We start from the raw sequence: 53,936 nt of genomic DNA, 5'->3' as shown, positions 1-53,936 counted from the left end.
TCTTGCGCGCAGTCGACGCAGAAAGTGCATTCGAAGGAGCAGATGCGCGCGTCCAGCGACTCGGGTGGCAGGTCGCGGTCGCAGCATTCGCAGCCGGGGCGCAGTTGCAGCATGGTGGTTCTCCTTGGCGCGAGGGGGTGAGTGATTCAGGCGAAGCGTTCGGCGTAGTCCTGGGGGCTCACCGACAGGTGTTTGTGGAAGGTGCGGCGCAGGTTCTCCGGATGGCGGAAGCCGGTCAGCCGCGCCACGGTGCTGATCGAGGCGCCGGCGTCCTGCAGCAGCAGACGCGCCGATTCCAGGCGCAGCTGTTCAACGTAGCGACCGGGACCCATGCCCAGCTCCTGGACGAACAGCCGCGACAGGCTGCGCGCGGAGAGATGGGCCTGCTGCGCCAAAGCCTCCAGCGACAGGTCGGCGGCCAGGTTCTGCGCCATCCATTCCAGTAGGCCGAGCAGGCGCGGCGTGCGGCTGGCGTCCGGGGCGAGCAGGGCGCTGAACTGCGCCTGGCCGCCGGGGCGGCGCAGGAACATCACCAGGCGCCGGGCCACGGCCAGGGCCAGCGGGCGGCCCAGGTCGGCCTCGACCAGCGCCAGGGCCAGGTCGATGCCGGCGGTGACCCCGGCCGAGGTGAAGACATGGGCATCGCCGTCGCGGCCGGTCGGGTCGTAGGTATGCAGGCGATCGCCGTCCACCTCGATGCGCTCGTGGCAGCGCAGGGCCGCCACATCGGCCCAGTGCGTGGTGGCGCGGCGCCCGTCGAGCAGGCCGGCGGCGGCCAGGATCAGCGCGCCGGAGCACACCGAGCCGAGGCGGCGGATCTGCGGCTCGGCGCCGCGCAGCCAGGCCAGCAGCGCCTGATTGGCGCATTGCGCGGTCTCACCCAGGCCACCGGGGATCAGCAGGGTGTCCAGCCCGGCCGGATCGCAGTCGCGCCAGGCCTGGTCGGCGACCAGGCGGAAGCCGGCGGAGGTGGCCAACGCACCGGGTTCATCGGCCAGCACCAGCAGTCGATACGCCTCGGCCTGGCCCTGACGGCGCAGCTCGACGTTGGCCGAGGCGAATACCTGCAGCGGGCCGGTGACGTCGAGGCTCATCACATCGGGGTAGATCAGGCTGGCGATGGTGCGCATGGGGTTTCTCCAGAAGCTTGTGGCGAGTCTGCGCCCGCCCGGTTCTGGCAACAAGGACAATCACCCCACAGATATGGCCAGTCGCTCAGTTGGTCTGCGACAGGCGCTCGAGAAAGCGCAGCAGCAGGCTCTCTTCCTCGCGCAGGCCCTGGCGTGGCTTAGCGGCGCGCAGTGCAGCCAGGCTGCCGTCGAGGAAGGCGTCGATCACCGCCGGATGGATGTAGCACTTGCGGCAGATGGCCGGGGTGTTGCCGAGCAGGCGTGAGACCTGGCGGGTGACCTCCACCACCTGGCTTCTGGCTTCGCTGTCGCTGCTCGGGCGCAGTTCGCGCAGGCGTTGCAGGGCCAGGGCGCTGCCGGCCCAGGTGCGGTAGTCCTTGGCGGTGAAATCGCTGCCGGCGTGGCTCTGCAGGTACTGGTTGACGTCCGCCGAGCTGACCCCACGGCGCTCGCCGGCCTCGTCCAGGTACTGGAATAGCTGCTGGCCAGGCAGCTCCATGCAGCGCCGTACCGCCCGGGCCAGGCGCGGGTGGGTGAGGCTGACGCGGTGCTCGACACCGCTCTTGCCGCGGAAGTGGAAGCGGATGGCGGCGCCGGCCACCTCGACATGGCGGTTGCGCAGGGTGGTGAGGCCGAAGGACTTGTTGTCCCGCGCGTACTGCGGATTGCCGACGCGGATCAGAGTCGAGTCGAGCAGGGCGACCACCGTGGCCATCACCTTGTCGCGGCCCAGATCGCGCAGGGCCAGATGCTCCTCCACCTGACGGCGCAGGCCGGGCAGGGCGCGGCCGAAGTCGAGCAGGCGCTCGTACTTGTTGCAATCGCGCACCTCGCGCCAGCGCGGGTGGTAGCGGTACTGCTTGCGCCCGCGGGCGTCGCGGCCGACCGCCTGCAGATGGCCGCGCGGATCGGGGCAGATCCACACGTCGGTGTAGGCCGGCGGAATCGCCAGGGCGTTGATGCGCTTGATCTCGTCGGCGTCGCGAATGCGCTCGCCGTCCACGTCGAAATAGGCGAAGTGGCCGCGCAGCTTGCGGCGGCTGATGCCGGCCTGGCGGTCATCGACATACACCAGGTCCGGCGGCAGCACGGGGCACAGCGCGGTGCCGGTGTCTTCCCGCTCGTCGGCCGGCTGTGGGCAGGTGCCACTGGCCAGCGGCGGCGCCTGTTCGCTCATCGCTCGCGCTTCCAGTCCAGAGCCTGGTTCCACAGCTCGCCGCCGCAGCGGGCGCAGGTGGCGTCATGTTTGGCCTGTAGCGGCTGCGGATTGCCACAGCGGTTGCAGGCATACAGCCCGTCGGCGGGGATGTGCTGGTAGGTCGGATTGAGCTCTTCCGGCAGCACCGACAGGCCGCTGTGGGTCTCCTCGGCGGGGAAGCAGTACAGGCTGAGATCGCCATCGACCTCGAGGATGCCCAGGCGCACCTGGCCCAGGTGCTGTACGCCGGCGCGGCGCAGCTCCATGTGGAATTCGTCGCTGGAGATGTTCTGCGCCTCCAGGGCGCCGAGCTCGTACAGGCCGTCGCGAATGATCACCACCGGCTTGCCCTCGACCCAGTTGCCGAAGCGCGGGCTGTGCTTCATCAGGCGGGTGGTCAGGCTGTAGAGCACCAGCAGGGTGATGAACACCATGGCGACCGGCAGCAGCGGTACGTCGTGGTAGAACGACATGTCGCCGGCGGCCGAGCCGAGGGTGAGGATCACCACCAGCTCGAACAGCGACAGCTGGCGCACGCCGCGCCGCCCGGAGACCTTGAGGAAGATGAACACGGCCGCGTAGGCCAGGCAGGCGCGCAGCGCTACCTCGCCAAGGAAGGCCACGGGAAAATCATCGAGCAGCATGCGCTGCCAGTCGAAAGCTTCCATGCGCACCTCCTCAACCGATCTGCGGATTGCTCCAGGGCATGGACCAGGGCGCCAGCTCGTAGCCATCCTTGCTCAGCTCCAGGCGCGCCAGCTCGACCAGGCCGGCCAGGCGCGCCGGGTCGCCATACTGCGAGCGCGCCACATGCGCCTGGGACAGCAGCTCGACGTCGCTATCATCGAATACGCGGAAGGAGAAGCTGGCGTCTTCGCTGTCCGCCCGGGTTTCGCAGGCATGCGGCAGGAAGGCTTGTTCGACGATGTGCAGTGCCTCTTCGAGGCTCAGGGCGGTGCTCATGCGGCGCCTCCGTCTGTGGCTGTTAGTGAGTAGACGGGGCGGCAGCCGTTAGGTTCGTACAGAAAAGCGAAGCCCCCTGGGCCGGATGGCGCAGGGGGCTTCTGTTGGCGGCAGGCCGGGGGAGCGGAGAGTTACTCGGGCATGCTCCAGGGATCGAGCGAATAGCCCTGACGGCTGATCTGCTCGCGGGACTGGGCCAGGGCGTCGGCCAGCTGCGCCGGGTCGGCATAGGTGCGGCTGTCCAGCTGGGCCTGGCTCAGGCGGCGGTTGGTGCGGTCGATCACCGCCAGGGTGATCACGCCGGTACCGTCCTGCGGTTGCCAGGCGACACACTGGAACGGCTGGAAGGCGCGGCCGGCGATCAGAAGAGCTTCGTTGACGCGGAGCGAGGTGTTCATGGGTCTGTTCTCCAAGGATGCCCAATGTGCGATCTGGCCAGCGAAAGCACGTATTGCCGCGGCCTGTGAACTGTTGATGGCGAAACCTGACCTTGGAGTCACATGCTGTCGTAAAAACATAGAAATATGTCGCATGTCGGCGTTTTTAGGGGCTTTGCGCCCTGTGGCGAGCTTTGCGACGGCGCCGCTGCGCTGGTTATCCTAGGTTGTAGCCCCACCTCACAAGGAGTGACACCATGCTCTACAGCCTTATGTCGCTGATCATCTTCGCCCTGGATATCTGGGCGATCATCAATGTGGTGAGGAGCCAGGCCGATACCCTGAAGAAGGTGCTCTGGGTGGCCCTGATCGCGTTGCTGCCGGTAGTCGGCCTGATCATCTGGGCGTTGCTGGGTCCGCGCGGCAACATGAAGTTCTAGTCACACATCCTGTTGCCTCGCCCGGCTGGAGCCGCCGGGCGTATCTCCTTACAATGCGCGCCTTCTTCATGGGCGGGCCTGGTCCGTCCGAATCCACCAGCGACGACGGGGGTCACCCATGAGCGATTACCAAGAAACTCTCTACGACGGCTATGGCCAGCGCTTTCGCATGGACAGGCTGCTGCACGAGGTGCGCACCGAGCACCAGCATCTGGTGATCTTCGAGAACGCCCGCATGGGCCGGGTGATGGCGCTGGACGGGGTGATCCAGACCACCGAGGCCGACGAGTTCATCTACCACGAGATGCTCACCCATGTGCCGATCCTGGCCCACGGCAACGCCAAGCGCGTGCTGATCATCGGCGGCGGCGACGGTGGCATGCTGCGCGAGGTGCGCAAGCACCGCGGCGTGGAGAGCATCACCATGGTCGAGATCGACGGCACCGTGGTCGATATGTGCAAGGAGTTCCTGCCCAACCACAGTTGCGGCGCCTATGACGACCCACGGCTGAACCTGGTGATCGACGACGGCATGAACTTCGTGGCGACCACCACCGAGAAGTTCGATGTGATCATCTCCGACTCCACCGACCCGATCGGTCCGGGCGAGGTGCTGTTCTCCGAGAACTTCTACCAGGCCTGCCGCCGTTGCCTGAACGACGGCGGCATCCTGGTCACCCAGAACGGCACGCCGTTCATGCAGCTAGACGGCGTGCAGAACACCGCCGCACGCATGGACGGCCTGTTCGCCGACTGGCACTTCTACATGGCCGCCGTGCCGACCTATATCGGCGGCAGCATGACCTTTGCCTGGGGGGCTACCTCCGCGGACTACCGCAAGCTACCGCTGGACACCCTGCGTCAGCGCTTCGCCGGCAGCGGCATCGTCACCCGCTACTACAACCCGGAGATCCACCTGGGCGCCTTCGCCCTGCCGCAGTACGTGCTGCAGGCGGTGAACAAACCGAGCAACGACTGATGTGATGGGTGGATGAACAAGCCGGCGAATGCCGGCTTTTTCGTTTCTGTTGGGCTGAGAAGGTGCTAACGGCTCAGATAGCGCTGGCGCAGCTCTGCTTCGCGTTGCTGGCGCTGCTCGCCGATGGCCTGCCAGAGCCGCTCGGCGCGCTCGGGGTGGGCGGCGTAGAACTGATGCGAAAGCGGCAGGTACCAGTGGGCCTGCACCAGGGGCGTGGGCAGTTGTACCAGTTGCCCCTGCAGGCCCTCACGCTTGATCAGGGCCAGGCCCAGCTCGGTCTCCAGCACATAGCCGTCCAGGCGTCCCGCCGCCACCAGCCTGAGCGCGGTGGCTGGCGTCAGCGATTCATTGGCCAGCACTCCCAGGCTCTGCAGGTACTGGCTGACCGCGTAGCCCAGCGGTGCGCCGACGCCATGGGTGATGCCCTGAAAACGCTGGCCGTCCCACTGCAGCGCGCTGTCGGGCCGTACGATGATCCGGTAATCGGCCGGCCACAGGCTGCGGCTGGGGTCGACGGGAGTCTGGCTATCGACGGAGCGTCCCGGAAAGCGTCCCCAGGCATCGCGATCGGCCCACCACACGGCGACGAACACGCCGTCGCTGGCGCCCTGGCGCACCTCATGCACGCAACGCTTCCAGGGCTGGCGATGCAACACCAGCTGCAGCTGCGCAGTGCGCGCCGCCTGCTCGATCAGCTCCATCACCAGGCCGGGATGCTCTGCCGCCAACCCGGGAGGGGCGCTGGTATAGGGCGACAGGTCCTGACTCTCGTAACACAGTCTGAGCTGCGGCCAGTCCTCGGCGTGCACCGCAGATACCAGCAGGCCACTGAGCAATGGCAGAACCCATAGGCGCCGACCAGGCATGGTTCGACCCTCTTTCCCCGATGCGCTAAGCATGGTCGGCAGTGCAGGCGCCGTCCAGAAGCGCAAAAGCCGGCAGATGCCGGCTTTCTTCACGCGGTCGTTGCCGTGCCATGGACCGGCCGGCAGCGAGGTGGCGATAGCACCCTTTACATGGTGATCAGGCCTTTCAGCAGCGCCCGGTGGAAGCGCTCCGGCGCCTCGACCTGCGGCGAATGGCCCAGTTCGGGGAACTCTACCAGCGTGCCATTCGGTAATGCGGCGGCGGCCTTGCGGCCCAGCTGCGGATAGTTGCCCAGGCGCTCGGCGAGTTCCTTGGGCGCGCGATTGGCGCCGGGCGCGGTGCGGTCCTTGCCACCGATCAGCAGCAGGGTCGGCGCCTGGATACGGCCGAACTCGTGGATCACCGGCTGGCTGAACAGCATCTCTGCGGTTTGCGCCTGGTTCCAGGCGACGATCTCGCGGCCCTTGCCGTGGTACAGGCCGACCTGCATGTCCACCCAGCGGTCGTATTCCGGCTGCCACTGGCCGTTGTAGTAGAAGCGCAGCTGGTAGTTCTTGATGCTCTCGAAGCTGGCCTTCAGCTCGCCCTGGTTGAGCTGGTCAATGCTGGCGTAGGGCACGCCCTCGGCCTGCCAATCCTCCAGGCCGATGGGGTTGACCAGTACCAGCTGCTCTACCGTCTGTGGGTGATTGATGGTGAAGCGGGCGGCGAGCATGCCGCCCATTGAGTGGCCGATCAGCGTGACCTTGGCTACGCCGAGCTGGTCCAGCAGGGCCTGGGTATTCAGCGCCAGCTGGTTGAAGCTGAACTGGTAGCCACGCGGTTTGCTGGAGGCGCAGAAGCCGACCTGGTCCGGCGCGATCACCCGGTAGCCCTTGTCGCTCAGGGTCTTGATGGTCGGCTCCCAGGTGGCGCCGCAGAAGTTCTTGCCGTGCAGCAGCACCGCGGTATGGCCGTTGGCCTGGCCCGTGGCGGCGACATCCATGTAGGCCATGGACAGGCTCTGGCCCTGGGACTGGAAGTTGAAGCGCTGCTGCGGATAGGGATAGTCGAAGCCTTCCAGCTGTTCGCCGTAGCTCGGCGTGGCGGCATGGAGGGCGGTGCTGCTGGCCAGCAGGGCGGCGCACAGCAGGGTGGAATTTATCCTGGGCATGGGAAGAGTCCTGGCGATGGAAACCGCGGCATTTTTAGGACAGTACCGCGCCGTCGAGAAAGCCTCGCACTGTGCCCGGATGTTTCCGCACGGTCCCGATCTAGAGCACCGCAGGCGCTTATCTGGCGCAGCGCGGTGCGGCGGGCGTGAGCCGTATGGCCAGATGGCCGAGGTAGAAGAAGGTCTCGTAGGCCAGCGATTCGGCCTTGGTATTCCAGCTGCGATAGCGGCTGGTGGGCGTGGGTGCGGCGTAGGCGGTGATGCCGATGTCGCGTGCCAGCGTCATCGCCCGCTTCATGTGCAGGGGATCGCTGACGATCAGCGCGTTGCCGAGCCCGTGCTGTTTCATCAGCGCGCAGGCCTGGGCCAGGTTTTCGGCGGTGACGGTGGAAACCGCCTCGGTCAGCATGCGCCGGGCCGGAACCCCGGCGGCGAGGGCGTACTGGTGGGCGACCGCGGATTCGGCGTGCGCATCCGCCATGCCGATGCCGCCGGTGAGGATCAGGTAGTTCGCCGCCTGCTGCTGGATCAGGTGGATGCCGTGCTTGATCCGCTCCTCGAACACCGGCGATGGCCGGTTCTGCCACACGGCGGCACCCAGCACGATCACCGCATCGACCCTGGCGGGCGCCGGCTCGCCAGCGTAGCGGGCGATCTGCAGCGCGGCCGCGGCGATTGCGCCGATCAGCAGCGCCAGCAGGGTCAGGCTCAGCCGGCTGGAGGTACGCCGCAGGCTCAGCGCTGTTCCACCCGCTGATGCAGCTGCTGCGACAGCTGTTCCAGATGCTCGCCCAGGCTGACCAGCGACTCCTGGGCGCTGAGCAGTTCGGCGCTGGCGGCGCGCTGGCGCTGGCTGGCCTCGCGTTGCGCTGCGCTGTGGTCGCGCACCCGGATCAACTGCTGATGGGCCTGATCCAGCGCCTGGCTGTGTTCGAGGATGGCGCCGGAGAGGTTGGCGGTGAGGCTGGCGTTCTCGGCCAGGGCCTCGCCCACGTCACTGACCTGCCCGGCACCGGTGTTGACGATCTGTTCGGACTGGCCGAGCACGCTCTGCACCGTGTCGGCGGTCTGGTTGCTGCGCTGGGACAGCGAGCGCACCTCGTCGGCTACCACCGCGAAGCCGCGCCCGTGCTGGCCGGCACGGGCCGCCTCGATGGCGGCGTTGAGCGCCAACAGATTGGTCTGCTGGGCGATGGCGCTGATCATCTGCATGGATTCGGCGATGCGCTGGTTGCTCGCCTGGATCGCCTGCATGCTGTCCTGGGCCTGTTGCATGCGGGTGGCGCAGGCGGTGACCTGGCCGCTGCTGTGCTGGGTGTCCTGGCTCAGCTGCTGCATGTGCGCGGTGCTCTGGGCCAGGCTGGCGAGCACCTCATGCACGGCCAGGTCGAGCTGGTGCATGGCGTCCGCCTGCTGCTGCACATCGCCATCGATGCTCTGGCAGCGCTGGCGCATGTTGTCGAGGGTGCGGTAGAGCTGCTGCGACAGCTGGCGCAGGTCGCTGGCGCTGTGGCGCACCTCGTCGAGCAGGCTGGCCAGTTGCTGGCTGCCGGCGGTGGCGGCCTTGCCAACCCGCTCGGCCTCCTGCAGATGCTGCTGGGCGCCGTCCAGCGCCTGCTGGCGCACCCGCGCGCTGTACCACTGGGCCAGCCACATGGTGATCACCGGCAGCAGGAAGCCCGAATATTCGTTGACCATGGCGTCGCGCGCGCTTAGCTCGAACTGCGGCAGGGCTGCGCCGGAGCGGTCCAGACGGATCAGCCAGAACACGAAGACCAGCTGCAGCAGGCCCCAGAACGCCGCGCTGCGCCCGCCCAGCAGCAGGTAGGCGAAGCCGATCACCACCAGCGGCCAGAAGATGTGCGCGGAGTGCAGGCCGCCGAGTTGGTAGATGAGGATCATCGCGTAGCTGCTGATCAGCGCCATGGCGAAATTGGCCACCGCGCGGGCCGGCAGCCAGGCCTGGCGCAGCATCAGCAGGGCCAGCGGCATGCCGATGATCAGCAGCAGCGAGCCCTGCACCAGGGCGTCGTTGCCCAGGCGAGCCCACTTGATGCCGCTGTACAGACCGATGGTGAGGCCGCACAGGCTGAAGAAGGCGAGCATCCGGCTCAGCAGTTGGTCGCTGGGGGCCAGCTCTGTCTGCGGCATGAGGGTGGTTAATAGCCCTTGTTGCATGGGAGGCTCCGTTCTTGTTCGTTGTAGCCGCACATATCGGCGATATGGCGCTTCGGCTTTAGCCGGTGAGAGTCGAATGATGGCACTTGGCCGTGTTCGGCAGATTACTCAGCCAAAAGGATGACGTCGCACATTTGACGACAAAGCGCTTGATACGGCCGTTTCGTCGTCCAGAAAGGCGAGAAAGTCGCCTTATTCCGACCAGACGGCGTATTCGTTGCCGCTGGGATCGGCGAAGTGGAAGCGGCGGCCACCGGGGAAGGCGAACACCGGCTTGAGGATGCGCCCGCCTGCCGCCTCTACCGCATTCTGCGTGGCGTTGAGGTCGGCGCTATACAGCACGAGCAGTGGGCAGCCGCGGTCGCTGGCGAAATCCAGCGCCGCGCGGAAGAAGCCGCCATCGATACCGGCGCCGACGAAGCAGCTGTAGTCCGGGCCGTAGTCGACGAAGTTCCAGCCGAACACCTGGGTGAAGAAGACCTTGCTCGCCTCGGGTTCGCGGCAGGGGATTTCAAGATAGTTGATGGAGTGGTGCTGGTGCATGGCTTATTCCTCGCAGTCTTGCAGTTCGGCCCGGCCTCGGTCCTGGACGGCGTCCAGGCGAGCGAGATCGGATACGTCCATGGCGCGGGCATCGACCTTGTATTGGGAGACCAGGATGCGCGCGGTGCCGGCGATCACGCATTTGCCGCCTGGCAGCTGTGCCGGAACGCCGAGCTGGGCGAAGGCCTGTGCCTGGTTGGCGAAGTAGAACCAGGGCAGGCGGGCGTCGTCCTGGTCGCGGGGAATGGCGGCTGCGCTCGGGCCCTGGGGAAAGAAGCACAGCTGCGAGTTGATTTCGTCGTGGGGGCGGTAGCTGTATTCGCCGCGCAGGGCGAGCTGGCCGCGATAGAAGCGCTGCTCGCCGTCACGGTGATCCAGCTGCAGGCCGTTGGCATGGACTAGGGCGGGTAGCAGGACGGCGAGGATGAAGAGGGTGCGCATGCAAATCGTCCTGATCGAGGGCGCTGGCGCGCCGAGTCCACTGGTGCGGCAGAACCTAGCAGGCATCGCCGCGGATGTCTGCCACCCCGATGGATTTCAGGACCCCGCGCGGGTCAGGGGAGGTCTTCCTCCGGCGCCTCCTGCCAGCTGCCGTCCGGGTCGAAGCGGGCCATGGCCAGCGCCTGCTTGTCACCCTCGGGGCCGAGGTCCTTCTCGAATACTTCGCCCTCGTGGCTGATCATGAAGCTCATCACCCCGCTGTTGCCGTAATCGGCGGGCCAGGCGATCAGGGCGAAGCCGCGGCTCATGTTGTTGCCGAGCCGGTAGTTGTAGGCGCCGCCGGGTGCCGAAGGGCCCTGGGCTTCGAGGATGCGGTAGCGGTAGCCGTGCCAGTCGCCGTCCGGCAGCTCGTCGCCGAACAGCGGCCCCAGCGGGCTTTCTTCCACGCCCGGCTGGTCGGGCCAGTACAGGCCGTCATGCTTGCCGTCGCTGCTGACGAACTGCCGGGCGTATTCCAGTACGCCATCGCCGTCGCGGTCCACCTCGGCGTAGTCCATCTGCGCATCGTGGTAGGCGCGCACCGCCTGCAGGGTGGCCAGCTCGTTGCGGCCGATGCGGCGCAGGCGGATGGTCTCGCCGCCGGCCCGGGTGTCGAAGAACCAGCCGTCCTTGCCGCGCACCAGTGGCAGCGGCAGTTCCCAGGCGCTGTTGCCGACCACCAGGCGCGAGCGGTTGCGGGCCTCCGGGCGGATCTCGTGTTTTTCCCGGTACAGGGCGAGGAAGGCGTCGACGTCCTCGCGCTCGACACCCTCGCGCGGGATGTAGCTGCGCCAGTCGTTGCCGAGCAGCGCCGCCAGGCGCGTGGCGTCGGCCTGCTGGGTACCGAGGGCGGCGACGAAGGCGGCGGCGGCTTCCTCGGGGCTGGGGAAGGCTTGCTGGGCGTGCAGTCCCTGCACGGGCAGGGCCAGCAGGGTGAGCAGGGTGAGACGCTGGATCGCGTGCATGGCGGGTCTCCTTATCAGCGCCGTCTGGCGCCGCCGCGGGACGAGGACATGGCGGGGCGGCTCACCGCCCGCCCGCTGGCGCGCGACGCCTGCGGACGGCTGGCGGCGGCGCGGCTGGCCTGGCCACGCTGCTGATAGGCGCGTTCCCGGTCGGGCGTGCGGGCGCCGGCAAAGGCGTTGTCGCGGGCGCCGCGCGAGGTGGCGTGCTGTTGGCGGGCCTGCTGGCGGCTCTGCGCCGTGCCGCGCTGACCGGACTGGGCGCGCTGGCGCATCTGATCGGAGTTGCGCATGTCGCGATTGGCGGTCTGCGCCCGTTCGCGGGCCTGGCGGTTGCTGGTGGCCGGGCTGTCGAAGCCGCGCTGCTCCAGGCTCTGCCGCGCCCGTTCGCGGTCGGTGGCGCGCGCCGTGTCGCGGCCGCGCAGCTCCTGGCGTTGCTCGCCGTTGGCCAGGCGCTGGCCGTATTGCTCGCGGCTGGCGCGGTCGCGGTAGGGCACGCCGTCGCGGTTCACCGCGTTGTGCTTCCAGGTCTTGTCGCCGGTGTTGATCTGGCGATTGCTGTTGATGTTGTTGTAGCGGTCCACGTCGATGTCGATGTCGCCACCGCCCCAATTGCAGTCGCCCCACAGCGAGTCGATGATCGCCACGCCCGCGGCGAAGCCGATGCCGGCCACCACCGCGGAGCCGAAGTAGTAGCCCGGTGGCGGCGGGTAGTAGGCCGGCGGGTAGGCCGGGTAGGGCCAGGTGCCATAGACCACGCTGGGGTTGTAGCTGGGCACGTAGACCACCTGCGGATCGGCCGACTCGATGATGATGGTCTGCTGGCTGCTGCCGCCGGTGCTGGTCGCCTGTGCCGGAGCTGCGGCCGGCTGTTCGCTGACCTTCTGCTGCTCGTTGGACTCCAGGTTGCCGGCCTCCTTGGCCTGGCGGCGTAGGCGTTGCACCGAGTCCATCACCTTGTCGGGGCTGGCGAGGAAGGCATCGCCAACCTTCTGTACCCAGGCGGGGTCCTGGCCCAGGGTGATCAGCACGGCGGGGAAGGCCACCAGCGATTGCACGCTGGGGTCCCAGGGCTGGTCGGACACCTGGCGCACGGCATCGTCGCCGCTGGCGTCCGGATGCTCCGTCGACCAGGTCACCGCGTCGGCCACATCGCCGGGGTAGGTGGCGGCCATCAGCACCTGGGCCAGCAGGGCGTCGGGGTACAGGGCCAGCGGGGCGAGCATCTGGTCGAGCTCTTGGTTGCTGAAGACCTGCTCGGTTGTTGTCGCCTCGGCCGCCTGCGCTGGAGGCGTATCGAGACCGATGCAGACCGCCAGCCCCAGGAGGAGTGACAGCAGAGGAAAGGGTGAAGAAATACGCATGGCGCTTCTCCTTGCGCGGAAGAGCGGACGTGGGCGATTGCCGCGCTTCGCCAAGCATAGGTCAGCTTCGCGGCTCTGCCGTTCCGCTCGGCGGGCGCGTTAGGCGCGATGGAATCTGCCAGGCAGGCGACGGTCTACTGCCGCCTCGACGGAATTTTCACCTGTCGGGGCGGACAATTTTCGCCCTCATCAAGACCGGACTCCATTCGTCATGCCTTCAGTGGACGCCCCCCGTTCCCCTGCGCCATCCCTTGCGCCGCTGCCGCCCAGTGTGGCCAGCCACCTGTTCTTCACCCTTGCCAGCGCCCTGGTGCTGATGCTGCTGTATTCGTCGCTGCGCCTGGCGCTGCTGCATCACAACAGCGAGCTGATCGCCGATGTCAGCCGCGGCGATCTGTTCGAGGCCTTCTTCAACGGCCTGCGTTTCGACCTGCGGGTGGTGGTGTACGCCGTGGCGCCGCTGCTGCTGGCGCTGCTCAGCCCGCGCGCCATGGCGGCACGCAATGCCCAGGTGGTGTGGCTGACACTGGTCGCCAGCCTGACCCTGCTGCTCGGCGTGGTGGAAATGGACTTCTACCGCGAGTTCCACCAGCGCCTGAACAGCCTGGTGTTCCAGTACCTGGAGGAGGACCTGGCCACCGTGTCGAGCATGCTCTGGCACGGCTTCCCGGTGGGCCGCTACCTGCTGGCCTGGGCCCTGGCGACGCTGGCGCTGGGCATGCTGTTCCACTGGCTGGACGGCGCTACCCGGCCGCGGCGCGCCAAGCCGGCGCTGGCCTGGTACTGGCGCCTCGGCGTGTTCTTCCTGTGCCTGCTGCTGGCGGTGATCTGCGCCCGCGGCACGCTCAAGCAGGGGCCGCCGCTGCGCTGGGGCGATGCCTTCACCACCGACTCGATGTTCGCCAACCACCTGGGCCTGAACGGTGTGCTGACCCTGGTCGACGCCGCCGAGAACAGCTTCTCCAGCCACCGCGACAACGCCTGGAAGGCCAGCATGCCCGATGCCGAGGCGCTCGCCGTGGTGCGCCAGATGCTGCTCGGCGAGCAGGACGTGCTGGTGGATGAGGGCAGCGCCGCGATCCGCCGCGACTCCAAGCCGCTGGCCGAGGGCACGCTGCCGATCAGGCATGTGGTGGTGATCCTGATGGAGAGCTTCGCCGGCCGCTGGGTCGGCGCCCTGGGCAGCGATGCCGGCATCACCCCGAACTTCGACCGGCTGAGCCAGGAGGGGCTGCTGTTCACCCGCTTCTTCGCCAATGGCACCCATACCCACCAGGGCATGTTCGCCACCATGGCCTGCTTCCCCAACCTGCCGAGCTTCGAGTACCTGATGCGCACGCCGGAAGGCAGCCACCAGTTCTCCGGTCTGCCGCAGCAGCTGGGCGCGCGCGGCTACGATGACCTGTACGTGTACAACGGCAACTTCCAGTGGGACAACCAGTACGGCTTCTTCAGCAACCAGGGCATGCGCAACTTCATCGGCCGCGAGGACTTCGTCGATCCGGTGTTCATCGATCCGACCTGGGGCGTGTCCGACCAGGACATGTTCGACCGCGCCGCCGTGGAGCTGAACAAGCTGGACCCGGCCAAGCCGTTCTATGCGCTGTTGCAGACCCTGTCCAATCACACGCCGTACGCGCTGCCGGAGCAGTTGCCGATGCCGCCGGTGACCGACCGCGGCTCGCTCAACCAGCACCTCACGGCAATGCGTTATTCCGACTGGGCGCTGGGCCAGTTCTTCGACAAGGCGAAGCGGTCGCCGTACTACCAGGACACCCTGTTCGTGATCGTCGGCGACCACGGCTTCGGCAGCCCCGAGCAGCTCACCGAGATGGACCTGTTCCGCCACAACGTGCCGCTGCTGCTGCTCGCCCCGGGCATTCAGGAGCGGTTCGGCGCGCGCCGCGACACCGTCGGTACGCAGATCGACGTGGTGCCGACCATCATGGCCCGCCTGGGCGGCAAGACCCGCCAGCAGTGCTGGGGCCGCGACCTGCTCGGCCTGCCCGAGGGCGATGCGGGCATTGGCGTGATCAAACCGTCCGGCAGCGACCAGACGGTGGCCATCGTCAGCGGCGAGAAGATCCTGGTCCAGCCCAAGGACCTGCCGGCCAAGCTGTATCGCTACGACCTCGGCGCGCGCAAGGCCCAGGTGCTGCAGGGCGACGCCCAGCAGCCGGAGCTGCAGAAACGCCTGGAGGCCTTCCTGCAGGTGGCGACCCAGAGCCTGCTGCGCAACACCGCCGGGGTGGCCGACAGCCCCGGTTCGGCGGCACGCGGCCAGTGAGCTAGAGGGCTGCCAGGCGCGGTTGCAGCGCCGCCAGGCTGATATGGCCGGCGCTGACGTCGCTGTAGGCCTCCTCGCCACGCTCGACGGCCCAGGCGTAGGCCACGGCCGGGTCGTCGGCGAGCTGGCGCAGGTAGCAGTCGAGATTGGGGAAGTCGTGCTGCAGGTCGAACAGCTGCAGGTAGTCGACCCAGCGGCCGATGCCGGCCAGGTAGGCGTCGGCCAGGCTGCGGCGCTCGCCCAGCAGCCATTGCTTGCCGGTCAGCATGCGCTCCAGATGGGCGCAGCACTTGCTCACGTCCTCGCGGCCCAGCATGCGCAGCAGCTTCTGCTCGGCCTCGTCGAGGCCCTCCAGCTCGTAGGCCTTCCACAGCGGGATGAAGGCGGCGAAGAAGTCGGTGTTGAGGAAGGCCAGGGTCTGTACCAGGCGGTCGTAGTCGGGCGTGCCGGGGGCGATGCCCAGGCCGTTGTGCAAGGCGCGGCCGTTCAGGTGCAGGAGGATCGCCAGACTCTGGCTCAGCACCCGGCCGTCCTCGAGCAGCAGGGCGGGCGTCTGCAGCAACGGGTTGATCCGGGTGTAGAGCGGGTCCCAGGGGCGCTCGAGCATGTCAATGCGATTCAGCAGATAGGGCTGGTCGAGCCATTCGAGCGCCACTATCGAGCCGAAGGAACAGCCCTGTGGCACGCCATAGAAGAGGATGGGTTGCATGCTTGTCTCCTTGCATTAATGGGAATGGGGACAAGCTAGGGCTTAATCAGGCTATATTCCGCCCTAATACATTTCGAGGCGAACCATGGCCAAGCCGACCACCCGGGTACTGGCAGTACTGGAGCTGCTGCAGGCGCACGGCCAGCTCAGCGGCAGCGAACTGGCGCGGCGTCTGGAGGTGGATGGCCGCACCCTGCGCCGCTACATCGCCGCGCTGGAGGAGCTGGGCATTCCGGTGCTGGCCGAACGCGGGCGCTATGGCGGTTATCGCCTGGTGGCCGGCTTCAAGTTGCCGCCGATCCTGTTCACCCAGGACGAGACCCTGGCCGTCGCGCTGGGTCTGCTGGCGGCGCGGCGCCTGGGCCTGTCCGAGGCGGCGCCGGCGGTGGCCAGCGCCCAGGCCAAGCTGGAGCGGGTGATGCCGGCCGACCTCAAGCCCCGCATGCGCGCGCTCAGCGAGAGCATCACCCTGGCGGTGCCGGCGGCCCGTGCCGAGGGTGGCGACCAGGTGTTGCTGCCGCTGGCTTCGGCGGCCCAGCTACGCCAGCGGGTGCACCTGAGCTATCGCAGCGGCGACGGGCAGGACAGCCAGCGCGAGTTCGATCCCTACGGGCTGATCTATCGCGATGGCTGCTGGTACGCGGTGGGCCATTGCCATCTGCGTGGCGGCCTGCGCTCGTTCCGTCTGGACCGGATGTTGGCGGTCGCACCGCTGCCGGCCTATTTCGGCAAGCCGGAGGGATTCGATATCGAGGCCTACCTGCAGCAGAGCCTGGCCAACCTGCCGCGGCCCATCGCGGTGGAGGTGCTGCTGCGCTGCGAGCTGCAGCAGGCCGGCCTGGAGCTGGGCGGTCGCGTGGGGCTGTTGCAGCCCGTGGAGGGCGGCGTGCTGCTGCGGGCACGCACCGAGAGCCTGAGCTGGTTCGCCCGCCAGCTGTGCCAGCTGTCCTGTCCGTTCGAGGTGCTGCAGCCGGCCGAGCTGGCCGATGCCCTGGCCGAACACGCCAGGGCGCTGCTGGCGCGGCTATCCGCCTGAGCCGCGCTGGAACTGGCGCGGCGACTTGCCGTTCCAGCGCTTGAAGGCGTGGATGAAGTTGGACACCTCGCCGTAGCCCAGGCGTTCGGCAATCTCCTCCAGGGTCAGGCCGCCGGTGGCCAGCAGCTCCTCGGCCAGGGCCTGGCGCACTTCGTCCAGCAACAGGCGGAAGTTGCTGCCTTCCTCGTCCAGGCGTCGGCGCAGGGTGCGCGAGCTCATGTTCAGCCCGCTGGCCACCTGTTCCATGTCCGGCAGGCGCCCGGGGCGCTCCAGCAGCAGGGTGCGGATGCGCCCGGCCAGGCCGCCATGCTGGCTGCGCTTGGCCAGCAGGCGCTGGCATTGTTCCTCGCACAGCTGCGCCGCCTGCGGGTGGGCGCCGGCCAGCGGCAGGTCGAGCAGATGGCTGGGGAAGACGAAGCGGTTGTGCGCCTGGCCGAACCGCGGCAGCACGCCGATTTCCTCGACGAAGGGTCGCGGATCTTCCGGCTGCGCCAGGTTCAGCTCCACCCGCAGGATCGGCAGGTCGCGGTGGAACAGCTCGCGCAGCACCTGCAGCATGCCCGACAGGTCGCGCTCCAGGAGGAAGTCACGCACGTCGGCGGGCACGTTGTGGTCGTCCAGCAGCAGGTGCACCTCAGTATCGTTTTCCTCCAGGCGCATGCCGTGGAAGGCATAGGTCAGGTCCAGGTAGCGCAGGCCGAGGCTGGCGGCGTCGCGGAAGGTCGGGCTGGCGAGCAGGGCGAAGCCCCAGATGCCGTAGCTGTTGAGCCGGTAGCGGCGGCCCAGCGGCAGGCCCAGGCCCGGCCGCGAGCCTGCGGCGTGCAGCAGGTTGCGCACCAGCTGCAGCTCCTGCTCGGCCTCCACCTCGGCGCCGGGGTCGGCCAGCAGGCGCCAGTCCAGGCCGGTGTCCTGCAGGCAGGCGTCGAGGCTCAGGCCGAGGTCCAGACCATATTGGGTGAGGAGTTGCACGCTGACGGCACTGCGGCGTGGGCGGGGCATGGCTTGTCCGAAAGTCACAATTTATTGGCCGACTATGCCATAAACCGCAACGGGGGGAGTGAGTAGCATCCGTTCATCCGCAATACTGGCGGCTCACGGAGATAACAATGAACAACAATACTCCCGAGCAGCAGGCGCCCCTGCGCGTGCTGATCATAGGCTCAGGTTTCGCCGGCCTCGGTCTGGCCATGCGCCTGCGTCAGCGTGGCGAGGACGACTTCCTGATCCTCGAGAAGGGCGGCGAGCCCGGCGGCACCTGGCGCGACAATGACTACCCCGGCGCCGCCTGCGACGTGCCTTCGCACCTGTATTCCTTTTCCTTCGAGCCGAAGACCGACTGGACCCGGCGCTACGCGCCCCAGGCGGAGATCTTCGCCTACGTGCGCCAGTGCATCGCGCGCCATGACCTGGCGCCGCGCATCCGCTGCTACAGCGAGGTGGCCGAGGCCTGGTTCGACGAGCCGGCCGCGCTGTGGCGGGTGACCACCACCGACGGCGCCAGCTTTAGCGCACGGGCGCTGGTCAGCGCCTGCGGCCAGCTCAACCGCCCGCTGTACCCGAATATCCCCGGGCTGGAGCGTTTCGCCGGGGCCAGTTTCCACTCGGCGCGCTGGCGCCACGACGTGGATCTGGCCGGTAAGCGCGTGGCGGTGATCGGCACCGGGGCCAGCGCCATCCAGTTCGTGCCGCAGATCGCCGCCAAGGTCAGCAAGCTGCACCTGTTCCAGCGTACGCCGGCCTATGTGCTGCCCAAGCCGGACCGTGCCTACAGCCGCTTCGAGCTGGCGCTGATGCAGCGCTGGCCGTGGACGCAGAAGCTCGACCGGGCCTGGCAGTACCTGTTCCACGAGGCCCGCGGGGTGGCCTTCTTCCTCCTGCCCGCGCTGATGAAGCCGTATCGCCAGCTGTTCCTGCGGCATCTCGCTCGCGAAGTGGCCGACCCGGTGTTGCGCGCGAAGCTGACCCCGGACTACCCGCTGGGCTGCAAGCGCATCCTGATCAGCAACGACTACTACCCGGCCCTGGTGCAACCGCAGGTGGAGGTGGTGGGCGAGGCGATCCGCGAGGTGACCGAGCGCGGCATCGTCACCGCCGACGGGGTGGAGCGCGAAGTGGATGTGCTCATCCATGGCACCGGCTTCGCCGCCAGCGATTTCCTCGCACCGATGCAGATCCGCGGCCTCGGCGGCCTGGACCTGAACCAGGCGTGGCAGGACGGTGCCGAGGCCTACAAGGGCATCAGCGTCACCGGCTTCCCCAACCTGTTCATCCTCTACGGGCCGAACACCAACCTGGGCCACAACTCGATCATCTACATGCTCGAGAGCCAGTTCCCCTATGTGCTGGACTGCCTGGCCAAGCTGGAGGAGGGCGTGCGCTACCTGGACGTGCGCCAGCCGGTGCAGGCGGCATGGAACCGCCGGGTGCAGCAGGCCATCGAGCGTTCGGTGTGGGAGCAGGGCTGCTCCAACTGGTACAAGAACGCCGCCGGCAAGCACACCAACAACTGGTCCGGCTTCACCTTCAGCTATCGCCGCCACACCCGCCGGCCGCAGTGGAGCGACTATGACCTGGTCCGTTGAGCTGCCCGCGCCGAGCCTAGCCCAGCGCCTGCTCACGGCGCTGCTGCGGGCCAGCACCTGGCTGGTGTTCCGCAGCGGCATGCATTCGCGCCTGGCGCCGCGCATCCAGCGCCGCGTGCTGCGCCTGGCCACCGCAATTGCACCAGCAGCGCGCGGGGTGTGCCGCGAAGCCGGCGTGCTCGGCGGCGTCGCCTGCGAGTGGCTGCTGCCGCCACGGGATAACGGCTGGGTGCTGCTGTATGTGCATGGCGGCGCATTTATGGTCGGCTCGCCGCGCACTCATCGCGCCATCACCACGACCTTGGCGAAACGGGCGAGCCTGCGGGTCTGCGCGCTGGACTATCGCCTGGCGCCGGAGCATCCCTGGCCGGCAGCCGCCGACGATGTGTTGGCCGCCTACCGGGCGCTGCTGGAACAGGGCCAGCCGGCCGTGCGCATCGTCCTGGCCGGCGACTCGGCCGGCGGTCATCTGGCGCTGACCTGCACGCTGCGCCTGCGCGAGCAGGGGCTGCCGCAGCCGGCGGCGCTGGTCTGTCTGTCGCCGGTCACCGATCTGACGGGGAGCATCTGGCACGAGCCGCCGGGCGGCGATCCGCTGATCACCCGTGGCTGGCTGCAGCAGGGGGTGGACGCCTACTGTCCCGCGAGCGAGGCGCGCGGCCAGCCGCTGCTGTCGCCGCTGCGGGCCGAGCTGCATGATCTGCCACCGTTGTTGGTGCAGGTCGGCGCGGACGAGCACCTGTTGCAGCAGAGCCTGCGCCTGGGCGAGCGCCCGGGCCTGGATCTGCGTCTGGAGGTCTATCCGGGCCTGTGGCATGTGTTCCAGATCAATTGCGGCCTGCTGGCCGCGGCCGACCTGGCCATGGGCCGGATCGTCGAATTCCTAGGGGAGCGAGGTTGCCGATGAACACCATCCTGATTACCGGCGCCGCCTCGGGCATCGGCGCCGCTGCCGCCCGGCTGTTCCATTCCCGCGGTTGGAGCGTCGGTCTGCTGGACATCGACCACCAGGCCCTCGCCACGCTGGCGGCGGAGCTGGGCGGGGTATGGCATGCCGAGCTCGATGTCACCGATGCCGGTGCGGTGCGCGAGGCCCTGCGGGACTTCTGCGCGGCCCACGGCGGGCGCCTGCGTCTGCTGTTCAACTCGGCCGGCGTGTTGCGCTTCGGCCATTTCGAGGACATCAGCCTGGAGGAGCATTCGCGCATCCTGCAGATCAACGTGCTCGGCCTGCTGCAGGTGACCCATGCGGCGTTCCCCTACCTCAAGGGCACGCCGGGCGCGCAGGTGGTCAATATGGGCTCAGCGTCCGGCCTGTACGGCACGCCGCATATGGTCAGCTATTCGGCCTCCAAGTTCGCCGTGCGCGGCCTGAGCGAGGCGCTGGAGCTGGAGTGGCGGCGCCATGGCATCCATGTCGGCGACCTGATGCCGCCCTTTGTCGCCACGCCAATGGTCGATAGCCAGCGCTTCACCCCGCCGGCGCTGCGCCGCATGGGGGTGAAGCTGCGCGCCGAGGACATCGCCCAGGCACTGTGGCGGCAGGTCGAGCGGCCCAGGGTGCACCGCCCGATTCACTGGCTGTTCCGCCTGATGTACGGCGCCGGCCAGGTTTCGCCACCGGCCATCAGTCGCCTGCTGATGGGCTGGATGAGCCGCGATTGAGCCGCCCGTCGCCGAAGCTCGGGTCAACGGCCAGAGGGACGGCAAGGTGCCCGGCTAGACGCTACCCTGACTAAACGACGGCACCGGTCAGCGTTCGTCTGGCCAACCGTCCGCGGGCCTGTGGCTCGCGCATGACAGATCAGGCAGTCGCTGCCTGATTCTCGGGCGGCACCGCGCGGTGCCGCATGGCCGCCAAATCCTTGGTGGCTGCGGTCGATCCATCGCCTGAGAGGAGGTCGTTTATGAGCACAGCCTTCCAAGATGATGTCAGCACTAACGTTCTGCGCCGCATGAAAGAGGGCGGTTTCGATTTCGCCCGTGTCCATCCCATCGAGTTCTACGCCATCTTCCCGAATGAGGATCGGGCCAGAGAGGCGGCCAGGCAGTTCCGCGGCGAGTCCATGAACGCGCAGGTGAATATCCGCGAGGATGGCGCCTGGCACCTGCAGGTGAGCAAGGTGATGTATGCCACCCACGCCGGTATCGGCGATTTCGAGCAGGATCTGGAGGCTCTGGTGGTGCCGCTCGGCGGCGTGCTGGACGGCTGGGGCGTGACCCAGGAAGTCCGTCTCGACGCTCAGATCGCCCGTCGGCTCTGAGCGCTGTGAATGCCGGCCAACCCGCTGGGTTGGTCGGTACCTGTCTTCTCTCTTCTTAACGAATCAGGCCGCGGTGCGCTGTTGCAGCGCCTCGAGGTAGCCGATCACGTCCGGGGCGCCGGCCAGGCGCAGACCTTCGCCCAGGGCATTGGCCTCCGGCGACTCCTTGGGCAGCAGGAGGAACTCCGGGGCGTCCGGGTAGCGCAGCAGTGACAGGCGCGCGTAGGGCAGGCCATTGTCCAGCAGCAGGCTCATGAAGCTCGGCTCGCTCCAGGCCTGCACCGGCATGGCGGTCATGTGGTACAGCCGGCGCAGTTCGGCCAGGCCGCTGGCGCTCAGGCGATAGCGGGTCAGCTCGGCCGGCAGGGTGACTTCCAGGCCGCGCAGGCGGGCGTAGGCGATGGCGCAGGCGAATTCCTCGCCGTGCTGCTCGCCGGCCCAGAACATGCGCTCGCCGTACCAGCTGGCCTGGCGCAGCTCCACCGCCTCGGCGGCGAGGAAGCGCGGCATGGCATGACTGATGGTCTTGAGGAAATCCTTGTAGCTGATGATGCGGGCGCAACGCCCCAGTGGGCAGGAGGCCAGCTCTTCGAAACTGGTCAGTGCGTTGTCCAGGCTCGGCGGCGGGCTGCACAGGCCGTCGATCACGCGCAGGTCGAAGTCGTCGAGGTGCTCCAATTGGCGTTCCACCACGCCCATCAGCACGGCGCGGGCGGCCGCCTTGTCTTCCTGCACCGGTCCGGAGAGGGCGTCGCGCGGCAGGTCCACCAGACGATGCAGCGGCGGGCCGGCCTGCCACCAGACGCTCGGCACCGGCACCGGCAACGCCTTGAACGGCAGGCGCAGGCTGCGCGCACGCTCGAACACCAGGCGTGGCACACGGCCGCTGAGGCCGAGGCGCTGGGCCAGGGCGGACAGGCGCGAGGCGATGCTGGTGGGGGATTCGGACAGACTCATGACCCGAAGGGTACTCCTGGCACTACGGTGCCAGTGTGGCAGAGCCGCCGACGCGGTGCACTATGCCGATGCGTCGGGCCCATGATCATGGGCCCTGATTGGGCTGCTGCCTGTGGCAGAATGGTGCCGATCATTTCGAGGATGCCTCCATGCCCAGCCTGGTGCTGGATATCGCTTTGCCTGCGGAACGCTTCCTGGCCGTGTACCAGGGGCGTGCCAATCGGGTTCTGCTCTATAGTCGCGATGGCCGCAAGGTCAGCTTGCCGGCGCATCACCTGCGTCCATTCCTGCGCCATGACGGTATTCACGGCGTGTTCGAGTTGGAATTCAGCGCGGCCGGGGAACTGCTGGGCCTGCGTCAGCTGCAATAACACTCGAACGGTCTCCTTATTACTCCCTTGCCTCGCCTGAGGCTAGTGCCGGCGGCTATAATCGCGCTCTGTTTCCCACTGCCACCCCTTACTCCGAGCCGATCCGCCCATGTACGACCTGGCCCGCGCGCTGCTGTTCCGTCTTGCCCCCGAAACTTCTCACGAACTGTCCATCGATCTGATCGGTGCCGGTGGCCGTCTGGGCCTCAACGGCCTGGTGTGCAAGGCACCGAGCAACCTGCCGGTAAGCGTGATGGGGCTGCAGTTCCCCAACCCCGTGGGCCTGGCCGCCGGCCTGGACAAGAACGGCGATGCCATCGACGGCTTCGCCCAGCTCGGCTTCGGCTTCGTCGAGATCGGCACCGTGACCCCGCGCCCACAGCCGGGCAATCCCAAGCCGCGCCTGTTCCGCCTGCCGGAAGCCACCGCGATCATCAATCGCATGGGCTTCAACAACCATGGCGTCGACCACCTGCTGGCCCGGGTCGCCGCGGCCAAGTACAAGGGCGTGCTGGGCATCAACATCGGCAAGAACTTCGACACCCCGGTCGAGCGCGCGGTGGATGACTACCTGATCGGCCTGGACAAGGTCTACGCCCACGCCAGCTACGTCACCGTCAACGTCAGCTCGCCCAACACCCCGGGCCTGCGCAGCCTGCAGTTCGGTGACCAGCTCAAGCAGCTGCTCGAAGCCCTGCGCCTGCGCCAGGAAGACCTGGCCGTGCAGCATGGCAAGCGCGTGCCGCTGGCGATCAAGATCGCCCCGGACATGAGCGACGAGGAAACCGTGCAAGTGGCCCAGGCCCTGGTGGAAACCGGCATGGATGCGGTGATCGCCACCAACACCACGCTGGGGCGTGAGGGCGTGGAGAGTCTGCCGTTCGGTAACGAGGCCGGTGGCCTGTCCGGCGCGCCGGTGCGCGACAAGAGTACCCATACCGTGCGCGTGCTGGCCGGCGAGCTGAAGGGCCGTCTGCCGATCATCGCCGTGGGCGGCATCACCGAGGGCGCGCATGCGGCGGAGAAGATCGCCGCCGGGGCCAGCCTAGTGCAGATCTACTCCGGGTTCATCTACAAGGGGCCGGCGCTGATTCGCGAGGCGGTGGATGCCATCGCCGCGCTGCCCAGGAACTGAAGTCATAAAAAAGGGCCCCGGAGGGGCCCTTGGGCTCTCGCCCACCGCCCGGATGGGGCGGTCTGGTGAAGTCGGGGTGATCCTGATTCAGCCGACGGCGTGGAGTTCGTTGAGTCTGTGGATGCCGGCGGTGCCGGTCAGTCCGTCCCAGTTGTCACCGCGGCCCTCGCGCCAGCCGTTGATCCAGGCTTGACGGGTAGTAGGGTGGGTGAAAGGACACATATCGCGGGATTTACCATGAATGCCGTGCTGATAGCCGCGCAAGAAAGCTCGTTCCAACGGATCACGCTTAAGTCTTCTCATCGGGTGTTGCCCTCACTGTTGACTGTTATGTCCCGTTGGCCCCGTGGTGGGACCAGGCAGAAAAATGCTTCTGCCAGTAGGGCCCGCTGCCGGCGTGGCGGGCCACCTGCCAGCACCATTGCGGTGCCGGCCTGAGTTGATTTCTATCGAATGCGTTCCACCCTGTGAATGATCGTTTTGTCATAAGGACGTAACGTGAGTGGGAGGGGAGCCATAAGGTTCAAACCCTTTTTTGCGGCTCCCATTGCTGAGGGCCGCGCCATTGCGGAACCTCGGCTCTCCACGCAGGCGCTTTGCCATTGCGAACTGCTCTCGTCTGCGAGCGCTGTTTATTCCGACGAAGGGTCGCACTGCGACGTCTCGTCACACTAAGGTGGCCCACAGGCCACCCCGATTACTGGATGCCCCATGTCTGACCGCTATGAACTGATCCTCACCTGCCCCAAGAGCCTGGAAGGCCTGCTGCTCGAAGAAGCCAGCGGCCTGGGCCTGGAGGAGGCCCGCGAGCAGACCGCCGCCGTGCGTGGCTTCGCGCCCATCGAGGTGGGCTACCGCCTGTGCCTCTGGTCGCGCCTGGCCAACCGCGTGCTGCTGGTGCTGCGCCGCTTCCCGGTACAGAACGCTGAGGAGCTTTATCAGGGTGTGCTGGCGGTGGACTGGGCCGAGCACCTGGACCCGGCCGGTACCCTGGCGGTGGAGTTCAGTGGCCATGGCGCCGGCATCGACAACACCCACTTCGGTGCGCTGAAGGTCAAGGATGCCATCGTCGACAAGCTGCGCACCCCGGCCGGCACGCGCCCGTCGATCGACAAGGTCGACCCGGACCTGCGCGTGCACCTGCGCCTGGACAAGGGCGAGGCGGTGCTGTCGCTGGACCTGGCCGGGCATAGCCTGCATCAGCGCGGCTATCGCCTGCAGCAGGGCGCCGCGCCGCTCAAGGAGAACCTGGCCGCTGCCATCCTGATCCGCGCCGGCTGGCCGCGCATCGCCGCCGAGGGCGGCGCCCTGGCCGACCCCATGTGCGGCGTCGGCACCTTCCTGGTCGAGGCGGCGATGATGGCCGCCGACATGGCGCCCAACCTGCGTCGCGAGCGCTGGGGCTTCAGCAACTGGCTCGGCCATGTGCCGGCGATCTGGAAGAAGCTGCACGCCGAGGCCGAGCAGCGCGCCGCCGTCGGCCTGGCCAAGCCGCCGCTGTGGATTCGTGGCTACGAGGCCGATCCGCGGCTGATCCAGCCGGCGCGCAACAATATCGAACGCGCCGGCCTCGGCGAGTGGGTCAAGCTGTACCAGGGCGAGCTGGCCACCTTCGAGCCGCGCCCGGACAAGAACCAGACCGGCCTGATCGTCAGCAACCCGCCCTATGGCGAGCGCCTGGGCGACGAGGCCAGCCTGCTCTATCTCTACCAGAACCTCGGCGAGCGTCTGCGCCAGAGCTGCCTGAACTGGGAGGCGGCGGTATTCACCGGCGCGCCCGAGCTGGGCAAGCGCATGGGTCTGCGCAGCCACAAGCAGTACGCCTTCTGGAACGGCGCGCTGCCGTGCAAGCTGCTGCTGTTCAAGGTACTGCCGCAGCAGTTCGTCACCGGTGAGCGCAGCGAGCGGCGCCAGACTGGTGAGGAGGGCGCCGCTGCCCCGGTGGCCAGCGAGCCGGCGCGCCTGTCCGAGGGCGGGCAGATGTTCGCCAACCGCCTGCAGAAGAACCTCAAGAGCCTGGGCAAGTGGGCGAAGAAGGCCGGCATCGAATGCTATCGCCTGTACGACGCCGACATGCCCGAATACGCCCTGGCCATCGACCTATACCGCGACTGGGTGCATGTGCAGGAGTACGCGCCGCCGCGCTCCATCGACCCGGACAAGGCCCAGGCGCGTCTGCTCGACGCCCTGGCGGCGATCCCGGTGGCGCTGGGCATAGCGCCGGACAAGGTGGTGATCAAGCGTCGCGAGCGCCAGGCCGGCACCAAGCAGTACGAGCGCCAGGCCAGCCAGGGCCAGTTCATGGAGGTGAGCGAGGGCGGCGTGCGCCTGCTGGTCAACCTGACCGACTACCTGGACACCGGCCTGTTCCTCGACCATCGCCCGCTGCGCCTGCGCATCCAGCAGGAGGCGGCCGGCAAACGTTTCCTCAACCTGTTCTGCTACACCGCCACGGCCACCGTGCACGCGGCCAAGGGCGGTGCGCGCAGCACCACCAGCGTCGATCTGTCGAAGACCTACCTGGACTGGGCGCGGCGCAACCTGTCGCTCAACGGCTTCTCCGACAAGCACCGCCTGGAGCAGGGCGACGTGATGGCCTGGCTGGAGGCCGATCGCGGCGAGTACGAACTGATCTTCATCGACCCGCCGACCTTCTCCAACTCCAAGCGCATGGAGGGCGTGTTCGACGTGCAGCGTGACCATGTGCACCTGCTCGACCTGGCCATGGCGCGCCTGGCGAAGGGCGGGGTGCTGTACTTCTCCAACAACTTCCGCAAGTTCCAGCTCGACGAGAGCCTGGCCGAGCGCTATGCGGTGGAGGAGATCAGCGCCCAGACCGTCGACCAGGATTTCGCGCGCAACGCCAAGATCCACCGGGCCTGGCGCCTGACCGCCAAGGCCTGATGCAGCGCCCATAAAAAAGCCCGCCGAATGGCGGGCTTTTTCGTTGCGGCGCACTCAGCGCCGGTAGATGTCCAGCAGCACCTGATCGAGGATCGCCGAGGCGCCCCAGGGACGCGGGTCGTTGAGGATCGCCACCACCACCCAGTTCTGGCCCTTGGCCGTGCGGGTGAAGCCGGCGATGGCGCGCACGTTGTTCAGGGTGCCGGTCTTGATGTGGCCCTGGCCTTCCATGCCGGTGCGCTTGAGGCGCTTGCGCATGGTGCCATCCATGCCCACCAGCGGCATCGAGGCGATGAACTCTGGCGCATAGGGGCTGTGCCAGGCGGCCTGCAGCATGCCGGCCATCTCGCGGGCGCTGACTCTTTCTGCGCGCGACAGGCCGGAGCCGTTCTCGATCACCAGGTGCGGCGCGGTGATGCCCTTCTTCGCCAGCCAGTTGCGGATCACCCGCTGGGCGGCCTTGGCATCGTCCGGGTCGGCGCGGTCGCGGAAGTTCTGGCCCAGGCTGAGGAACAGCTGCTGGGCCATGGTGTTGTTACTGTACTTGTTGATGTCGCGGATGATCTCGGTGAGGTCCGGCGAGAAGGTGCGTGCCAGCAGCTTGGCGTTCTTCGGCACGTCGCCGACGCGGTCCTTGCCGATGATGCTGCCGCCCAGCTCCTGCCAGATGGCGCGCACGGCGCCGGCAGCGTAGGCCGGGTGGTCGAGCAGGGCCAGGTAGGTCTGCGCGCTGCAGCCTTCGGCCAGCTTGCCGGTCACCACCAGGGTGGTGCCGTCGAACTGGGTCACCGGGTTGTAGCGCACATCCGGCCAGGCCGGGCACTTGGCGCCGCCGAGGGCCTTGACCTTGTTGTCGATGCGCACATTGGTCAGTGGCGGCTCCATCATCACGCTGACCTTGCCGCCACTGGTGCGGGCGATCATGCGCACGGCCTTTAGGTTGACCAGCAGCGAGTCGGGGCCGACCAGGAACGGCTTGTTCGGATCGCCACCGTCGTCGTTGAAGCTGGGTAGCTGCGGATGGTGGAAGTGACCGCGGTCCAGCACCAGGTCGCCGGTGATCTGCTGCACGCCGTTGGCGCGCAGGTCGCGCATCATCAGCCAGAGCTTCTCCATGTTCAGCTTGGGATCGCCGCCACCCTTGAGGTAGAGGTTGCCGTTGAGCACGCCGTTCTTCAGCGGGCCGTCGCCATAGAACTCGGTGCGCCACTGGTGGGTGGGGCCGAGTAGCTCGAGGGCGGCGTAGGTGGTGACCAGCTTCATGGTCGAGGCCGGGTTCACCGACACATCGGCGTTGTGGATGATGCCGCCGCCGCTGCCATCCAGCGGCAGGGCTACCAGCGACAGGCTGCTGGCCTGCAGCTTGTTGGCCTTGAGCGACTGCTGCACCTTGGCCGGCAGCGTGCTGCTGACCTGGGCGGCGGAGAGGGGAAGAGCGACGGGAAGCAGGAGCGAAGCGACGACGAGACTGCGGAACGTTCTGATCATTGGCACGGGCCCAGGCAGAAAAAGGGCGAAAAGAGGTGCGGATACCGCTGTTTTGCCGCGCATTATGCCCCAAGCATGCAGGCCTGGGGGCTCGAACAGCCGATCGCGCGGGCTTTATTTCTGAACGGGCGGGCAGCTCGCGCGGCAACCTGCTAGAGTGCCGCCCGTTGCAATCAATGAGTATCTAGGAGTGTTTATGGCCACCAACCGTTCCCGCCGCCTGCGCAAGAAACTGTGCGTCGACGAATTCCAGGAACTGGGCTGCGAGCTGACCCTCGGCTTCAACGAAGGCCTGAGCGAAGAAGGCGCCGACAAGTTCGTTGACGAGTTCCTGCGCGACGGCATCGACGCCAACGGCCTGGGCTACGTCGGCGGTGAAGACTACGGCTTCGTGTGCCTGGCCAAGCGAGGCTCGGTCAACGAGGAGCAGCGCGCTGCCCTGGAAGCCTGGCTGAAGGGCCGCAAAGAGCTGAGCGAGTTCAGCCTCAGCCCGCTGATGGACGTGTGGTATCCGGAAAACCCGGTGAACAAGGCCTGATCGGCCACCACGCGAATGAAAGAGCCCGGCCAGTGCCGGGCTTTTTTGTGGCCGGGATTCAGCTCAGGCCGGCCTTGGCCAGGATCGCCGCGGTGTCCACCGGGTCGATCTGCTCGGGGCGCAGGTAGCGCTCGGCGTACGCCAGCGGAATGCCGCTGCGCACGAACAGGCCGAACAGCTCCGGGTCGACGTGGGCGCCGCGGCACATGCCGGCCATGATGTTGAGCGACTCGGTGAGGGTCTTGCCCTTCTTGTACGGCCGATCCACCGCGGTGAGCGCCTCGAAGATGTCGGCGATCGCCATCATCCGCGCCGGCAGGCTCATCTCCTCGCGCTTTAGGCGCTTCGGGTAGCCGCTGCCATCCATCTTCTCGTGGTGCCCGCCGGCGATCTCCGAGACGTTCGCCAGGTGCCTGGGGAACGGCAGGTGATCGAGCATGCGGATGGTCTGCACCATGTGGTTGTTGATCAGGTAGCGCTCTTCGGCGGTGAGGGTGCCGCGGGCTATCCCTAAGTTGTACAGCTCACCGCGGTTGTGTTTGTAGGCCGGCACGTCGAGCTTGAAGCCCCAGGGGTTGTCCGCCGGGATCAGCTCGCTGTCCGGGCGCTCCAGCAGGTGCTCGGGCTTGTCCGCCAGCAGCGGCTCCTGCACCGGCAACACGGGGGCAGGGGTTCGCGCCTGGCGCTGGTTCTCTTCCCAGGACACGCCGATGCGGTCGTCCAGGGTCCGCGTCCAGGTCCGCGCGCCGATGCTGCGCAGCCGCTCCAGATCGGCATCGGCCATGGCCTCGCCACCCAGGTTGCAGCGGGCGATGAAGGCGAATTCGTCATCCAGTGCGGCCAGGGTCTCGTCGCGCAGGGCGGCCAGGCCGGCCTCCGCGCCGCCCTTGGCCATGCCTTCCCAGTAGGCGATCCAGGCATCGCGCTTGAGCACCTCGAAGCGGGTGCGCACCTCGTGGATGCGGTCGTAGATGGTCTCCAGCTTGGTCGCCTTGTCCACCACGTATTCCGGGGTGGTGACCTTGCCGCAGTCGTGCAGCCAGGCGGCGATATGCAGGGCCTCCCATTCCTCGTCGCTGGGCTGGTAGCCGGCGAACGGCTCGGCATCGCTGGCGGCGGCGGCGCGGGCGAGCATCAGGGTCAGCTCCGGCACGCGCTGGCAGTGGCCGCCGGTATAGGGGCTCTTGGCGTCGATGGCGCCGGCGATCAGCTGGATGAAGGCGTCCAGCAGCTGTTTCTGCTGTTCCAGCAGGCGCTGGCTCTCGATGCACAGGGCGGCCACGCCGGACACCGCCTCGACGTAGGCGATGCGTTGCGGCTTGAGCATGGTCGGCTCGGCCTCCTCGCCGGTATCTCGGTGTAGCAGCATCAGCACGCCGACCGTCTCGCCCTGGCGGTTGTGCAGGCCGGTGCAGACCAGGTGTATGCGCGGGCTGTCGAGGGTGTGCAGCAGGCTCTGGAAGCCTTCGGCCTGGTCGAAACCGAGCGAGGCCACGGCAGTGGCGCCGCCCTCGGCCGGTTGGCGAATCCAGCTGGGGATATTGGTGGCGCCGGCCGGGTATTCGGGGATGCGGTGCTGTTCCAGGCTGTGCTGCTCGTCGTTGATGAACAGACCATGGGGTTCCAGCTTGCCGCTGCTGCCGTCGCGCAGGTAGAGCAGGCCGGCGCTGGCCTCGCTGAGGTCCACCGTCTCCTTCAGCACGCGGCGCAGCAGCGCGTCGAAGCGGGTCTCGGCGGACAGGCTGGCGGTGATGTCGAGGAAGCTGGACAGGGTGTCCTTCATCTTGCCCATGGCCACGGCCAGCTGGTCGATCTCCAGCACCGGTGAGCGGCCGCTGGCCGGATGGGCGAAGTTGAAGCTGCGGATCGCTTCGGCCTCGTTGACCAGCGCACGCAGCGGCTTGACCAGGATGCGCGACATCAACCAGCCGAGCGGGATGCACAGCAGCAGGATGGTCAGGGTCAGCACCGCGCCTTGCCAGCGGATGCGGTAGGCGTCGGCGAGCAATTCTTCCTCCGGCGCCAGCAGGGCCAGGCGCAAACCGTTGGGGCCTCCCTCGTCGAGCTGGCTGTAGGACACCTGCCAGCGCTTGCCGGCCAGTTTCATGGCGCCTTCGCGGTCCTTGTCCAGGCCGCGCTGGAACAGTTCGCCGAGGGCCGGGCTGAGGCGCTCGACCTGGGCCAGGTGGGTGGTGCCGTTGCTCACCACCAGCTTGTCGATGTCCGGGTAGGCCACCGCGGCGCCATCCGGGCGGTACAACACCACCTCGGTGGAGGGCGTGACCTTGTGCCGGGCCAGGGTGGCGGAGAGGTCGGCCAGGGTCAGGTCGGCGCCGAGCACCGTGTCGCCGCTGCTGGTGCGGGCGAGGGTGGTGCCGACGTCCTTGGTGGAGAAGAAGGCATAGGGCTCGGTGGTGATCAGTTCGCCGCGCTCGCGGGCGCTCTGGTACCAGGGGCGGGTGCGTGGGTCGTACTTCTCGCTGAGGTTCTGCCGGCGGCTGATCCAGTTGAGTTCGGCGTCGAAGAACTGCGACTCGGATATCGGCCGCGCCTCGCCGGTGCGGTCGATGCTCCAGACCTGGAAGGCCGCGTTGACCGGGGCGTCGAAGATCTGCTTGAGCCGCTCGTCGCGCAGCGGCCGCACCATGAAGAAGTCGCCATCCTCGTAGCCCAGGTAGAGCGAGGCCAGCTTGGGGTTGTCGCGCAGGGCCTGGGCGAAGACCGGCAGCAGGTTCATGCGCTGGAAGCTGTCGCGCGACAGGTTGCGCTCGTTGAGGGCGAGCAGGCCGAGCAGGTGACGGATCGGCTGGTATGTGTACTGCAGGTCGGCTTCCACCTCCTCGCGCATCTGGGCGAACAGCTGTTTGCTGCTGGAGAGGATGACCTGGGTGGTCTGGTAGTAGTTGAACAGGCCGAGGATCACGCCGCTACCGAGCAGCAGCAGAGTGAACAGCACGCTGATATGGACGTGGAGTGGAAAGCGGCGTTCTTTGTTTCGAGTCTTGCCCTGCATTGTCTCACTCCTTTGACAACATCTCAGGTCAGGCCAGAAGCATAGCCGCTTCGTTAGCTCTGCGAATCCGTTCGATCTCTGCTCAGCCACTGCGCCAGACCGTGCATCAGCAGGGCCACCAGGATGGCCAGCACCACACCGATCAGGCTGTTGAACAGACGCACCTGAGCCAGGTGCCAGTCATGCGACAGGCTCTCGGCCAGCAGCACGAAGCTGATCGTCACCTGCAGCACGAACAGGCCGTAGTGATGGGCCTGGAAGGCGCGGCTGAGGGCGATCAGCGGCAGGATGAAGGCCACCATCAGCGGCGGGCTCTGCAGGCTGTGGCCGAAGTAGATCAGCAGCGCCGCGGCGCACAGGCTGGCCATGCTCAGCTGCAGGGCGCGCACCAGGCTGCCGCGGATCTCCAGCTGCAGGGTGGCGATCAGCGCCAGGGTCAGCCAGTAGCCGCGCTGCAGCCCGGCCAGCTGGACGATCAGGCCGGCCGCCGCGCAACCCAGGGTGCAACCCAGGGCATGCAGGCGCCAGCGCTGTTCCGGCAGGCGCTTGGCGTGGCGCTTGAGCACCTTGAGGATGGCCATGAAACGCGGCATGTACGGCCACATGCGCAGGCCATGCAGGCCACGCAGACCGAAGGCGAGCAGGGCGACCCAGAGGCCGCCGAGGACGAACAGCGCGCCCACCGCGTCGGCGTTCTTCAGGTTGCCCAGGCCGAACTGACCCTGGCCGAGACACAGGCATACGGCCAGGCCGATGCCCAGCTTGCCGGCCTCGGTGCCGAAGCGTTGCAACCAGGCCAGGAGGAAACCGTAGGCGCCGAACAGGCACAGGCTGAGCAGCGGGTGGCTGGCCGACCAGAAGCCCAGGCCGGCACTGCAGGCGCCGAGCAGGGTGAGCAGCAGCAGGCGCAGCATGCCGAAGCGGTGTAGCGGGTTGGCCTGGGCGGCCTGGAAGGCGCCGGCCGAGGCCCAGAGAAAGCCGGGATGACCGCTGAACAGACCGAGCACCAGGGGCAGGGCGCAACCCAGGCAGGCGACCACCGCCGGGCCCCAGGCCGGAGGGCCCGCGTGCCAGCTGATCGCCTGCTTGAGCAGTGCCTTCATCGCGTCACACCGGGCTGGAGCGCCCGGTCATCTCCCGGGCCATTTCGGTGGCGTAGCTGTCGGTCATCCCGGCGATGAAGTCGATCATGCGCAGGAACGACAGGTACAGCGGCCAGCCCGGCTCCGGCGCGTAGTGCGCCAGCAGGTCGAGGATGCGCCGGTTCTTGAACGACAGGCCGCGCCCGGAATGCTGTTCCAGGGCCGCGCCACAGAAGGCGTTGAGCAGGATCTCCAGGGTGGTGTAGGCGCCGATCTCGTGCAGGGTCTTGCGCTTGTCCTGGAAGATCTTCTCCCGTGCCATGCCCTTGGCGCGCAGCACGCAGCGCTTGGCCGGGCCGTGCATATGCTCGACCAGATCGCCTTCCAGGGTGCCGGTGAGCAGGGCCGGCTGCTGTTCGACGAAGGCCCGTGCGGCGGCGTTGGTCAGGTGTTCGATGGCCTTGCCGCGCAGGATCGCCAGCTTGCGCCGGCGCGAGTCGCTGGCGCCGAGCTGGCGGTAGGTTTCCGGCAGGTCGTCGCCGACCAGGTCGAACAGTAGCGCCTCGACCTCGGCGTAGTCGAGCAGCTCCATCTCCACGCCGTCTTCCAGATCGATCAGCGCGTAGCAGATGTCGTCGGCCGCCTCCATCAGGTAGACCAGCGGGTGACGCGCCCAGCGCTGCTCGTCGAGCTGCGGCAGGCCGAGCTTGGCGGCGATCTGCTTCAGGCGCGGCAGCTCGTTCTGGTAGCAGCCGAACTTGTGCTTCTTGTAACCCACCGCTTCGGCGTGGCGGGCGGTCCAGGGGTATTTCAGGTAGGTGCCGAGGGTCGCGTAGGTCAGGCGCATGCCGCCGTCGAACTGGTGGTATTCCAGCTGGGTGAGTACGCGGAAGCCCTGGGCGTTGCCTTCGAAACTGAGGAAGTCGCCGCGCTCGGCGTCGCTCATGTCGTCCAGCCAGCCACGCCCGTTGGCCTGCTGGAACCAGTGGCGGATGGCGTCTTCACCGGAGTGGCCGAATGGCGGGTTGCCGATGTCGTGGGCCAGGCAGGCGGACTGCACGATCACGCCCAGATCGCTCGGCTCGCACCAGTTCGGCAGCGCGTCGCGCAGCATCTCGCCGACGCGCATGCCCAGCGAGCGGCCGACGCAGCCGACTTCCAACGAGTGGGTCAGGCGGGTGTGGATGTGATCGTTGCTCGAAACCGGGTGGACCTGGGTCTTGCGCCCCAGGCGGCGGAAGGCGCCGGAGAAGATGATGCGGTCGTGATCCTTGTGGAACGGGCTGCGACCCAGCTCGTCGGAGCTGTAGACGGGTTTGCCGAGGCGTTCGCGAGTGAGCAGGGTTTGCCAATCCAAGGGCTGTACTCGTCAGATGATCCTGCCGCTAGCTTCGACGTTCGCCGCACTGCCTGCAAGTGTCGTGCACTGCAGCGCCAGGTCCGCCTGGCAGGCGACGGGTGGCGCGTGCCGGCTTTGTGATCACAATGATATTGTCTTGCCATCGCGTACCGACCATAACAACAAGAGAATCAGCGCGTGATTTCAGAAGCTGCCTTACCCAAGGATTCGCAGCAGCAGCTGCGCCTCCGTCGTTTCCAGATGAGTGTGGCGATGTATGTCCTGGCCAGCGTGCCCCAGGGCGTTTCCCTGTACAACGGGATTTCTCCCGGCTGGGTCATGGCAGTCTGGGCCGCCGTCGCGGTGGTCACCAACCTTGGCTTCTTCCTGCTGTTCCACTTCGGCCTCAACCTGCGTTTTCGCGACCCGAGCCTGACCATGGCGCAGATGGCTGCAGCGGTCGCCATGGTGCTATTCACCCAGAGCTATGCAGGCGAGGCGCGCGGCGCCTATCTGGTGGTGCTGGTGATCATCATGATGTTCGGCTGCTTCAAGCTGCATACCCGGCAGCTCCTGGTGCTAAGCCTGCTGACCATAGTCGCCTACGGCCTGACCCTGCCGCTGATCCAGCGCATCGACGGCGAGCGCTTCGATCTGGCGGTGGAGATGGTGCTGTGGTGCAGCTTCTCCGCCTTCCTGCCGTTCATTTCCATCCTTGGCGGCAACATCAGCGACCTGCGCAAGAAGCTGATGGCCAGCAACGCCCAGCTGCAGGAGGTGCTGCAGCAGGTCACCGAGCTGGCTACCCATGACGAGCTGACCGGGGTGTACAACCGGCGCTACCTGCTGGAGATGCTGCACCACGAGAAGAACCGCACCGACCGTGGCGGCGCCGGCTTCTGCGTGTGCATCCTCGACCTCGACTACTTCAAACGGATCAACGACACCTACGGCCATCCGGTCGGCGACGAGGTGCTCAAGACCTTCGCCAATACCGTGCAGCCATTGCTGCGTAGCACCGACTTCTTCGCCCGCTATGGCGGCGAGGAGTTCCTCCTGTTCCTGCCGCAGACCTCGCTGGAAATGGCCCAGCACTGCATCAAGCGCATCCAGGACGCACTGGCCGAGGCCAGCTTCGAGGGCGTGCCGGCCAATGTGCGCGTGACCGCCTCGATCGGCGTGGCCCAGTACTACCTACAGGAAACGGTGCCGGCGCTGATCGAGCGCGCCGACAAGGCGCTGTACCGGGCCAAGCAGAACGGGCGCAATCGCATGGAGCTGGCGCCGTTCCACCGGCCGATCCTGATCTGAGACTTGATCAGCCGGTAGGAGCGCCAACAGCCTAGTAATGCGGCTCGATGCTCGGCCGCTTGGCGGCCTGCACGCCACGCACCACCGGATAGAGCATCAGACCGACGCGGGCCAGCTTGCCGAAGGTGCCGAGGCGCCCGCCGAACAGGGTCAGCAGCACGCCGGCAGCGACCATCAACGGGGTCTTCACATTGGCCTGCTCGCCATTACGAATCTGGCTTAGCTGCTGCAGGGGATGGGTCAGTGGCTGCACGTGGTAGCGCAGCTGCTGGCGGTGCATTTCCATGCGCAGGCGGACCAGCTCCTTGCGCATGTCGCGGCGTGCCGCGCTGGACAGTGTTTCGCTCATGGCAATAAGCGCTCCTTGTTGCGGGCCAGTTCGGTGACCGTGGCGCGGAATGGCGACTCGCCGTCGCGTGCCAGGTGCTTGGCCTTGAACAGGCACAGCAGCATGCCCGCGGCAAACACCAGGCACAGGCCGATGGCGGCGGGCAGGCGATAGGTGTCCCAGAAGGCGATCAGCACCACGGTCGACAATCCGAGCAGGACCAGCATGCCGAAGATCAGGCTCAGGCCGGAGAAGATGAACAGCCGGAACGAGCGCGACTTCTCCTCCTGAAACTCGATGCCGAGCAACTCCAGATGGCCCTGCAGCAGGCCGACCAGGGCGCCTCCCAGCTTTTTCAGGGAAGGCTTGGGCGGCTCGCTGGCCGCCTGCGACTGCATGTCATCCATGCTCGGCCTCCGACTTAGCGGCGCCCGGCCAGCAGGCCGAGCAGGAAGCCCACGCCAGCGGCTACGCCGAGGGTTTGCCAGGGGTGCTGCTGGACGTATTCCTCGGTCTTCGCCACCGCTAGGCGGCCCTGTTGCTCGAGGGTGTGCTCGGTGTCCTTGAGGATGTCCTTGGCCCGGCCGAGGTTGCCGCTGATGCGTGCACGTAACTCCTGGACCTGCACGCCGGCCACGTCCGAGGTCTGCCGCAGCAGGTTCTCGGTGTCGCTGATCAGGGCCTGGAACTCGGCGGACAGCGCGTTCTGTGCGTCACGCAGATTGCGACGGTGGGCGTCCTTGTCGATGTTCGGAGTGGTGCTGGTGGTGGTGCCGGTGGTTTCGAAGCCGGACAGGTCGGAGTTCGGGGTGGTAGGCATGGCGCTCTCCTGTGGTCGTGGTTGGGACTCTTCAGGTTCGAGCAGGGCCAGGCCGGCCAGGTTCAGGCTTTATTCGTGCCCTCGTCTGGCACATCTTTTGCCTCGCCATGGTGCGCCGTGTTTCGGGCGTGCCCCTTGGTGGCGCGCATGGTCCACGGTGGATCTGTTGTCTCTTTCGGTATGTCGCTGAAAATAAAGGTGAAAAATCGCAATGGTGATTTTCCACCAAGGCTTCTGCTCCGATTCGGAGCGCGGCGACAGCGGTGCATGACGAGCAGTTGCTCGTGTTTGGTGCGCTGCATCGGGATAGAGATCGTTTTTGGTGCTTATTCGACCGGGGAAACCATTCGATGGAAAACCTAAACAGCGCCGTGGAAACCCTGATTCACGGCTCCAATACCCTGTTCATCCTGCTCGGCGCGATCATGGTCCTGGCGATGCACGCCGGCTTTGCCTTCCTCGAAGTGGGTACGGTACGCCACAAGAACCAGGTCAACGCCCTGTCGAAGATCCTCTCCGACTTCGCCGTTTCGGCCCTGGCCTACTTCTTCGTCGGTTACTGGGTGGCCTATGGCGTGACCTTCTTCGCGCCGGCCAACGAGCTGACCGCGGGCAGCGGTTATGCGCTGGTGAAGTTCTTCTTCCTGCTGACCTTCGCCGCCGCCATCCCGGCGATCATTTCCGGCGGCATCGCCGAGCGCGCCAAGTTTGGCCCGCAGCTGTGCGCCACGCTGCTGATCGTCGCCTTCGTCTATCCCTTCTTCGAGGGCCTGATCTGGAACGGCAACTTCGGCCTGCAGGCCTGGCTGACCGAGCGCTTCGGCGCCGCCTTCCATGACTTCGCCGGTTCGGTGGTGGTGCACGCAGTAGGTGGCTGGCTGGCCTTCGGCGCGGTGATCCTGCTTGGTCGTCGCGACGGTCGCTACCGCGAGGGTCGCCTGGTGGCCTTCGCGCCGTCCAACATCCCGTTCCTCGCCCTGGGTTCGTGGATTCTGATCATCGGCTGGTTCGGCTTCAACGTGATGAGTGCCCAGACCCTCGGCAGCATCAGCGGCCTGGTGGCGGTCAACTCGCTGATGGCCATGGTCGGCGGCACCGTCGCCGCACTGCTGGTCGGGCGCAACGACCCGGGCTTCCTGCACAATGGCCCGCTGGCCGGCCTGGTGGCGGTGTGCGCCGGCTCCGACCTGATGCACCCGGTCGGTGCCCTGGTTACCGGCGGCATCGCCGGCGCGCTGTTCGTCTGGGCGTTCACCGCGACCCAAGTGAAATGGAAGATCGATGACGTGCTCGGCGTGTGGCCGCTGCATGGCCTGTGCGGCGTGTGGGGTGGCATCGCCTGCGGCATCTTCGGCCAGAGCTACCTGGGCGGCATCGGCGGCGTCAGCCTGGTCAGCCAGCTGATCGGCACCGCCCTGGGCGTGCTGGTGGCGCTGGTCGGCGGCTTCCTGGTCTACGGTCTGCTCAAGACGCTGACCGGCATCCGCCTGAGCCAGGAGCAGGAGTACTACGGTGCCGACCTGTCGATCCACAAGATCGGCGCCAACAGCCAGGACTGAGTCTGCGCTGGATAGAAAAAAGCCCGCCGACCGGCGGGCTTTTTCGTTGCCGCAGGGCTTACCAGAGCGACAGGCTGTAGCTGAGGATCAGGCGGTTCTCGTCCAGGTCGTTGCCGAAGTTGGAGCGGGTCGTGGCGTTGCGCCACTTGATGCCGAAGTTCTTCAGCGGGCCTTCCTGGAACACGTAGGCGATGTCGGTGTTGCGCTCCCATTCCTTGCCCTCGGACAGGCCGGCGCCGCGGTCGACGTTGTCGCCGCTCAGGTAGCGGGTCATGAAGGTCAGGCCGGGGATGCCGAGGGCGGCGAAGTTGTAGTCGTAGCGTGCCTGCCAGGACTTCTCGTCCTTGAAGGCGAAGTCGCCGATCTGTACGTAGTTGACCAGGAACGGATCGGTGCCGTTGATGTAGGCGAAGCCGGTGTCGCCGCTCATCTGCTGGTAGCCGAGGCCGAAGGCGTGGCCACCCAGGGCATAGGTGAACATGGCGCCGAAGGCCTTGTTGTCGACATTGGTGTCGCCGTCGTCGGTGGAGCGGGCGAAGCGCAAGTCGCTCTTCAGGCTCTGCTTATCACCCAGCGGTAGTACATGCACGGCGCTGAGGATGTGCTGCTTGTAGAAGTTGTCCAGCGCGCCGTAGTGGTAGGCGGTGGTGAGCTGGTCGTTCCACTTGTAGCTGGCGCCGGCGAAGTTGAACTCGTCGCTGTCGATCCCGCCGAGGCCAGTGAAGCCGCGCGCCGCCGGGCTGCTGTTGGTCAGGGTCATGGTCTCGTGGTCGGACGAGTCGCGCTGGTTGACCCGGCTCAGCTGACCGGCATCGAGGGTCAGGCCGGCGATCTCCTGGGAGTTGATCCAGCCGCCCTGGAAGCTCTGCGGCAGCAGGCGCGAGTCGTTGGCCTGGACCACCGGCAGCTTGGGCATCAGCGTGCCGGCCTTGAGCACGCTATTGGATACCTTGACCTTGGCGGTGACACCCAGGTCGCCGTAGTCATCCTGGGCGCGGCCGGTCTCGCGGTCGCGCTGCAACAGGCCGGTGCCGCTCTCGTCGGCGCTGGAGTCGAGCTTCAGGCCCAGGGTGCCGATGGCGTCGACGCCGAAGCCGACGGTGCCCTCGGTGTAGCCGGATTCGTAGCGCAGCAGGAAGCCCTGGGCCCATTCCTCGGCCTTGGACTGGGCGGCGCCTTCCTGGCGGAAGTCGCGGTTCATGTAGAAGTTGCGCAGCTCCACGCTGGCCTTGCCGTCTTCGAGGAAGGCGGCCTGGCTGGTGGTCGGCAAGGTGAGGCTGGTGCCCAGCGCGGCCAGGGCCACGCCGCGGGCAAGGAGGGACTTGCTCATTGTTATTGTCCTCGGCTGGTGGTGGCGGCCCGGTTGTCCGGTCCGGTTGCAGCGAGGGAAATAAACCACTTTGCCGTGGCGGCGGCTTCTAGACCTTGGTCGAGGCCTCACTCGATCCAGTGCGGGTAGTAGCCGAGCTTGCGCTGCACCGTTTCGTCGTGGGCCGGAATCACCGTCAGTTGCGGTTGCTCCAGCAGCAACTGGTGGACTTTTTCCAGCTGCTGGCGGGTGCCTTCTGGATCGTTGTCGACCATGCGCTTGCTGATCCAGAACTTCTCCTTAGGCCCGGTGAAGCCTTCCAGGCGCCAGCTGGTGTCACCGGTGAAGAAGAAGCGGCGGCCATCGTCGAGAGTGAGGAACAGGCCGACCGAGCCGGGCGTGTGGCCTTCCAGCGGCACCAGCACCAGGCTGCCGTCGCCGAACATGTCGTGGCTGCGTGGGAAACCCATGAACGGCTGCTCGGCGTACTGGAACGGCACCCAGCGAATGGCATGGGCGAACTGGCTGGGCAGCACGGCCGGCGGCGTGGCGATGCGGCTGAACTCGATCTCCTCGTAGGGCGCCCACACCGGCACTTCCGGGAAATCGGCCAGGCCCGAGGCGTGGTCCCAGTGGCTGTGGGTGAGCAGGATGCGGTCGACGCGAATGCCGGCGCGGTCCAACTGGTCGCGCACCGGCGTGACCTGGCCGTAGCGCAGCAGCGGTTTGTCGTACCAGGGCATTTCCGATTCGAACTGCTGGTCCACCTGGCGCCCCAGTGAGGTGTCGAGCAACAGGGTGGCGGCGTGATGTTCGATCAGCACGGCGACGTGGTTGGCGATGGCCTTCTCGGTCCAGGCGCCGCCCTCGACGGTGAAGGCGTCGCGGGTCTCGGTCTCGGCGGTCTTGACCAGGGCGAAGCGCAGGCCGGCGGCCTGGCTGGTGCCGGCGATGACCAGCAGCAGAGCGAAGAGCAGGGAGCGCATGTCAGTGTCCTTCAGCGGGCGGGTGAGGATACGGTGGCGCCGAAAGCCAACGGCAGGCGCTCGCGGCTGGGTCGGCGGCATAGGGTCGCGGAAGCCCTTAGAGGCCGGGCATGCCGATGTGGCCGGGCAGGGCGCGGATGCGCGCGAACCAGGCGGCGAGGTGAACATAGGGTGCGAGGTCGATGCCACCATCACCGGCCAGGGCGATGTAAGGGTAGACGGCGAGGTCGGCGATGCTCGGTGCCTCACCCTGTGCCAGCCAGGTGTGCTGGGCCAGATGCGCATCCAGCAGGTCCAGCACCTGCACGGCGCGCTGCTGGGCCTGCTGCAGGTCGCCGGGCATGCGGAACAGCCCATGCAGGCGGGCCTGTCCCGGGCCCTGGGCCACTTCGTTGGCGGCGAAGCTCAGCCAGCTGGCGATGCGCGCCTGGCTCAGGGCGTCCTGCGGGTACCAGCTGGGAGCGCCATAGCGCTTGGCCAGGTACACCAGGATGGCCTGGGAGTCATAGATCGCCTGGCCTTCGTCGACCAATACCGGCACCTGGCCGCGCGGGTTGAGGGCGAGGAACTCCGCGCGCTTCTGCGCGCCGCCGAGCAGGTCGGTCTGCAGCAGCTCGACCTCGCGGCCGAGCAGGGCGAGGAACAGACGGACCTTGTAGCAGTTGCCGGACAGGCGGAAGTCATGGAGCTGCATGGGAGGAGTCTCGCGGGTGAATATGACTCGATATTAGACAGACAGGTCTGTATATTTCAAGCGAGTTTTTCCGAACTGGAGCGACGGTCATTGCCGCCCGCATAATGTCCGCCACTTGGAGGGCCAGATGGCATCGAGCAAACGCGAACAATTGATCAGCACCGCCCAGGGCCTGTTCGCCCGCGAGGGCTACCACGCCACGGGCATCGACCGCATCCTGGCGGAGTCCGGGGTGGCCAAGATGACCCTGTACAAGCACTTCCGCTCCAAGGACGAGCTGATCCTCGCCGTGCTCGAGGAGCGCGAGCGCGAGACCCTCGGCAACCTGGCCCAGCTGCGCGCCGCCAAGCCGCCGCGCGAGGCGCTGCTGCTGACCTTCGACGGCCTGCATGCGTGGATCAACCAGCACGATTTCTGCGGCTGCAGCTTCATTCATGCGGCGGCGGAATTTCATGACCGCGAGCACCCCATCCATCGTCAGGCGGCGGGGTTCAAGGCGGCTTTCGGAGGGCATTTCCGCGAGTTGCTTGAGGCGCTGCAGGTATGCCAGGCGGAGCAGTTGGCCGGGCAGCTGCAGTTTCTGCTGGAGGGCGCGCTGAGCATGGCCCATGTGCAGGGCCCGGGCGACCAGGCGCTGCAGGCCAAGGCGGCGGCGGAGATCCTGCTGGGCGCTGCCGGCGTCTGACTCAGTCGCCGCCGAGCAGACGCGCCTCGCCGGCTTCGATGGCCTGCAGCGGGCCGGACAGCAACACGGTGTCGCCCTCGCGCAACTGCGGCCGCTGCTCCATCGGCAGGTCCACGCCATCGCGGCGCACCGCCTGCACTTCCAACCCCAGCGCCTCCAGCTGCATATCGGTCGGGCAGCGCCCGCAGGCGTGGGCGTTCTGCGGCAGGTTCACCGCATGCAGCAGCACCCGCGGTTGGCCCTGGGCATCCACCAGGTTGGCCTGGGCACCGTGATAGAAACCGTGCAGCAGGCGATAGCGATTGCCGCGTACCTCGTCCAAATGCTGCTGCACCCGCTGCTGGGGAATGCCGAGCATCACCAGGGCGTGGGAGGCCAGCATCAGGCTGGATTCCAGCACCTCCGGCACCACCTCGCTGGCGCCGGCGGCCTGCAGCTCGGCGAGGCGGCTGTCGTCGCGGGTGCGTACCAGGATCGGCAGATCGGCGCAGTGCAGGCGCACCTGCTCGACGATGGCCAGGGCCACATCGGTCTTGTCCACCGCCACCACCAGCAGGCGCGCGCGGGAAATGCCGACGGCCTCCAGCAGGTCGCGCCGGCGCGAGTCGCCGTAGTGCACGTTGCTCTCGCCGGCGCTGGCTTCCTCGACCCGCACCGGGTCGTCGTCGAGGGCGACGAAGACCTGGCCTTCGCGCTGTAGGAAGCGCCCGATGGACTGGCCGACCCGGCCATAACCGCAGATCACCGCATGGCCCTGCAGCTCCGCACTGTGGCTGGCGATTTCCTCCAGATGACTTTCGCGTCCCGGTGTGCGGCGCAGTCGCGCGGCCAGCTGCGGCGCGGCACGTAGCAACAGTGGGGTCAGTGCCATGGAGCAGAATGCGGCGGCCAGCAGCAGCCCGGCCAGCGGTGCTTCCAGCATCTGCTGCTGGCGCATCAGCGCCACCAGGGCGAAGAAGAATTCACCGGCCTGGGCCAGGGCCAGGCCGCTGCGCCAGGCCGTCTCGCCGCTTTCGCCGCGGACCTTGACCAGCACGGCCACCAGACCGCCCTTGAGCGCGAGCAGTAGCAGGGTAGCGCCGAGGATGGCCCAGCCCTGCTCGGCGAACAGCTTGAGGTCGATCAGCATGCCCACGCAGACGAAGAACAGGCCGAGGAGGATGTCGCGGAATGGCCGGATATCTGCCTCGACCTGGTGGCGGTAGTGGCTCTCGCCTAGCAGCATGCCGGCGAGGAACGCGCCCAGGGCCATGGACAGGCCGAGCATGTGGGTGAGCCAGGCGGTGAGCAGGACGATGACCAGGGCGAGCATGACGAACAGCTCGGCGGAGTGAGCCTGCGCCACCTCGTGGAACAGCTTGGGCAGCAGCCAGCGGCTGGCCAGCAGCAGGCCGAGGAACAGCAGTACGGTCTTGCCCAGCGTCAGCGGAATGGCCAGGTACCAGGGCTCGCCGCCGTGACCGGCAATGGCGGGCACCAGGGTCAGCAGCAGCACTGCCACCAGGTCCTGGAACAGCAGCACGCCCATGGCGTTCTGGCCATGGCCGCTGAATACCTCGCCGAGGCTGACCAGTTCCTTGCCGACTATGGCGGTGGAGGAGAGCGCCAGACCAAGGCCGAGCACCGCGGCGCTGGTTGGCGCCACGCCGCCCAGATAGAGCAGCGCACCCAGGACCGAGCCGCACAGGGCGACCTGCAGGCTGCCCAGGCCGAATACGGTGCGCCGCAGCGCCAGCATGCGCGGCAGGGAGAACTCCAGGCCCAGGCTGAACAACAGGAATACCACGCCCAGCTCGGCCAGCCGCGGCAGGTCACGGGCCGAGCCTATCCAGTCCAGCGCGGCCGGCCCCACCAGCAAGCCGACGCAGAGGTAGCCGAGCACCGGCGGCAGGCGCAGGCGGCGGAACAGGGCGATGACCAGCAGCGAGCAGGCCAGAATGATCAGCAGGTCGGCGAACAAGGCGATTCTCCTTCGATTGCCTGCGAGCATGCCGAAGCGGCAGCGGGGCGTCCATGCTCCCGGTCAAGCAGGCCATTGGTCGGTTTTGCCTCAATTTTCCGGGGTGCCTGCCGTCAAAGAGGCAGTTGACCCTGCTTGGTACTTCATCATGAATACTCTGGCTTCCCTTTCCCCGTCGCAGTCCCGCCCCACCGGCATCAACACCCTGGCCAACCCGCGCGGCCATGTGGATGCCCAGGGCACCCTGGCCAACCGCCTGGCCAATCGCCTGGGCCTGGAGCCGGGCGCGCTGGACGGCAAGCGCGAGGACTTCACGCCCGACAAGGTCGCCGATCGTGTACTCGGCTTCATCGAGCAGCGCTTGAAGAGCGAGGCCGCCGCCGGTGCCGACACCTCCAAGCTGGAAAGCTTGCTGGCCCAGGCCCGCGAGGGCGTGGAGAAGGGCTTCGAGGAGGCGCGCAAGATCCTCGACGGCATGGGCGTGCTCAAGGGCAAGGTGGCGGAAGACATCAATGCCACCTACGACAAGATCCAGAACGGCCTGAAAGGCCTCGAATCCGACTACGGCGGCAAGACTCCCGCCAGCGGTGGCGGCAACACCGTCGCGGTGGCCGCGCGCAGCGAGCGTTTCGCCGCCCAGGCCGAGACCTTCGATATGCAGGTCACAACCCGCGATGGCGACCGTCTGAATATTTCCATCGCCAGTGCCTCCGCCAGCTGGTCGCAGAGCAGTGCGGCCGCCGCCAGCAATGGCAATGGTTCCGTGGCCAGCGCCAGCAGCAGCTCCGGCAGCATGCAGATCGGCGGTTGGCAGGTACAGGTGGAAGGCGAGCTGGACGATGAGGAGCGCGCCGCCCTGGAAGACCTGTTCAAGCAGGTGCAGGACATCTCCAGCGACTTCTATTCGGGCAATCTGGCTGGCGCCTTCGACCGCGCCATGCAGTTGAATATGGATGGCTCGCAACTGGCCTCGATGTCGCTGCAGCTGACCCAGACCAGCGTGCGCCAGGCCACCGATGCCTATGGCGCGGTGGCCCAGCAGGGCGGCCAAGCCGCCAGCGCGGTGAACGACGACCTGATCGACTACGCCCGCGGCCTGCTCGATGCGCTGCGTACTGCCGACAAGGTGTCGGAAGACGCCAAGGGCACCCTGGAGCAGCTGCTGGACGGCGGCTTCAGCCTCGACGAGCGTTTCGACGGATCGTTGCTGGAGAAGGCCAAGGAGCTCAACGGCCGCTTGCTCGACGGTCTGCAGGGCATGCTGCAGAACCCGCCGGCCGAGGAGGCCTGAGCGGGTGCTAGACTGTGTCTCTGATCGAGTCGGAGACGCCCGCGATGCCCCCTGAATGCCAACTCTTCGGCACCCTCGGCTGCCACCTCTGCGAGGTGGCCGAGGCGTTGCTGATGCCCTTCGTCGAGCACGGCCTGCTGGTCGAACTGATAGACATCGCCGAGCGCGAGGACTGGGTCGAGCAATATGGTCTGCGCATTCCGGTGCTGCGTCGCAATGACAGCGGCGCCGAGCTCGACTGGCCCTTCGACGCCGATCAGGTTGTGGCCTTCCTGCGCTGAACTCTCCTTTTGACTGCTTGATATCTTGAACGGCTGATGCGTATTTTGTACGGATCTAAAGCTGGGATATGCAGTCATGAACACCGACGGCCGTAGTGCGCTCGCAGAGCGCTTGTCCGGGATAAGCGAGATCGAATGTGTCACCGCCGACCTCAATGGGGTGCCGCGGGGCAAGGTGATGACCGCAGAAGGCTTTCTCGAAGGCCGCCGCTTGCAACTGGCGCGGGGTGTCTTGCTGCAGTGCATCATGGGCGGCTATCCGCCGGCGCGTTTCTACGGCAGCGACGATGGCGACCTGGTTCTCAGCACCACTCCTGAGCGTGTGTTCCGCCTCCCCTGGAGCGAGTCGCCGCGGGCCATGGCCATCTGCGACGCCGATGAGCTGGATGGGCGCAGTTCGGGTCTTTCCACCCGCGGCCTGCTGAAGCAGGTGTTGGCTGTCTATGCCGAGCGCGGCTGGCAGCCGGTGGTGGCCACCGAACTGGAGTTCTTCGTCTTCGAGCGGCATCTCGATGCCAATCGCCCCTTCCGGCCGCCGCAGGGCCTGGACGGCAGTCGCGAGAGCGGCTGCTCGGCGTTCAGCATGTCGTCCGGCAACGGTCTGCGGCCGTTCTTCGAAGAGGTCTATCTCTGCATGGAGGCGCTCGGCCTGCCGCGCGACAGCTTCATGCACGAGATGGGCGTCAGCCAGTTCGAGATCAATCTGCTGCATGGCGACCCGCTGCAGGTGGCCGACCAGACCTTCCTGTTCAAGCATCTGCTGCGCGAGGTCGGCCTCAAGCACGGTCTGGCGGTGGTGTGCATGGCCAAGCCGCTGCCGCATACGCCGGGCAGCTCCATGCACATCCACCAGAGCGTGGTGGAGCAGGGCAGTGGGCGCAATATCTTCAGTTCAGAGGATGGCGCGGCGACACCGGCCTTCCACCACTTCATCGGCGGGCAGCAGGCCGCGTTGGCCGACTTCACCTTGCTGTTCGCGCCGCATGTGAATTCCTACCAGCGCCTGTGTCATCCCTACGCCTCGCCGAACAACGCCTGCTGGTCGCACGACAACCGCGCCGCCGGGTTGCGCATCCCGGCCAGTGGGGCTGCAGCGCGGCGGGTGGAGAACCGTCTGCCCGGGGCCGACGCCAATCCCTATCTGGCCATCGCTGCCAGCCTGGCCGCCGGCCTGCATGGCCTGCAGCAACAGCTGGAGCCGAGCGCGCCGATCCAGGGCGAGTTCGAGGTGCCACCTGCACTTAGCCTGCCGTGCACCATGCATGCGGCGCTTCAGCGCCTGCAGGACAGTGCGCTGGCTAGGCAGTGGTTCGGCGAGGAGTTCGTCGGCGGCTATTGCGCCAGCAAGGGCATGGAGCTGATGAGCTACATGGACGAGATCACGCCCTGGGAGCGACGGGTGCTGGGAGCTCAGGCCTGAAAACGCAAAAGGCCGCCCGTGGGCGGCCTCTGGTTGGCATCGGCAGTGCTATTCCTGCTCGACGCGGCGCGCCTCGCGCTGTAGCTGGTAGACGAAGCGCTCCACCTGGCGCTGCTCCAGGCCGCTCATGCGGTGGAAGCGCAGGCCGACGAAGGTCATGTTGACCTTCTCCGCATAGTGCACATGGCGCAGTTCGCCAGCGGTGGTCATGGAGCCGATCGGCAGCATGGCGGTGAAGCGCTCGTAGACCTGACCGGGTTGCAGGCGGCTGGTGATGTCGCCGGCGAAGCGCAGACGGCAACCGGTGGCGGAGATATCCAGCATCTGGCCCTTGACGCCGGGATTGAGCTTACTGCCGGACAGCTCGATGTTGACCAACTGGCCCTGGCCGAGTGCCGCGCGGAAGGCATTGCGGCGCTGGTGATAGGTCACCCGCTCCGGGATATAGCTCCAGTAGCAGCGCGAGCCGTCCAGTTCGCCGATCTGCACCGGGTCTTCGCATTCCCAGGCGATGCGCACGCCATCGTGAAAGCCTTCCACGCGGAACGGTTCGCCGTTCTGCATGAAGCGCTCGCCATCGCTGGGAATCATTTCGTCGAGAGCAAGTACGCCGCGATCGCGGTCGATTTCGATCAGGTAGCTCTGGAACCGCAGGTTGCGGTCCTTGAACATGACAATGAGGGGATCATGGCTCTGCTGCAGCAAACGCAGGTTGGCAAAGATCTCCAAGGGTGCGGTAAGCACCTTGGGTGGCTGTGGGCCATCGTCCTCAAGGAATGGGTTGGGCACGATCCGGGTATCTCCAGGTACTACCGCACTAGCATACTGGCATATTGCCGGTATGTCCCTGTGCTTGTTGTTATGGCTCAGGCCTGGCTGAGTGGGCGTTGCTGCGCGATTCTAGCGGCGCCGCCGCGGCTGTCATAGAGCCCTGGGGTCTCGCCGCCACGGAGAATGCCGAGCACGCTCTTGAGCGATGCCTGATTGGCGCGGATCAGCCGACCATTGCGCTGGTTGGCGTCGCGGCAGCTTTCCAGCAGCTGGTTCAGCTCATCGCTGCGCGCCAGTAGCTCTGCACCATTGCTTTGGCGGGCGGCAAAGGCTTCCAGGCCGGCGCGATCGGCGCTCAGTTGTTGTTCGCCGAGCAGTTTGCTGCGTGCGCTGCCGTGCTGGTCGAGCAGGCTGAGGAGGGGGAGTTTCTCGCCGAGGATCTGTTCCAGACGCGGCAGGTCGCGTTCGCCCATGGCCTGGAATTCGGCATCGATCAGCTCAAGCAGGCGCTGAGCCGTGCCGATATCTTCGATGAACAGTTGCAGCAGATCGTTACTTTGCATCGCGGGCTCTGGGGATCGGGCGTCCAACACCCCCAGCGCAGCCCTTGGACTAGCGCTGGGATTCGAAATCGAGCAGCTTGCCGGCGACGCGCTTGGCATCGACCTGGTAGCTGCCATCGGCAATCGCCTGCTTCAACTTGGCGACGCGCTCTTTATCGACGGTCGGCAGGTCGCGCAGCTTGTCGCCGGCTTTCTGCAATTGCTGGGCTTCACGGCTGAGCTGCACGGATTCGCCAGTCTTGCCGGCAGTGGCCTGCTCGTCGGCAACCTGCGCCGCGTTCTGCGGGGTGCTGCTGACGGCCTCGTTACGGCCGCTGGCCTGGGCATTGCCTGTGCGCCCGCTGTTGGCGGGGCTGGCGGCATTGTTCAGCCGGTTGAAGTCGATAACCATGGTGTAAACCTCGGACGGTATCTGGACGCTTGACTGGGTTGTCGGCCGGTCCCGTCGAAACTTTAGGGCGCTTTTATGTGCGTCGTTTAACAGTGTAGGAAATCGTCGGGGATATGCGCTACAAGAATCGTGCCTACATCCCCACCTCGACCTGCCCCGGACCTATCACCCTGGCTCTGACCACGCGCTGCGAACTTAGGTTGCGCACGCTGATCTGCTGGCCGAGAGTCCCACCGGACAAGGCCTCGCCCTGCACACGCACATTAATGCCGCCGGCACGCGCCGCAATGACCACCTGATCGCCGCGGCGCACGCTCTCCGCCAGCTGCAAGATTGCAGGAGTCAATACCTGATCTGCCTGAAGCGGACGCGTCAGTTTTTTGCCGATGGCCTGCTCGGGATCGCTGATATAGCCTCGGTTGAGCAGTCCGATGTCCTGCTCGATCATGGCGATATCTTCCGGACCAATGATGCTGTCGCGCTTGAGCGGGTTTTTCAGTACTGCCACCGGTCGGAAGATGCGCACCTGGGCAGGGATGAACACTGTCCAAGGCGTTGTGCCTTCGCAGCTGACCCGGACGGTGACTCGGCCAACAGGCTGGGCGGGACTCTCCAGGCTCTGCGTCAAATCGCTGTCACAGGCGGCGAGGCGTAATCGCGGATCGATCGAATTCACTTGAATATCATGGCGTGCCGGGATTTCGCTACGCTCTAGATAGTCCTCGACGGTGAACTCAAGAAAGCCCTCGGTAGCGCCGATAAGCTCTTCGGGCAGGGTCAGCGGCGCGGCATGCAGCGAGCTGTAGCCGAACAGGCCCAAAGCGGGTACAACACCGGCGAGGAACAGGCGTTTTGCCATCATGCGTCGGTAAAGTGTCGTGAGTGTGTTCATGCAGCTCACAAAGCAAGGCTCGTGCCGCCTGCTAGGCTTAGCGGGAGCGCAACGATATGAACAATAAGGAGTCTGGGCATGGCCGGAGTATTGGACTCGGTTAACCAGCGTACCCAACTGGTCGGGCAGAACCGCCTCGAGCTCTTGCTGTTCCGTCTGGACGGCTCGCAGCTGTATGGCATCAACGTGTTCAAGGTGAAGGAGGTGCTGCAATGCCCCAAACTCACCGTCATGCCCAAGTCCAGCCAGGTGGTGCGCGGTGTGGCGAACATCCGCGGAGGCACCATTCCCATCCTCGATCTGGCGCTGGCCACCGGTAGGCAGGCGCTGGACGATATCAACAACAGCTTCGTGATCATCACCGAGTACAACACCAAGGTGCAGGGCTTCCTGGTGCGCTCGGTCGAACGCATCGTCAACATGAACTGGGAAGAGATCCATCCGCCACCCAAGGGCACCGGTCGCGACCACTACCTGACGGCGGTGACGCGTGTGGACAACAAGCTGGTGGAGATCATCGACGTGGAGAAGATCCTCGCCGAGGTGGCGCCCATGTCGGAGGCCATTTCCGAAGGCGTGGTGGACGTCGAGACCCAGGCTCGCGCGGTGTCCAAGCGCGTGTTGATCTGCGACGACTCGTCCGTGGCGCGCAAGCAGGTCTCGCGCTGCCTGGAGAGCATCGGGGTCGAGGTGGTGGCGCTCAACGACGGCCGGCAAGCCTACGACTATCTGCGCAAGCTGGTGGAAGAGGGCAAGACCCCGGCGGAGGAGTTCCTCATGCTGATCTCCGACATCGAGATGCCGGAGATGGATGGCTATACCCTGACTGCGGAGATTCGCTCCGATCCGAGGATGCAGAACCTCCATGTGATTCTGCATACTTCGCTCTCCGGGGTGTTCAACCAGGCGATGGTGAAGAAGGTCGGTGCGGACGATTTCCTCGCGAAATTCCGTCCGGACGAACTGGCTTCCCGCGTGGTCGAGCGTATCCGGGTGGCTGATGGGGGCTGAGGGCTCGGCCCTCGGTTGCAACTATGTTTGGTGAGGCGGCATTAGTGTCTTCAGGCAATTTGGATTTCGAGCAGTTCCGGACCTTTCTGGAAAAGGCCTGCGGCATTCTGCTGGGGAGCAACAAGCAATACCTGGTGTCGAGCCGCCTCAACAAGCTGATGGAGCAGCAGGGAATCAAGACCCTCGGTGAGCTGGTGCAGAAGATGCAGGCCCAGCCTCGTGGAGGATTGCGCGAGCAGGTGGTGGACGCCATGACCACCAACGAGACCCTGTGGTTTCGCGATACCTATCCCTTCGAGGTCATGAAGAACCGGGTGCTGCCCGAGTTGATCAAGGCTGCGCCTAACCAGCGTCTGCGCATCTGGTCGGCTGCCTGCTCCTCGGGGCAGGAGCCCTATTCGCTGTCGATGACCATCGACGAATTCGAAAAGGCCAACCTGGGCCAGCTCAAGGCCGGGGCACAGATCGTAGCCACCGATCTTTCGCCATCGATGCTGGCCAACTGCAAATCCGGCGAGTACGACAGCCTGGCCATGGGGCGCGGTTTGTCGCAGGAACGTCTGCAGCGCTACTTCGACCCGAAAGGGCCGGGGCGCTGGGTGGTCAAGGCGCCGATCAAGAGTCGTGTCGAGTTCCGCGCCATCAACCTGCTGGAAAGCTATGCGGCCCTCGGAAAGTTCGATGTGGTGTTCTGTCGCAACGTGTTGATCTACTTCTCCGCCGAAGTGAAAAAGGACATCCTCACCCGCATCCACGCCACCCTCAAGCCGGGCGGCTATCTGTTCCTCGGTGCTTCCGAGGCGCTCAACGGCCTGCCGGATCTGTACCAGATGGTTCAGTGCAGCCCCGGGATCATCTACAAGGTGAAGTGACGCGAAGTCGCGAAGCACAACGGGAGGCCAAGGGCCTCCCGTTTTCGTTTCTGCGCGGCAAAAGGGCCTTGCCGTGCCGCAGCGGCCTTGCCACGTAGCGGAAAAGCTTTGCCGCTTGCCGCTCTTCGATAGCGTTATTTTTATGCAAGCTGTTGATTTATAAGTAAAAATTAAACTGGCACAGCCATTGCTTTATGTCTGGCACGACGCCCAAACGGCAAAGGTTCCAGATCATGAGCATCAGCTTCGCAAACGCACTCGGCATTCACGAAACGGCCCTCAGCTTCCGCGCAGAGCGCGCCGAAGTGCTGGCCAACAACATCGCCAACGCCGATACCCCGCATTACAAGGCTCGTGACCTGGACTTCTCCGCCGTGCTCGCCGAACAGAACGAGAAGCAGAACGGCAAGCACTTCGGCCTGAATCGTACCGACAGCCAGCACATCGCCGCCGATGGCATCCAGCTGGCCGACCCGGCGCTGCGTTTCCGTACCCCGTTCCATGCGTCCATCGACCAGAACAGCGTCGACATGCAGCAGGAGCAGGCCAACTACGCCGAGAACGCGGTGCAGTTCCAGGCTAGCTTCACCATGCTCAACAGCAAATTCAAAGGGCTGATCGGCGCCCTGCGCGGCGAATAAGGGAGATCACACCATGTCACTCGCCAGTGTCTTCAATATCGCCGGTACCGGCATGAGCGCCCAGAGCACTCGCCTGAATACCATCTCCAGCAACATCGCCAACGCCGAGACCGTCTCCTCGAGCATCGATCAGACCTACCGTGCGCGCCATCCGGTGTTCGCCACCATGTTCGAGTCGAGCATGAGCGGTGACCGTGGCTCGCTGTTCGCCGACCAGGATCAGGCCGGTCGCGGCGTCCAGGTGCTGGGTGTGGTCGAGGACCAGAGCAGCCTGACCCCGCGCTACGAGCCGAACCATCCGGCCGCGGACGAGAAGGGCTACGTGTACTACCCGAACGTCAACGTGGTCGAGGAGATGGCCGACATGATTTCCGCCAGTCGTGCCTTCCAGACCAACGTCGAAATGATGAACACCGCCAAGCAGATGATGCAGCGCGTGCTGACCCTGGGTCAGTAAGCGGCGAACGAGGAGCAAGACAATGAGTGTCAGTGGCGTCAGTTCCGTACTGGACCAGTACCAGATCAAGCAGGAAACCGGCCAGAGCAAGGAGCTCGGTAAGAATGAATTCCTCGAACTGCTGGTGGCTCAGTTGAACAACCAGAACCCGCTGGAGCCGCAGGAGAACGGCGAGTTCATCGCCCAGCTCGCGCAGTTCAGCCAGGTCGAGGGCATCGAGCAGCTCAACACCCGCATGGAGTCGCTGCTGTCCGGCTACCAGTCGTCCCAGGCCCTGCAGGCCTCGTCGCTGGTCGGGCGCAAGGTGATTGTGCCGTCCGAGAAGGCCGTGGTCGACACCAGCGAGACCTTCAAGGGCAGCCTGGTGTTGCCGGTCACCAGCAGCAACGTCTACGTCAACATCTACGACAACGCCGGCAAGGTGGTGAACCGGGTCAACCTCGGCCAGCAGGCCGCCGGCAATGTCAGCTTCATGTGGGACGGCAAGGACTCCAGCGGCAATCTCATGCCGCCCGGCACCTACAAGTTCGAGGCGCAGGCTACCTACGCCGACGGCACCAAGGGCCTCTACACATTGCTGCCGGCGAACGTCGACAGCGTCGCCCTCGGCCAGAACGGCGGCGAAATGAAACTCAACCTGGCAGGCATCGGCGCAGTGCCCCTGTCCCAGGTCCAGATAATCGGTCAATAACCCCAGGCTGTAAGCGCCGGCAGTAACGGCAAAGGAGCATATCCATGGCTTTCAACATCGGTCTCAGCGGTCTGCGGGCAGCCACCAGCGACCTCAACGTCACCGGCAACAACATCGCCAACGCCGGCACCGCAGGCTTCAAGCAGTCACGTGCCGAGTTCGCCGACGTCTACGCCGCCTCGGTGCTCGGTACCGGCTCCAACCCTCAGGGCAGTGGCGTGCTGCTGGGCGACGTGTCGCAGCTGTTCAACCAGGGCAACATCAACTACACCCAGAACGCCCTGGACCTGGCCATCAACGGCAACGGCTTCTTCGTCACCAGCAACAATGGCGAGATCAGCTACACCCGGGCCGGCTACTTCGGTACCGACCGTGACGGCTATGTGGTCAACAACTTCGGCTACCGCCTGCAGGGTTATGCGGTGGATGCGGCCGGCAACCTGCAGAACGGCATCGTCGACGATATCCAGATCCAGACCGCCGCCCAGTCGCCGCGGGCCACCGAGAACCTGGAGCAGACCTTCAACCTGAACTCGACCAACACGGTGCCGACCGTAGTGCCGTTCGACCCGACGAACCCGCAGACCTACAACTCGTCGACTTCGACCAACATCTATGACACCCAGGGCAACGCCCACGTCATGACCCAGTATTTCGTCAAGAC

General features: G+C 66.4%; 58 protein-coding genes (2 of these 58 running past the window's edge). 24 read left to right on the top strand and 34 right to left on the bottom strand.

What is annotated here, in order from left to right; all coding sequences use genetic code 11:
- The 6 genes from OH686_RS03190 to OH686_RS03165 form a co-directional block, all read right to left on the bottom strand.
- Positions 1 to 113: the start of a DUF1272 domain-containing protein gene (locus tag OH686_RS03190; RefSeq protein WP_137972737.1), read on the bottom strand. The gene continues 136 nt to the left of window position 1, outside the view; only the first 113 of its 249 coding nucleotides appear in the window; the start codon lies at positions 111 to 113; its stop codon lies beyond the left edge, outside the window.
- 33 nt (positions 114 to 146) lie between these two features.
- Positions 147 to 1,130 carry a GlxA family transcriptional regulator gene (locus OH686_RS03185; protein ID WP_289536129.1) on the bottom strand — a complete coding sequence of 328 codons (984 nt, stop codon included), beginning with the start codon at positions 1,128 to 1,130 and terminating at the stop codon, positions 147 to 149.
- 85 nt (positions 1,131 to 1,215) lie between these two features.
- Positions 1,216 to 2,307 carry a DNA topoisomerase IB gene (locus tag OH686_RS03180; protein WP_289536128.1) on the bottom strand — a complete coding sequence of 364 codons (1,092 nt, stop codon included), beginning with the start codon at positions 2,305 to 2,307 and terminating at the stop codon, positions 1,216 to 1,218.
- Positions 2,304 to 2,996 carry a DUF421 domain-containing protein gene (locus tag OH686_RS03175; protein WP_289536127.1) on the bottom strand — a complete coding sequence of 231 codons (693 nt, stop codon included), beginning with the start codon at positions 2,994 to 2,996 and terminating at the stop codon, positions 2,304 to 2,306. Before OH686_RS03175 ends, OH686_RS03180 begins: the two co-directional genes overlap by 4 nt.
- A gap of 10 nt (positions 2,997 to 3,006) precedes the next feature.
- Positions 3,007 to 3,291 carry a DUF1652 domain-containing protein gene (locus OH686_RS03170; RefSeq protein ID WP_137972741.1) on the bottom strand — a complete coding sequence of 95 codons (285 nt, stop codon included), beginning with the start codon at positions 3,289 to 3,291 and terminating at the stop codon, positions 3,007 to 3,009.
- Positions 3,292 to 3,422: 131 nt separating this feature from the next.
- On the bottom strand, positions 3,423 to 3,689 hold the full coding sequence (locus tag OH686_RS03165) for a hypothetical protein (protein ID WP_137972742.1): 267 nt from the start codon (positions 3,687 to 3,689) through the stop codon (positions 3,423 to 3,425).
- A 236-nt stretch (positions 3,690 to 3,925) separates the two neighbouring features.
- On the opposite strand from OH686_RS03165, the gene OH686_RS03160 reads away from it, so the two are divergent.
- Together OH686_RS03160 and speE are read left to right on the top strand one after the other, a co-directional pair.
- On the top strand, positions 3,926 to 4,108 hold the full coding sequence (locus OH686_RS03160; protein WP_289536126.1) for a PLD nuclease N-terminal domain-containing protein: 183 nt from the start codon (positions 3,926 to 3,928) through the stop codon (positions 4,106 to 4,108).
- 118 nt (positions 4,109 to 4,226) lie between these two features.
- Entirely contained in the window at positions 4,227 to 5,087 is an 861-nt protein-coding gene (speE, locus tag OH686_RS03155; RefSeq protein ID WP_289536125.1) for a polyamine aminopropyltransferase, read from the top strand.
- A gap of 65 nt (positions 5,088 to 5,152) precedes the next feature.
- Here speE and OH686_RS03150 read toward each other — a convergent pair whose 3' ends face one another.
- From OH686_RS03150 to OH686_RS03115, 8 genes are all read right to left on the bottom strand, one after another.
- The gene (locus OH686_RS03150) at positions 5,153 to 5,953 is read right to left on the bottom strand and encodes a substrate-binding periplasmic protein (RefSeq protein WP_289536124.1); all 801 of its coding nucleotides are present in this window, start codon (positions 5,951 to 5,953) and stop codon (positions 5,153 to 5,155) included.
- Positions 5,954 to 6,099: 146 nt separating this feature from the next.
- The gene (locus OH686_RS03145) at positions 6,100 to 7,107 is read right to left on the bottom strand and encodes an alpha/beta fold hydrolase (RefSeq protein ID WP_289536123.1); all 1,008 of its coding nucleotides are present in this window, start codon (positions 7,105 to 7,107) and stop codon (positions 6,100 to 6,102) included.
- A 118-nt stretch (positions 7,108 to 7,225) separates the two neighbouring features.
- The gene (locus tag OH686_RS03140; protein WP_289536122.1) at positions 7,226 to 7,717 is read right to left on the bottom strand and encodes a YdcF family protein; all 492 of its coding nucleotides are present in this window, start codon (positions 7,715 to 7,717) and stop codon (positions 7,226 to 7,228) included.
- Positions 7,718 to 7,842: 125 nt separating this feature from the next.
- Positions 7,843 to 8,382 carry a methyl-accepting chemotaxis protein gene (locus tag OH686_RS23310; RefSeq protein ID WP_502942796.1) on the bottom strand — a complete coding sequence of 180 codons (540 nt, stop codon included), beginning with the start codon at positions 8,380 to 8,382 and terminating at the stop codon, positions 7,843 to 7,845.
- A 1,095-nt stretch (positions 8,383 to 9,477) separates the two neighbouring features.
- Complete coding sequence (locus OH686_RS03130) at positions 9,478 to 9,828, bottom strand: VOC family protein (protein ID WP_289536120.1); 351 nt, start codon at positions 9,826 to 9,828, stop codon at positions 9,478 to 9,480.
- A 3-nt stretch (positions 9,829 to 9,831) separates the two neighbouring features.
- A complete protein-coding gene (locus OH686_RS03125) occupies positions 9,832 to 10,269 on the bottom strand; it encodes a hypothetical protein (RefSeq protein WP_289536119.1) in 438 nt (145 codons plus the stop codon).
- Between the two features lie 113 nt (positions 10,270 to 10,382).
- Positions 10,383 to 11,273 (bottom strand): DUF2950 domain-containing protein, encoded by an 891-nt coding sequence (locus tag OH686_RS03120; RefSeq protein WP_289536118.1) that lies wholly within the window; start codon positions 11,271 to 11,273, stop codon positions 10,383 to 10,385.
- 14 nt (positions 11,274 to 11,287) lie between these two features.
- A complete protein-coding gene (locus OH686_RS03115; RefSeq protein WP_289536117.1) occupies positions 11,288 to 12,634 on the bottom strand; it encodes a DUF3300 domain-containing protein in 1,347 nt (448 codons plus the stop codon).
- A 211-nt stretch (positions 12,635 to 12,845) separates the two neighbouring features.
- On the opposite strand from OH686_RS03115, the gene OH686_RS03110 reads away from it, so the two are divergent.
- Entirely contained in the window at positions 12,846 to 14,921 is a 2,076-nt protein-coding gene (locus OH686_RS03110) for an LTA synthase family protein (RefSeq protein ID WP_289536116.1), read from the top strand.
- Between the two features lies 1 nt (position 14,922).
- On the opposite strand, the gene OH686_RS03105 is transcribed toward OH686_RS03110, so the two are convergent.
- Positions 14,923 to 15,630 (bottom strand): glutathione S-transferase family protein, encoded by a 708-nt coding sequence (locus OH686_RS03105; RefSeq protein ID WP_289536115.1) that lies wholly within the window; start codon positions 15,628 to 15,630, stop codon positions 14,923 to 14,925.
- Positions 15,631 to 15,715: 85 nt separating this feature from the next.
- Between OH686_RS03105 and OH686_RS03100 the strand changes: the two genes are divergently transcribed.
- Positions 15,716 to 16,666, top strand: coding sequence for a helix-turn-helix transcriptional regulator (locus OH686_RS03100; protein ID WP_289536114.1), 951 nt, complete (start codon positions 15,716 to 15,718; stop codon positions 16,664 to 16,666).
- Here the strand turns inward: OH686_RS03100 and OH686_RS03095 are convergent.
- Positions 16,655 to 17,665: an AraC family transcriptional regulator gene (locus OH686_RS03095; protein WP_289536113.1), complete on the bottom strand. Its 1,011-nt coding sequence runs from the start codon at positions 17,663 to 17,665 to the stop codon at positions 16,655 to 16,657. The two genes, OH686_RS03100 and OH686_RS03095, sit on opposite strands and share 12 nt — an antisense overlap.
- A 107-nt stretch (positions 17,666 to 17,772) precedes the next feature.
- On the opposite strand from OH686_RS03095, the gene OH686_RS03090 reads away from it, so the two are divergent.
- From OH686_RS03090 to OH686_RS03075, 4 genes are all read left to right on the top strand, one after another.
- Entirely contained in the window at positions 17,773 to 19,248 is a 1,476-nt protein-coding gene (locus OH686_RS03090; RefSeq protein ID WP_289536112.1) for a flavin-containing monooxygenase, read from the top strand.
- Complete coding sequence (locus OH686_RS03085; RefSeq protein WP_289536111.1) at positions 19,232 to 20,155, top strand: alpha/beta hydrolase; 924 nt, start codon at positions 19,232 to 19,234, stop codon at positions 20,153 to 20,155. The genes OH686_RS03090 and OH686_RS03085 overlap by 17 nt, the downstream gene beginning before the upstream one ends.
- Positions 20,152 to 20,913 carry an SDR family oxidoreductase gene (locus tag OH686_RS03080; RefSeq protein WP_289536110.1) on the top strand — a complete coding sequence of 254 codons (762 nt, stop codon included), beginning with the start codon at positions 20,152 to 20,154 and terminating at the stop codon, positions 20,911 to 20,913. Before OH686_RS03085 ends, OH686_RS03080 begins: the two co-directional genes overlap by 4 nt.
- A gap of 242 nt (positions 20,914 to 21,155) precedes the next feature.
- Positions 21,156 to 21,512 carry a ribonuclease E inhibitor RraB gene (locus OH686_RS03075; protein ID WP_289536109.1) on the top strand — a complete coding sequence of 119 codons (357 nt, stop codon included), beginning with the start codon at positions 21,156 to 21,158 and terminating at the stop codon, positions 21,510 to 21,512.
- 63 nt (positions 21,513 to 21,575) lie between these two features.
- On the opposite strand, the gene OH686_RS03070 is transcribed toward OH686_RS03075, so the two are convergent.
- Positions 21,576 to 22,469, bottom strand: coding sequence for a DUF6685 family protein (locus OH686_RS03070; protein ID WP_289536108.1), 894 nt, complete (start codon positions 22,467 to 22,469; stop codon positions 21,576 to 21,578).
- 149 nt (positions 22,470 to 22,618) lie between these two features.
- On the opposite strand from OH686_RS03070, the gene OH686_RS03065 reads away from it, so the two are divergent.
- Both OH686_RS03065 and OH686_RS03060 read left to right on the top strand, forming a co-directional pair.
- Complete coding sequence (locus tag OH686_RS03065; RefSeq protein ID WP_137972780.1) at positions 22,619 to 22,840, top strand: DUF2835 domain-containing protein; 222 nt, start codon at positions 22,619 to 22,621, stop codon at positions 22,838 to 22,840.
- 109 nt (positions 22,841 to 22,949) lie between these two features.
- Positions 22,950 to 23,975, top strand: a complete 1,026-nt coding sequence (locus OH686_RS03060) for a quinone-dependent dihydroorotate dehydrogenase (protein ID WP_289536107.1) — start codon at positions 22,950 to 22,952, stop codon at positions 23,973 to 23,975.
- An 87-nt stretch (positions 23,976 to 24,062) separates the two neighbouring features.
- On the opposite strand, the gene rmf is transcribed toward OH686_RS03060, so the two are convergent.
- Positions 24,063 to 24,278, bottom strand: coding sequence for a ribosome modulation factor (rmf, locus tag OH686_RS03055; protein WP_043216230.1), 216 nt, complete (start codon positions 24,276 to 24,278; stop codon positions 24,063 to 24,065).
- A gap of 408 nt (positions 24,279 to 24,686) precedes the next feature.
- Between rmf and rlmKL the strand changes: the two genes are divergently transcribed.
- Complete coding sequence (gene rlmKL / locus OH686_RS03050) at positions 24,687 to 26,879, top strand: bifunctional 23S rRNA (guanine(2069)-N(7))-methyltransferase RlmK/23S rRNA (guanine(2445)-N(2))-methyltransferase RlmL (RefSeq protein WP_289536106.1); 2,193 nt, start codon at positions 24,687 to 24,689, stop codon at positions 26,877 to 26,879.
- A 54-nt stretch (positions 26,880 to 26,933) separates the two neighbouring features.
- Here the strand turns inward: rlmKL and dacB are convergent, their stop codons facing one another.
- Positions 26,934 to 28,367 (bottom strand): D-alanyl-D-alanine carboxypeptidase/D-alanyl-D-alanine endopeptidase, encoded by a 1,434-nt coding sequence (gene dacB / locus OH686_RS03045; protein ID WP_289536105.1) that lies wholly within the window; start codon positions 28,365 to 28,367, stop codon positions 26,934 to 26,936.
- Positions 28,368 to 28,563: 196 nt separating this feature from the next.
- Here dacB and OH686_RS03040 point away from each other — a divergent pair, with 196 nt between their 5' ends.
- Entirely contained in the window at positions 28,564 to 28,905 is a 342-nt protein-coding gene (locus tag OH686_RS03040; protein ID WP_137972784.1) for a YggL 50S ribosome-binding family protein, read from the top strand.
- 58 nt (positions 28,906 to 28,963) lie between these two features.
- On the opposite strand, the gene OH686_RS03035 is transcribed toward OH686_RS03040, so the two are convergent.
- From OH686_RS03035 to OH686_RS03025, 3 genes are read right to left on the bottom strand one after another with little or no spacing between them, the layout of a single operon-like run.
- Positions 28,964 to 31,918: an HD domain-containing phosphohydrolase gene (locus OH686_RS03035; protein WP_289536104.1), complete on the bottom strand. Its 2,955-nt coding sequence runs from the start codon at positions 31,916 to 31,918 to the stop codon at positions 28,964 to 28,966.
- Positions 31,919 to 31,971: 53 nt separating this feature from the next.
- Positions 31,972 to 33,021, bottom strand: coding sequence for an FUSC family protein (locus OH686_RS03030; RefSeq protein WP_137972786.1), 1,050 nt, complete (start codon positions 33,019 to 33,021; stop codon positions 31,972 to 31,974).
- Between the two features lie 4 nt (positions 33,022 to 33,025).
- Entirely contained in the window at positions 33,026 to 34,357 is a 1,332-nt protein-coding gene (locus tag OH686_RS03025; RefSeq protein WP_289536103.1) for a deoxyguanosinetriphosphate triphosphohydrolase, read from the bottom strand.
- 180 nt (positions 34,358 to 34,537) lie between these two features.
- Between OH686_RS03025 and OH686_RS03020 the strand changes: the two genes are divergently transcribed.
- A complete protein-coding gene (locus OH686_RS03020; RefSeq protein WP_289536102.1) occupies positions 34,538 to 35,650 on the top strand; it encodes a GGDEF domain-containing protein in 1,113 nt (370 codons plus the stop codon).
- Between the two features lie 31 nt (positions 35,651 to 35,681).
- Here OH686_RS03020 and OH686_RS03015 read toward each other — a convergent pair whose 3' ends face one another.
- From OH686_RS03015 to OH686_RS03000, 4 genes are all read right to left on the bottom strand, one after another.
- Entirely contained in the window at positions 35,682 to 35,999 is a 318-nt protein-coding gene (locus OH686_RS03015; RefSeq protein ID WP_289536101.1) for a hypothetical protein, read from the bottom strand.
- Positions 35,996 to 36,376, bottom strand: coding sequence for a phage holin family protein (locus OH686_RS03010; RefSeq protein WP_137973404.1), 381 nt, complete (start codon positions 36,374 to 36,376; stop codon positions 35,996 to 35,998). Before OH686_RS03010 ends, OH686_RS03015 begins: the two co-directional genes overlap by 4 nt.
- Positions 36,377 to 36,399: 23 nt before the next feature.
- On the bottom strand, positions 36,400 to 36,798 hold the full coding sequence (locus OH686_RS03005; RefSeq protein ID WP_289536100.1) for an ElaB/YgaM/YqjD family protein: 399 nt from the start codon (positions 36,796 to 36,798) through the stop codon (positions 36,400 to 36,402).
- 62 nt (positions 36,799 to 36,860) lie between these two features.
- Complete coding sequence (locus OH686_RS03000) at positions 36,861 to 37,100, bottom strand: hypothetical protein (protein WP_289536099.1); 240 nt, start codon at positions 37,098 to 37,100, stop codon at positions 36,861 to 36,863.
- Positions 37,101 to 37,148: 48 nt separating this feature from the next.
- Between OH686_RS03000 and OH686_RS02995 the strand changes: the two genes are divergently transcribed.
- Positions 37,149 to 38,357, top strand: coding sequence for an ammonium transporter (locus OH686_RS02995; RefSeq protein ID WP_289536098.1), 1,209 nt, complete (start codon positions 37,149 to 37,151; stop codon positions 38,355 to 38,357).
- A 58-nt stretch (positions 38,358 to 38,415) separates the two neighbouring features.
- On the opposite strand, the gene OH686_RS02990 is transcribed toward OH686_RS02995, so the two are convergent.
- From OH686_RS02990 to OH686_RS02980, 3 genes are all read right to left on the bottom strand, one after another.
- Positions 38,416 to 39,687, bottom strand: a complete 1,272-nt coding sequence (locus OH686_RS02990) for an OprD family porin (protein ID WP_289536097.1) — start codon at positions 39,685 to 39,687, stop codon at positions 38,416 to 38,418.
- A gap of 107 nt (positions 39,688 to 39,794) precedes the next feature.
- Positions 39,795 to 40,652 carry an MBL fold metallo-hydrolase gene (locus tag OH686_RS02985; RefSeq protein WP_289536096.1) on the bottom strand — a complete coding sequence of 286 codons (858 nt, stop codon included), beginning with the start codon at positions 40,650 to 40,652 and terminating at the stop codon, positions 39,795 to 39,797.
- Positions 40,653 to 40,749: 97 nt separating this feature from the next.
- Positions 40,750 to 41,346, bottom strand: coding sequence for a glutathione S-transferase family protein (locus tag OH686_RS02980; protein ID WP_289536095.1), 597 nt, complete (start codon positions 41,344 to 41,346; stop codon positions 40,750 to 40,752).
- A gap of 127 nt (positions 41,347 to 41,473) precedes the next feature.
- Here OH686_RS02980 and OH686_RS02975 point away from each other — a divergent pair, with 127 nt between their 5' ends.
- Complete coding sequence (locus OH686_RS02975) at positions 41,474 to 42,031, top strand: TetR/AcrR family transcriptional regulator (RefSeq protein ID WP_289536094.1); 558 nt, start codon at positions 41,474 to 41,476, stop codon at positions 42,029 to 42,031.
- Position 42,032: 1 nt separating this feature from the next.
- On the opposite strand, the gene OH686_RS02970 is transcribed toward OH686_RS02975, so the two are convergent.
- Positions 42,033 to 43,991: a cation:proton antiporter gene (locus OH686_RS02970; protein ID WP_289536093.1), complete on the bottom strand. Its 1,959-nt coding sequence runs from the start codon at positions 43,989 to 43,991 to the stop codon at positions 42,033 to 42,035.
- A 148-nt stretch (positions 43,992 to 44,139) separates the two neighbouring features.
- Here OH686_RS02970 and OH686_RS02965 point away from each other — a divergent pair, with 148 nt between their 5' ends.
- The 3 genes from OH686_RS02965 (at position 44,140) to OH686_RS02955 (ending at position 46,983) form a co-directional block, all read left to right on the top strand.
- Positions 44,140 to 45,282: a DUF5610 domain-containing protein gene (locus tag OH686_RS02965; protein ID WP_289536092.1), complete on the top strand. Its 1,143-nt coding sequence runs from the start codon at positions 44,140 to 44,142 to the stop codon at positions 45,280 to 45,282.
- Positions 45,283 to 45,326: 44 nt separating this feature from the next.
- On the top strand, positions 45,327 to 45,563 hold the full coding sequence (locus OH686_RS02960) for a glutaredoxin family protein (protein WP_289536091.1): 237 nt from the start codon (positions 45,327 to 45,329) through the stop codon (positions 45,561 to 45,563).
- Positions 45,564 to 45,741: 178 nt separating this feature from the next.
- On the top strand, positions 45,742 to 46,983 hold the full coding sequence (locus OH686_RS02955) for a glutamine synthetase family protein (RefSeq protein ID WP_289538795.1): 1,242 nt from the start codon (positions 45,742 to 45,744) through the stop codon (positions 46,981 to 46,983).
- Positions 46,984 to 47,031: 48 nt separating this feature from the next.
- Here the strand turns inward: OH686_RS02955 and OH686_RS02950 are convergent, their stop codons facing one another.
- From OH686_RS02950 to flgA, 4 genes are all read right to left on the bottom strand, one after another.
- Positions 47,032 to 47,772 (bottom strand): flagellar brake protein, encoded by a 741-nt coding sequence (locus OH686_RS02950; protein WP_289536090.1) that lies wholly within the window; start codon positions 47,770 to 47,772, stop codon positions 47,032 to 47,034.
- A gap of 77 nt (positions 47,773 to 47,849) precedes the next feature.
- Entirely contained in the window at positions 47,850 to 48,317 is a 468-nt protein-coding gene (locus OH686_RS02945) for a flagella synthesis protein FlgN (RefSeq protein ID WP_289536089.1), read from the bottom strand.
- A gap of 49 nt (positions 48,318 to 48,366) precedes the next feature.
- Positions 48,367 to 48,708, bottom strand: coding sequence for a flagellar biosynthesis anti-sigma factor FlgM (gene flgM / locus OH686_RS02940; RefSeq protein WP_137972803.1), 342 nt, complete (start codon positions 48,706 to 48,708; stop codon positions 48,367 to 48,369).
- A gap of 133 nt (positions 48,709 to 48,841) precedes the next feature.
- Positions 48,842 to 49,600, bottom strand: coding sequence for a flagellar basal body P-ring formation chaperone FlgA (flgA, locus tag OH686_RS02935; RefSeq protein WP_289536088.1), 759 nt, complete (start codon positions 49,598 to 49,600; stop codon positions 48,842 to 48,844).
- 78 nt (positions 49,601 to 49,678) lie between these two features.
- On the opposite strand from flgA, the gene OH686_RS02930 reads away from it, so the two are divergent.
- From OH686_RS02930 to flgE, 6 genes are all read left to right on the top strand, one after another.
- Entirely contained in the window at positions 49,679 to 50,611 is a 933-nt protein-coding gene (locus OH686_RS02930) for a chemotaxis protein CheV (protein ID WP_137972805.1), read from the top strand.
- 44 nt (positions 50,612 to 50,655) lie between these two features.
- The gene (cheR, locus tag OH686_RS02925) at positions 50,656 to 51,483 is read left to right on the top strand and encodes a protein-glutamate O-methyltransferase CheR (RefSeq protein WP_137972806.1); all 828 of its coding nucleotides are present in this window, start codon (positions 50,656 to 50,658) and stop codon (positions 51,481 to 51,483) included.
- Between the two features lie 233 nt (positions 51,484 to 51,716).
- A complete protein-coding gene (gene flgB, locus OH686_RS02920; protein WP_137972807.1) occupies positions 51,717 to 52,124 on the top strand; it encodes a flagellar basal body rod protein FlgB in 408 nt (135 codons plus the stop codon).
- Positions 52,125 to 52,137: 13 nt separating this feature from the next.
- Positions 52,138 to 52,581 (top strand): flagellar basal body rod protein FlgC, encoded by a 444-nt coding sequence (gene flgC, locus OH686_RS02915; protein WP_137972808.1) that lies wholly within the window; start codon positions 52,138 to 52,140, stop codon positions 52,579 to 52,581.
- A gap of 22 nt (positions 52,582 to 52,603) precedes the next feature.
- On the top strand, positions 52,604 to 53,272 hold the full coding sequence (gene flgD, locus OH686_RS02910; protein ID WP_289536087.1) for a flagellar hook assembly protein FlgD: 669 nt from the start codon (positions 52,604 to 52,606) through the stop codon (positions 53,270 to 53,272).
- 44 nt (positions 53,273 to 53,316) lie between these two features.
- Positions 53,317 to 53,936 carry the start of a flagellar hook protein FlgE gene (gene flgE, locus OH686_RS02905; RefSeq protein ID WP_289536086.1) on the top strand. It continues 691 nt past the right edge of the window, so 620 of the gene's 1,311 nt are visible here — the first part of the coding sequence; the start codon lies at positions 53,317 to 53,319; its stop codon lies off the right edge, out of view.

It is taken from the genome of Pseudomonas sp. SO81, from assembly GCF_030374125.1.
Taxonomy (GTDB): domain Bacteria; phylum Pseudomonadota; class Gammaproteobacteria; order Pseudomonadales; family Pseudomonadaceae; genus Aquipseudomonas.
This window is presented reverse-complemented; position numbering and strand designations above follow the sequence as displayed.

Coding starts and splice junctions, on each gene's coding strand:
- flgM (WP_137972803.1), bottom strand. CDS start 48,708: ATGGTTATCGACTTCAACCGGCTGAACAATGCCGCCAGCCCCGCCAAC.
- OH686_RS03180 (WP_289536128.1), bottom strand. CDS start 2,307: ATGAGCGAACAGGCGCCGCCGCTGGCCAGTGGCACCTGCCCACAGCCG.
- OH686_RS03165 (WP_137972742.1), bottom strand. CDS start 3,689: ATGAACACCTCGCTCCGCGTCAACGAAGCTCTTCTGATCGCCGGCCGC.
- OH686_RS03170 (WP_137972741.1), bottom strand. CDS start 3,291: ATGAGCACCGCCCTGAGCCTCGAAGAGGCACTGCACATCGTCGAACAA.
- OH686_RS02965 (WP_289536092.1), top strand. CDS start 44,140: ATGAATACTCTGGCTTCCCTTTCCCCGTCGCAGTCCCGCCCCACCGGC.
- OH686_RS03095 (WP_289536113.1), bottom strand. CDS start 17,665: ATGCCCCGCCCACGCCGCAGTGCCGTCAGCGTGCAACTCCTCACCCAA.
- OH686_RS02955 (WP_289538795.1), top strand. CDS start 45,742: ATGACCGCAGAAGGCTTTCTCGAAGGCCGCCGCTTGCAACTGGCGCGG.
- OH686_RS03160 (WP_289536126.1), top strand. CDS start 3,926: ATGCTCTACAGCCTTATGTCGCTGATCATCTTCGCCCTGGATATCTGG.
- OH686_RS03010 (WP_137973404.1), bottom strand. CDS start 36,376: ATGCAGTCGCAGGCGGCCAGCGAGCCGCCCAAGCCTTCCCTGAAAAAG.
- dacB (WP_289536105.1), bottom strand. CDS start 28,367: ATGATCAGAACGTTCCGCAGTCTCGTCGTCGCTTCGCTCCTGCTTCCC.
- OH686_RS03090 (WP_289536112.1), top strand. CDS start 17,773: ATGAACAACAATACTCCCGAGCAGCAGGCGCCCCTGCGCGTGCTGATC.
- speE (WP_289536125.1), top strand. CDS start 4,227: ATGAGCGATTACCAAGAAACTCTCTACGACGGCTATGGCCAGCGCTTT.
- OH686_RS03085 (WP_289536111.1), top strand. CDS start 19,232: ATGACCTGGTCCGTTGAGCTGCCCGCGCCGAGCCTAGCCCAGCGCCTG.
- OH686_RS03005 (WP_289536100.1), bottom strand. CDS start 36,798: ATGCCTACCACCCCGAACTCCGACCTGTCCGGCTTCGAAACCACCGGC.
- OH686_RS03185 (WP_289536129.1), bottom strand. CDS start 1,130: ATGCGCACCATCGCCAGCCTGATCTACCCCGATGTGATGAGCCTCGAC.
- OH686_RS03130 (WP_289536120.1), bottom strand. CDS start 9,828: ATGCACCAGCACCACTCCATCAACTATCTTGAAATCCCCTGCCGCGAA.
- OH686_RS03060 (WP_289536107.1), top strand. CDS start 22,950: ATGTACGACCTGGCCCGCGCGCTGCTGTTCCGTCTTGCCCCCGAAACT.
- OH686_RS03125 (WP_289536119.1), bottom strand. CDS start 10,269: ATGCGCACCCTCTTCATCCTCGCCGTCCTGCTACCCGCCCTAGTCCAT.
- flgB (WP_137972807.1), top strand. CDS start 51,717: ATGAGCATCAGCTTCGCAAACGCACTCGGCATTCACGAAACGGCCCTC.
- OH686_RS03100 (WP_289536114.1), top strand. CDS start 15,716: ATGGCCAAGCCGACCACCCGGGTACTGGCAGTACTGGAGCTGCTGCAG.
- flgA (WP_289536088.1), bottom strand. CDS start 49,600: ATGAACACACTCACGACACTTTACCGACGCATGATGGCAAAACGCCTG.
- rmf (WP_043216230.1), bottom strand. CDS start 24,278: ATGAGAAGACTTAAGCGTGATCCGTTGGAACGAGCTTTCTTGCGCGGC.
- OH686_RS03105 (WP_289536115.1), bottom strand. CDS start 15,630: ATGCAACCCATCCTCTTCTATGGCGTGCCACAGGGCTGTTCCTTCGGC.
- OH686_RS03075 (WP_289536109.1), top strand. CDS start 21,156: ATGAGCACAGCCTTCCAAGATGATGTCAGCACTAACGTTCTGCGCCGC.
- flgC (WP_137972808.1), top strand. CDS start 52,138: ATGTCACTCGCCAGTGTCTTCAATATCGCCGGTACCGGCATGAGCGCC.
- OH686_RS02980 (WP_289536095.1), bottom strand. CDS start 41,346: ATGCAGCTCCATGACTTCCGCCTGTCCGGCAACTGCTACAAGGTCCGT.
- OH686_RS03035 (WP_289536104.1), bottom strand. CDS start 31,918: ATGCAGGGCAAGACTCGAAACAAAGAACGCCGCTTTCCACTCCACGTC.
- OH686_RS23310 (WP_502942796.1), bottom strand. CDS start 8,382: ATGCAACAGGCCCAGGACAGCATGCAGGCGATCCAGGCGAGCAACCAG.
- OH686_RS03040 (WP_137972784.1), top strand. CDS start 28,564: ATGGCCACCAACCGTTCCCGCCGCCTGCGCAAGAAACTGTGCGTCGAC.
- OH686_RS02945 (WP_289536089.1), bottom strand. CDS start 48,317: ATGCAAAGTAACGATCTGCTGCAACTGTTCATCGAAGATATCGGCACG.
- OH686_RS03000 (WP_289536099.1), bottom strand. CDS start 37,100: ATGCAGCGCACCAAACACGAGCAACTGCTCGTCATGCACCGCTGTCGC.
- OH686_RS02960 (WP_289536091.1), top strand. CDS start 45,327: ATGCCCCCTGAATGCCAACTCTTCGGCACCCTCGGCTGCCACCTCTGC.
- OH686_RS03015 (WP_289536101.1), bottom strand. CDS start 35,999: ATGAGCGAAACACTGTCCAGCGCGGCACGCCGCGACATGCGCAAGGAG.
- OH686_RS03115 (WP_289536117.1), bottom strand. CDS start 12,634: ATGCGTATTTCTTCACCCTTTCCTCTGCTGTCACTCCTCCTGGGGCTG.
- OH686_RS03080 (WP_289536110.1), top strand. CDS start 20,152: ATGAACACCATCCTGATTACCGGCGCCGCCTCGGGCATCGGCGCCGCT.
- flgD (WP_289536087.1), top strand. CDS start 52,604: ATGAGTGTCAGTGGCGTCAGTTCCGTACTGGACCAGTACCAGATCAAG.
- OH686_RS02990 (WP_289536097.1), bottom strand. CDS start 39,687: ATGAGCAAGTCCCTCCTTGCCCGCGGCGTGGCCCTGGCCGCGCTGGGC.
- OH686_RS03070 (WP_289536108.1), bottom strand. CDS start 22,469: ATGAGTCTGTCCGAATCCCCCACCAGCATCGCCTCGCGCCTGTCCGCC.
- OH686_RS03065 (WP_137972780.1), top strand. CDS start 22,619: ATGCCCAGCCTGGTGCTGGATATCGCTTTGCCTGCGGAACGCTTCCTG.
- OH686_RS02995 (WP_289536098.1), top strand. CDS start 37,149: ATGGAAAACCTAAACAGCGCCGTGGAAACCCTGATTCACGGCTCCAAT.
- OH686_RS03150 (WP_289536124.1), bottom strand. CDS start 5,953: ATGCCTGGTCGGCGCCTATGGGTTCTGCCATTGCTCAGTGGCCTGCTG.
- OH686_RS02930 (WP_137972805.1), top strand. CDS start 49,679: ATGGCCGGAGTATTGGACTCGGTTAACCAGCGTACCCAACTGGTCGGG.
- OH686_RS03175 (WP_289536127.1), bottom strand. CDS start 2,996: ATGGAAGCTTTCGACTGGCAGCGCATGCTGCTCGATGATTTTCCCGTG.
- OH686_RS02975 (WP_289536094.1), top strand. CDS start 41,474: ATGGCATCGAGCAAACGCGAACAATTGATCAGCACCGCCCAGGGCCTG.
- OH686_RS03145 (WP_289536123.1), bottom strand. CDS start 7,107: ATGCCCAGGATAAATTCCACCCTGCTGTGCGCCGCCCTGCTGGCCAGC.
- OH686_RS02985 (WP_289536096.1), bottom strand. CDS start 40,652: ATGCGCTCCCTGCTCTTCGCTCTGCTGCTGGTCATCGCCGGCACCAGC.
- OH686_RS03030 (WP_137972786.1), bottom strand. CDS start 33,021: ATGAAGGCACTGCTCAAGCAGGCGATCAGCTGGCACGCGGGCCCTCCG.
- OH686_RS03120 (WP_289536118.1), bottom strand. CDS start 11,273: ATGCACGCGATCCAGCGTCTCACCCTGCTCACCCTGCTGGCCCTGCCC.
- rlmKL (WP_289536106.1), top strand. CDS start 24,687: ATGTCTGACCGCTATGAACTGATCCTCACCTGCCCCAAGAGCCTGGAA.
- OH686_RS03110 (WP_289536116.1), top strand. CDS start 12,846: ATGCCTTCAGTGGACGCCCCCCGTTCCCCTGCGCCATCCCTTGCGCCG.